50 protein-coding genes, 1 tRNA gene and 1 pseudogene (1 of these 52 running past the window's edge) are annotated in these 57,671 nt (G+C 67.3%); 16 read left to right on the forward strand and 36 right to left on the reverse strand.

Features of this window, described 5'->3' with window-relative positions; genetic code table 11:
• Positions 1-330: 330 nt before the first annotated feature.
• Positions 331-2,160, reverse strand: coding sequence for a proline--tRNA ligase (locus M3C25_RS01180; protein WP_259854628.1), 1,830 nt, complete (start codon positions 2,158-2,160; stop codon positions 331-333).
• A gap of 230 nt (positions 2,161-2,390) precedes the next feature.
• Between M3C25_RS01180 and M3C25_RS01185 the strand changes: the two genes are divergently transcribed.
• Together M3C25_RS01185 and M3C25_RS01190 are read left to right on the forward strand one after the other, a co-directional pair.
• Positions 2,391-3,299, forward strand: a complete 909-nt coding sequence (locus M3C25_RS01185) for an SDR family oxidoreductase (RefSeq protein WP_170273436.1) — start codon at positions 2,391-2,393, stop codon at positions 3,297-3,299.
• A gap of 19 nt (positions 3,300-3,318) precedes the next feature.
• On the forward strand, positions 3,319-3,720 hold the full coding sequence (locus M3C25_RS01190) for an Hsp15 family ribosome-associated heat shock protein (RefSeq protein WP_311200209.1): 402 nt from the start codon (positions 3,319-3,321) through the stop codon (positions 3,718-3,720).
• 11 nt (positions 3,721-3,731) lie between these two features.
• Here the strand turns inward: M3C25_RS01190 and M3C25_RS01195 are convergent, their stop codons facing one another.
• The 3 genes from M3C25_RS01195 to M3C25_RS01205 form a co-directional block, all read right to left on the reverse strand.
• The gene (locus M3C25_RS01195; RefSeq protein WP_259854630.1) at positions 3,732-4,607 is read right to left on the reverse strand and encodes a GNAT family N-acetyltransferase; all 876 of its coding nucleotides are present in this window, start codon (positions 4,605-4,607) and stop codon (positions 3,732-3,734) included.
• Positions 4,608-4,664: 57 nt separating this feature from the next.
• A complete protein-coding gene (gene ispG, locus M3C25_RS01200; RefSeq protein WP_102162601.1) occupies positions 4,665-5,813 on the reverse strand; it encodes a flavodoxin-dependent (E)-4-hydroxy-3-methylbut-2-enyl-diphosphate synthase in 1,149 nt (382 codons plus the stop codon).
• 145 nt (positions 5,814-5,958) lie between these two features.
• Positions 5,959-8,163, reverse strand: a complete 2,205-nt coding sequence (locus M3C25_RS01205; protein ID WP_239557023.1) for a TRAP transporter permease — start codon at positions 8,161-8,163, stop codon at positions 5,959-5,961.
• A gap of 26 nt (positions 8,164-8,189) precedes the next feature.
• Between M3C25_RS01205 and M3C25_RS01210 the strand changes: the two genes are divergently transcribed.
• Positions 8,190-8,942, forward strand: a complete 753-nt coding sequence (locus M3C25_RS01210) for a RibD family protein (protein ID WP_259854631.1) — start codon at positions 8,190-8,192, stop codon at positions 8,940-8,942.
• A 23-nt stretch (positions 8,943-8,965) separates the two neighbouring features.
• On the opposite strand, the gene M3C25_RS01215 is transcribed toward M3C25_RS01210, so the two are convergent.
• The 8 genes from M3C25_RS01215 to M3C25_RS01250 form a co-directional block, all read right to left on the reverse strand.
• A complete protein-coding gene (locus M3C25_RS01215; protein ID WP_259854632.1) occupies positions 8,966-9,907 on the reverse strand; it encodes a lysylphosphatidylglycerol synthase transmembrane domain-containing protein in 942 nt (313 codons plus the stop codon).
• On the reverse strand, positions 9,904-11,868 hold the full coding sequence (locus M3C25_RS01220) for a glycosyltransferase (protein WP_259854633.1): 1,965 nt from the start codon (positions 11,866-11,868) through the stop codon (positions 9,904-9,906). The genes M3C25_RS01215 and M3C25_RS01220 overlap by 4 nt, the downstream gene beginning before the upstream one ends.
• Positions 11,865-12,284: a 6-pyruvoyl trahydropterin synthase family protein gene (locus tag M3C25_RS01225; protein ID WP_102162268.1), complete on the reverse strand. Its 420-nt coding sequence runs from the start codon at positions 12,282-12,284 to the stop codon at positions 11,865-11,867. Before M3C25_RS01225 ends, M3C25_RS01220 begins: the two co-directional genes overlap by 4 nt.
• Positions 12,285-12,294: 10 nt before the next feature.
• Positions 12,295-13,269 carry a zinc-dependent alcohol dehydrogenase gene (locus tag M3C25_RS01230; RefSeq protein WP_259854634.1) on the reverse strand — a complete coding sequence of 325 codons (975 nt, stop codon included), beginning with the start codon at positions 13,267-13,269 and terminating at the stop codon, positions 12,295-12,297.
• A 307-nt stretch (positions 13,270-13,576) separates the two neighbouring features.
• Positions 13,577-15,343, reverse strand: a complete 1,767-nt coding sequence (gene hutU / locus M3C25_RS01235; RefSeq protein ID WP_102162266.1) for a urocanate hydratase — start codon at positions 15,341-15,343, stop codon at positions 13,577-13,579.
• A 255-nt stretch (positions 15,344-15,598) separates the two neighbouring features.
• The gene (locus M3C25_RS01240; protein WP_170274664.1) at positions 15,599-16,240 is read right to left on the reverse strand and encodes a LutC/YkgG family protein; all 642 of its coding nucleotides are present in this window, start codon (positions 16,238-16,240) and stop codon (positions 15,599-15,601) included.
• Positions 16,237-18,099: a lactate utilization protein B gene (locus tag M3C25_RS01245; protein WP_259854635.1), complete on the reverse strand. Its 1,863-nt coding sequence runs from the start codon at positions 18,097-18,099 to the stop codon at positions 16,237-16,239. Before M3C25_RS01245 ends, M3C25_RS01240 begins: the two co-directional genes overlap by 4 nt.
• Positions 18,096-18,902, reverse strand: a complete 807-nt coding sequence (locus tag M3C25_RS01250; RefSeq protein WP_259836127.1) for a (Fe-S)-binding protein — start codon at positions 18,900-18,902, stop codon at positions 18,096-18,098. The genes M3C25_RS01245 and M3C25_RS01250 overlap by 4 nt, the downstream gene beginning before the upstream one ends.
• A 398-nt stretch (positions 18,903-19,300) precedes the next feature.
• On the opposite strand from M3C25_RS01250, the gene M3C25_RS01255 reads away from it, so the two are divergent.
• Both M3C25_RS01255 and M3C25_RS01260 read left to right on the forward strand, forming a co-directional pair.
• Complete coding sequence (locus tag M3C25_RS01255; RefSeq protein WP_259854636.1) at positions 19,301-20,965, forward strand: L-lactate permease; 1,665 nt, start codon at positions 19,301-19,303, stop codon at positions 20,963-20,965.
• The gene (locus M3C25_RS01260) at positions 20,950-21,717 is read left to right on the forward strand and encodes a FadR/GntR family transcriptional regulator (protein WP_259836115.1); all 768 of its coding nucleotides are present in this window, start codon (positions 20,950-20,952) and stop codon (positions 21,715-21,717) included. The genes M3C25_RS01255 and M3C25_RS01260 overlap by 16 nt, the downstream gene beginning before the upstream one ends.
• A gap of 46 nt (positions 21,718-21,763) precedes the next feature.
• Here M3C25_RS01260 and M3C25_RS01265 read toward each other — a convergent pair whose 3' ends face one another.
• Complete coding sequence (locus tag M3C25_RS01265) at positions 21,764-22,000, reverse strand: hypothetical protein (RefSeq protein ID WP_170274661.1); 237 nt, start codon at positions 21,998-22,000, stop codon at positions 21,764-21,766.
• A gap of 96 nt (positions 22,001-22,096) precedes the next feature.
• Entirely contained in the window at positions 22,097-22,753 is a 657-nt protein-coding gene (locus M3C25_RS01270) for a C39 family peptidase (RefSeq protein ID WP_259836111.1), read from the reverse strand.
• 338 nt (positions 22,754-23,091) lie between these two features.
• Between M3C25_RS01270 and M3C25_RS01275 the strand changes: the two genes are divergently transcribed.
• From M3C25_RS01275 to M3C25_RS01285, 3 genes are all read left to right on the forward strand, one after another.
• Positions 23,092-23,682: a Panacea domain-containing protein gene (locus tag M3C25_RS01275; protein WP_259836108.1), complete on the forward strand. Its 591-nt coding sequence runs from the start codon at positions 23,092-23,094 to the stop codon at positions 23,680-23,682.
• 501 nt (positions 23,683-24,183) lie between these two features.
• Positions 24,184-27,660: a DEAD/DEAH box helicase gene (locus tag M3C25_RS01280; RefSeq protein WP_259854637.1), complete on the forward strand. Its 3,477-nt coding sequence runs from the start codon at positions 24,184-24,186 to the stop codon at positions 27,658-27,660.
• A gap of 177 nt (positions 27,661-27,837) precedes the next feature.
• Positions 27,838-28,608 carry an SDR family NAD(P)-dependent oxidoreductase gene (locus tag M3C25_RS01285; RefSeq protein WP_259854638.1) on the forward strand — a complete coding sequence of 257 codons (771 nt, stop codon included), beginning with the start codon at positions 27,838-27,840 and terminating at the stop codon, positions 28,606-28,608.
• A gap of 93 nt (positions 28,609-28,701) precedes the next feature.
• Here M3C25_RS01285 and M3C25_RS13230 read toward each other — a convergent pair whose 3' ends face one another.
• The 3 genes and pseudogenes from M3C25_RS13230 to M3C25_RS01295 form a co-directional block, all read right to left on the reverse strand.
• On the reverse strand, positions 28,702-29,289 hold the full coding sequence (locus tag M3C25_RS13230; protein ID WP_511261550.1) for a cation transporting ATPase C-terminal domain-containing protein: 588 nt from the start codon (positions 29,287-29,289) through the stop codon (positions 28,702-28,704).
• A 6-nt stretch (positions 29,290-29,295) separates the two neighbouring features.
• Positions 29,296-30,039 (reverse strand): annotated as a pseudogene (locus tag M3C25_RS13235) (HAD-IC family P-type ATPase); the annotation flags it as partial.
• Positions 30,040-30,424: 385 nt separating this feature from the next.
• The gene (locus tag M3C25_RS01295) at positions 30,425-31,642 is read right to left on the reverse strand and encodes an alpha-hydroxy acid oxidase (protein ID WP_259854640.1); all 1,218 of its coding nucleotides are present in this window, start codon (positions 31,640-31,642) and stop codon (positions 30,425-30,427) included.
• 205 nt (positions 31,643-31,847) lie between these two features.
• Between M3C25_RS01295 and M3C25_RS01300 the strand changes: the two genes are divergently transcribed.
• Positions 31,848-31,920, forward strand: a tRNA-Ala gene (locus M3C25_RS01300).
• Between the two features lie 248 nt (positions 31,921-32,168).
• Here M3C25_RS01300 and M3C25_RS01305 read toward each other — a convergent pair.
• The 17 genes from M3C25_RS01305 to M3C25_RS01385 form a co-directional block, all read right to left on the reverse strand.
• Complete coding sequence (locus tag M3C25_RS01305) at positions 32,169-32,324, reverse strand: hypothetical protein (RefSeq protein ID WP_259798430.1); 156 nt, start codon at positions 32,322-32,324, stop codon at positions 32,169-32,171.
• Positions 32,317-33,561, reverse strand: a complete 1,245-nt coding sequence (locus M3C25_RS01310) for a sensor histidine kinase (protein ID WP_259854641.1) — start codon at positions 33,559-33,561, stop codon at positions 32,317-32,319. The genes M3C25_RS01305 and M3C25_RS01310 overlap by 8 nt, the downstream gene beginning before the upstream one ends.
• Positions 33,558-34,247 carry a response regulator transcription factor gene (locus tag M3C25_RS01315; protein ID WP_259854642.1) on the reverse strand — a complete coding sequence of 230 codons (690 nt, stop codon included), beginning with the start codon at positions 34,245-34,247 and terminating at the stop codon, positions 33,558-33,560. The genes M3C25_RS01310 and M3C25_RS01315 overlap by 4 nt, the downstream gene beginning before the upstream one ends.
• A gap of 34 nt (positions 34,248-34,281) precedes the next feature.
• Positions 34,282-35,481 (reverse strand): ABC transporter permease, encoded by a 1,200-nt coding sequence (locus M3C25_RS01320; RefSeq protein WP_259854643.1) that lies wholly within the window; start codon positions 35,479-35,481, stop codon positions 34,282-34,284.
• Positions 35,478-36,185, reverse strand: a complete 708-nt coding sequence (locus M3C25_RS01325) for an ABC transporter ATP-binding protein (protein WP_259854644.1) — start codon at positions 36,183-36,185, stop codon at positions 35,478-35,480. The genes M3C25_RS01320 and M3C25_RS01325 overlap by 4 nt, the downstream gene beginning before the upstream one ends.
• Complete coding sequence (locus M3C25_RS01330; protein WP_259854645.1) at positions 36,185-37,243, reverse strand: efflux RND transporter periplasmic adaptor subunit; 1,059 nt, start codon at positions 37,241-37,243, stop codon at positions 36,185-36,187. Before M3C25_RS01330 ends, M3C25_RS01325 begins: the two co-directional genes overlap by 1 nt.
• Positions 37,240-37,761 (reverse strand): hypothetical protein, encoded by a 522-nt coding sequence (locus M3C25_RS01335; RefSeq protein WP_259854646.1) that lies wholly within the window; start codon positions 37,759-37,761, stop codon positions 37,240-37,242. The genes M3C25_RS01330 and M3C25_RS01335 overlap by 4 nt, the downstream gene beginning before the upstream one ends.
• 325 nt (positions 37,762-38,086) lie before the next feature.
• The gene (locus M3C25_RS01340) at positions 38,087-38,242 is read right to left on the reverse strand and encodes a hypothetical protein (protein ID WP_259798386.1); all 156 of its coding nucleotides are present in this window, start codon (positions 38,240-38,242) and stop codon (positions 38,087-38,089) included.
• A gap of 45 nt (positions 38,243-38,287) precedes the next feature.
• Positions 38,288-38,425 carry a hypothetical protein gene (locus M3C25_RS01345; protein ID WP_165884211.1) on the reverse strand — a complete coding sequence of 46 codons (138 nt, stop codon included), beginning with the start codon at positions 38,423-38,425 and terminating at the stop codon, positions 38,288-38,290.
• 100 nt (positions 38,426-38,525) lie between these two features.
• Positions 38,526-38,657 carry a hypothetical protein gene (locus M3C25_RS01350; RefSeq protein WP_259854647.1) on the reverse strand — a complete coding sequence of 44 codons (132 nt, stop codon included), beginning with the start codon at positions 38,655-38,657 and terminating at the stop codon, positions 38,526-38,528.
• Positions 38,658-38,875: 218 nt separating this feature from the next.
• Entirely contained in the window at positions 38,876-40,012 is a 1,137-nt protein-coding gene (locus M3C25_RS01355; RefSeq protein ID WP_259854648.1) for a diaminopropionate ammonia-lyase, read from the reverse strand.
• 153 nt (positions 40,013-40,165) lie between these two features.
• The gene (locus M3C25_RS01360; protein WP_259854649.1) at positions 40,166-40,783 is read right to left on the reverse strand and encodes a DUF6264 family protein; all 618 of its coding nucleotides are present in this window, start codon (positions 40,781-40,783) and stop codon (positions 40,166-40,168) included.
• A gap of 146 nt (positions 40,784-40,929) precedes the next feature.
• The gene (locus tag M3C25_RS01365) at positions 40,930-41,418 is read right to left on the reverse strand and encodes a hypothetical protein (protein ID WP_259854650.1); all 489 of its coding nucleotides are present in this window, start codon (positions 41,416-41,418) and stop codon (positions 40,930-40,932) included.
• A gap of 142 nt (positions 41,419-41,560) precedes the next feature.
• On the reverse strand, positions 41,561-43,180 hold the full coding sequence (locus M3C25_RS01370; protein ID WP_259798376.1) for a sodium/proline symporter: 1,620 nt from the start codon (positions 43,178-43,180) through the stop codon (positions 41,561-41,563).
• A complete protein-coding gene (locus tag M3C25_RS01375; protein WP_259854651.1) occupies positions 43,177-43,341 on the reverse strand; it encodes a hypothetical protein in 165 nt (54 codons plus the stop codon). The genes M3C25_RS01370 and M3C25_RS01375 overlap by 4 nt, the downstream gene beginning before the upstream one ends.
• Positions 43,342-43,498: 157 nt before the next feature.
• Positions 43,499-44,908 (reverse strand): aspartate aminotransferase family protein, encoded by a 1,410-nt coding sequence (locus tag M3C25_RS01380; protein ID WP_259854652.1) that lies wholly within the window; start codon positions 44,906-44,908, stop codon positions 43,499-43,501.
• A 44-nt stretch (positions 44,909-44,952) separates the two neighbouring features.
• Positions 44,953-46,446, reverse strand: coding sequence for a CoA-acylating methylmalonate-semialdehyde dehydrogenase (locus tag M3C25_RS01385; RefSeq protein WP_259854653.1), 1,494 nt, complete (start codon positions 46,444-46,446; stop codon positions 44,953-44,955).
• Positions 46,447-46,645: 199 nt separating this feature from the next.
• Here M3C25_RS01385 and M3C25_RS01390 point away from each other — a divergent pair, with 199 nt between their 5' ends.
• The 6 genes from M3C25_RS01390 (at position 46,646) to M3C25_RS01415 (ending at position 55,189) form a co-directional block, all read left to right on the forward strand.
• Positions 46,646-48,253 (forward strand): PucR family transcriptional regulator ligand-binding domain-containing protein, encoded by a 1,608-nt coding sequence (locus M3C25_RS01390; protein ID WP_259854654.1) that lies wholly within the window; start codon positions 46,646-46,648, stop codon positions 48,251-48,253.
• A gap of 212 nt (positions 48,254-48,465) precedes the next feature.
• Positions 48,466-49,626, forward strand: coding sequence for an RNA-guided endonuclease InsQ/TnpB family protein (locus tag M3C25_RS01395; protein ID WP_219722614.1), 1,161 nt, complete (start codon positions 48,466-48,468; stop codon positions 49,624-49,626).
• 207 nt (positions 49,627-49,833) lie between these two features.
• Entirely contained in the window at positions 49,834-50,619 is a 786-nt protein-coding gene (locus tag M3C25_RS01400; protein WP_259854655.1) for an IclR family transcriptional regulator, read from the forward strand.
• Between the two features lie 166 nt (positions 50,620-50,785).
• Positions 50,786-51,982 carry a cytochrome P450 gene (locus M3C25_RS01405; protein WP_259854660.1) on the forward strand — a complete coding sequence of 399 codons (1,197 nt, stop codon included), beginning with the start codon at positions 50,786-50,788 and terminating at the stop codon, positions 51,980-51,982.
• 132 nt (positions 51,983-52,114) lie between these two features.
• Positions 52,115-53,857 carry an HAL/PAL/TAL family ammonia-lyase gene (locus M3C25_RS01410; protein WP_259854661.1) on the forward strand — a complete coding sequence of 581 codons (1,743 nt, stop codon included), beginning with the start codon at positions 52,115-52,117 and terminating at the stop codon, positions 53,855-53,857.
• Between the two features lie 186 nt (positions 53,858-54,043).
• Positions 54,044-55,189, forward strand: coding sequence for an MFS transporter (locus tag M3C25_RS01415; RefSeq protein WP_259854662.1), 1,146 nt, complete (start codon positions 54,044-54,046; stop codon positions 55,187-55,189).
• A 2-nt stretch (positions 55,190-55,191) separates the two neighbouring features.
• Here M3C25_RS01415 and M3C25_RS01420 read toward each other — a convergent pair whose 3' ends face one another.
• Entirely contained in the window at positions 55,192-56,391 is a 1,200-nt protein-coding gene (locus M3C25_RS01420; protein WP_259854663.1) for a PDR/VanB family oxidoreductase, read from the reverse strand.
• Between the two features lie 179 nt (positions 56,392-56,570).
• Between M3C25_RS01420 and M3C25_RS01425 the strand changes: the two genes are divergently transcribed.
• The gene (locus tag M3C25_RS01425) at positions 56,571-57,626 is read left to right on the forward strand and encodes a nitronate monooxygenase (RefSeq protein WP_259854664.1); all 1,056 of its coding nucleotides are present in this window, start codon (positions 56,571-56,573) and stop codon (positions 57,624-57,626) included.
• Between the two features lie 3 nt (positions 57,627-57,629).
• On the opposite strand, the gene M3C25_RS01430 is transcribed toward M3C25_RS01425, so the two are convergent.
• Positions 57,630-57,671 carry the 3' portion of a gamma-glutamyltransferase family protein gene (locus M3C25_RS01430; protein ID WP_375545085.1) on the reverse strand. Its footprint extends 1,851 nt past the window's final position, so only the last 42 of its 1,893 coding nucleotides appear in the window; its start codon lies off the right edge, out of view; the stop codon is at positions 57,630-57,632.

Here is a 57,671-nt window from a genome sequence, read left to right on the forward strand (position 1 = left end):
GGCCAGCCGAGTCCACGAACGTGTAGACAACGTCATGACCTCATACATCTAGGTGTAGTTCCTGGGGAGACGGGAGTCTCGGTCATGGGTCCTCCAGAACAGGTCATGGGTCCTCCAGAACAGTTGGGTGTCGATGCGACACGCCCAGCCTGACGGCTGGCCCGCTCCCGAGGCGCAGGTCACGTCATGTGCCGACGTCTGGTGTCACCTGTGGTCGTCTGGGGTCGTTGTTCGTCATGAACCTTGACAGCAGACCTTCACGCACATGCACCGGGACAGCACAGCGGCCGGACACGAGTCCGTGTCCCGGCCGCTTTAGATGTGCTCAGCTCAGAGTTCGCCGCGCTTGGCTCCGAGTTCCGCGTACTTCGCGTCGATCGCCTCGACGGTGCGGGCGACAGCGTCTTCGACCGGCACGTCGGTCGCTTCGCCGGTGCGTCGGTCGCGCAGCTCCAGTCTGCCCTCGGCCAGACCGCGGCCGACGACGAGAATCGTCGGCACCCCGAGCAGTTCGGCGTCGCCGAACTTCACGCCCGGTGAGGCCTTCGGGCGGTCGTCGAGGAGGACGCGCACGCCCATCGACTCGAGTTCGGCGGTGATCTTCTCAGCCGCTTCGATGGGCTCTGCGCCCTTGCCGGTGGCGACGATGTGCACATCGGCCGGTGCCAGGTGCTGGGGCCAGATGAGGCCCTTGTCGTCGTGGTTCTCCTCGGCGATGCAGGCCATCGCGCGGGTGACGCCGACGCCGTAGGAGCCCATCGTCACAACCTGGGTCTTGCCGTTCTCATCGAGCACCTTGAGGTCGAGCGCCTCGGCGTAGCGGGTGCCGAGCTTGAAGATCTGGCCGATCTCCACTCCGCGGGCCAGCTCCAGCGGGCCGGAGCCGTCCGGTGCCGGGTCGCCTTCGCGGACCTCGGCGACTTCGAGCACACCGTCGACGGTGAAGTCGCGGCCGAGGATGAGGTCGTAGACGTGGGTGCCGGCCTCGTTGCCGCCGGCCACCCAGCGCGAGCCCTCGCGGGTGATGCGCGGGTCGACGAAGAACCGCACACCGGAGCTGCCTTCGGCGCCGAGCACCTGGTCTTTCAGCGAGGTGCCGGGGCCGATGTAGCCGGCGACGATGTCCGGGTGCTTGGCCAGGTCCTCCGCGCTGGCCGGTTCGAGGTCGATCTCGCCGCTGGAGAGCATCCCGGAGCCGGCGGCCCGGTCGAGGTCGACTTCCCGGTCGCCGGGCAGGCCGATGGCGATGACCTCGCGCCGCCCATCGGGGTGGACGAGGGTGCACATGACGAGCTTCATCATGTCTGCGGCCTCCCATGGGCGGTCTTCGCGGGCGAAGAGCTCGTTGGAGACGTCGACCAGGGAGGCGATGGTGTTCGCTCCCGGGGTCGTCTCCTTGTGTGCGGCAGGCGCATCTGAGGCGTCGAGCGGCTCCCCGATGAGGGTGGTGACGGCTTCGACGTTGGCGGCGTATCCGCCGGCGGTGCGCACGTAGGTGTCCTCACCGACCTCGGAGGGGTAGAGGAACTCCTCGGTGCCCGATCCGCCCATCGCGCCGGAGGTGGCCTCGACGATGACATAGGGCAGGCCGAGGCGCTCGTAGATGCGGATGTAGGCATCGCGCATGATCTGGTAGGAGTCGTCGAGGCCGGCGTCGTCGATGTTGAAGGAGTAGGCGTCCTTCATGATGAATTCGCGTCCGCGCAGCAGGCCAGCCCGCGGGCGGGCCTCGTCGCGGTACTTCGTCTGGATCTGGAAGATGCTCAGCGGCAGGTCCTTGTACGAGGAGTACAGGTCCTTGACGAGCAGCGTGAACAGCTCCTCGTGGGTCGGTGCAAGCAGGTAGTCGGCTTCCTTGCGGTCCTTGAGCCTGAAGATTCCGTCACCGTAGGTCTCCCAGCGGCCCGAGGCCTCATAGGGACCGGCCGGCAGGAGGGCTGGGAAGTGGACTTCCTGGGAACCGGCGGCCACCATCTCCTGGCGGACGATGCTCTCGATGCGGCGCAGCACCTCGAGCCCGAGCGGCAGCCACGTGTAGATCCCTGGGGCGGCACGGCGGATGTAGGAGCCGCGGTGCAGCAGCTTATGGCTGGCGACCTCGGCATCGACCGGGTCTTCTTTCAGGGTGCGCGCAAACAGCGTCGACATCCGCAGGGCCATGAAGGTGTTCTCCCCTAGTTCGTTCTCAGGACGGTCACCTCGGACTCTATCACTGCCGAACCCCGCCCCCGCGCCGCGCAGCAGGCCCTGTCGCACGGCTCCAGGAGACCGCTGGGACACCGGCGCCGAGGTGGTGGTGACCACCGCCTCGGGACCGGTCGCCTTTCCGGCAAGGCAGGTTGTGCATTGAGACCATTGTCCCGGCAGTTGACGCAGACTAGGCTTGAGACATGAATGCAGCAGAGCAGCGCGATCAGCTGAGCTTCCAGAACCCCGTCACCCGCTTCCCCGAGATCAGCCCGCCGAAGCAGCATCAGCCTGAGCCCGGTCTCGATCAGGACCTGAGCCCGCAGACCGATCGCGGGCAGCACTCCTATCGCGGCACCGGCCGGCTCGTCGGCCGCAAGGCCCTCATCACCGGGGCTGACTCCGGGATCGGAGCGGCTGTGGCGATCGCCTTCGCCCGTGAGGGTGCCGATGTCGCGCTGTCGTATCTGCCCGATGAGGAGGCTGATGCGCAGGAGATCAAGGGCTGGATCGAGGAGTCCGGGCAGCGGGCGTTCCTGTTCCCCGGCGATCTGACCGACGCTGACTTCTGCCGCCGGCTCGTCACTGAGGCCGAGCAGGCTCTCGGCGGGCTCAATGCGCTGGTGAACAACGCTGGCAAGCAGATCGCGATCGAGGACTTCGGTGAGCTGGCCGATGAGCAGTGGACGACGACGTTCGCCACGAACATCCACGCGATCTACCGCATCACCCAGGAGGCGATCAAGGTCATGCCGGCTGGGTCGACGATCGTGAATTCGACCTCGGTGCAGGCCTACGATCCCTCCCCGCACCTGCTCGACTACGCCTCGACGAAGGCGGCGATCAACAACTTCACCAAGGGACTCGCCCAGCAGCTGGCCCCGCGCGGCATCCGCGTCAACGCGGTGGCGCCGGGCCCGATCTGGACGCCGCTGCAGGTCTCGGACGGCCAGCCGAAGGAGGCGCTGCCGGAGTTCGGGAAGAACACTCCGCTCGGCCGGGCCGGTCAGCCGACTGAGCTCGCACCGGCGTATGTGTTCCTCACCTCCCCGGAGTCGAGCTATGTCATCGGTGAGACGCTCAATGTCAACGGCGGTCAGCCGACCCCGTAGGCGCTAGGCTGTGGGGACGATGGACATGAGCCCCGACTTCTCGCCTGAGCGCAGTCAGCGCATCGATCTGTGGCTGTGGACGGCCCGGATCTTCAAGACCCGCTCGGCGGCGACAACGGCCTGCCGCGGCGGGCACGTCCACGTCGACGGGCAGCGGGTGAAGGCTGCGCAGAAGGTGCGGATCGGCGATACGGTCCGGGTGCGCAAGGCCGGCTTCGAGCAGATCCTCGTCATCCGCGGCTTCGTCGACCGGCGCGGGCCGGCGTCGCTGGCCCAGCAGCTGTATGAGGATCACACGCCGGCACCGGATCCTGCGCTGCGCGGGTTCACGCCGCGCCGTGACAAGGGTCTGGGCCGGCCGACGAAGAAGGATCGCCGTGAGCTCGACCGGCTGCGCGGCTACCGGTCCTCCGGTCAGTAGACGCCCTCGGGTCAGTAGATGACGGTGGCGTAGGTGCCGATCTGCCGGTAGCCGGCCCGCCGGTAGGTGCGCAGGGCCGGTTCGTTGAAAGCGTTGACGTACAGGCTCACGAGCGGGCTCATCGTCGCCTTGACCTGCTCGGTCACAGCCGCGACAGCCGGGGCGGCCAGACCGCGGCCGCGGAAGTCCGGGTGCACCCATACGCCCTGGATCTGGGCGACCTGCTCGGATCGGATGCCGATATCGGCTTTGAACACCACCTGCTCGGCGGACTCCGGTGCCGGGTAGCGGCGGATCGGCCCGCCGTCAGGGCTGTGGCCACTCGTGATGAGGAAGGTCTCCCCGGCACTCAGCAGTCCGCGCACCCGGTGGAGGTAGCCGGATTTGCCCATTTCGATGGGTGAGAAGCCGACTTCTTCGGTGAACATGTGCACCGCAGCCTCAAAGACGATGTCGATCTCCTCAGGCCGGCCGAGGCGCACCCGACGGTCAGCGGCAGTGTCGGGTTGGCGGTCGGCGATCAGCAACGGCTGCTTGGACCGCAGCACTCTGGGCACACCCCAGGTCAGCCGGTGGTGCAGGTCGAGGACGGCGTTGGCGGGGCCGACGAATGAGCACATGTAGCGGCCGCGGGCATTGAGCATCCGGGCGACAGCGGCATTGCCGCCGGTGGTCGCGGCGACCGGCATGATGGTGCCGCCGATGTAGTAGGCGCTCACCGGCCGGCCGTGGATGAACCAGCCCCACAGCCGTCCGGCAGGCGTGTCGATCTCAGCGCTGCCGGTGTGTTCGAACAGTCGTGCGATATAGGCGTAACCGGCGGGATCAGCTGCGATGATGTCGCGCAGCCACTGGGTGTCCATGGCGCGCAGCGGTGCCAGTGTCACGCCTCCACGTCCTTCCCTGGTGGGGCGACCGGACAGCCTTTCGCAGGGCTGCGCCGGTCAGCCGACGACAACCTCCGGTGGGCCGGCCGGGTCGCCGTTCTCCTCGGCGATCCGCATGGCCTCTTCGATGAGGGTCTCGACGATCTTGGCCTCCGGCACGGTCTTGATGACCTCGCCCTTGACGAAGATCTGTCCCTTGCCGTTGCCGCTGGCCACGCCGAGATCGGCCTCGCGGGCCTCGCCGGGGCCGTTGACGATGCAGCCCATGACGGCCACGCGCAGCGGCACCTCGAGACCTTCGAGTCCGGCGGTGACCTTGTCGGCCAGTTCGTAGACGTCGACCTGGGCGCGTCCGCAGGACGGGCAGGAGACGATTTCGAGTGTGCGCGGCTTGAGGTTGAGGGATTCGAGGATCTGGTTGCCGACCTTGATCTCCTCGACCGGCGGGGCGGACAGGGACACGCGGATGGTGTCGCCGATGCCCTGGCTCAGCAGCGCCCCGAAGGCGGTGGCGGACTTGATGGTGCCCTGGAAGGCCGGGCCTGCCTCGGTGACACCGAGGTGCAGCGGCCAGTCGCCGGCCTCGGCGAGCAGCTCATAGGCGCGGACCATGACGACCGGGTCGTGGTGCTTGACGGAGATCTTGAAGTCGTTGAAGCCGTGCTCTTCGAACAGGGAGGCCTCCCACACAGCCGACTCGACGAGCGCCTCGGGGGTGGCTTTGCCGTACTTCTCCATGATCCGCTTGTCCAGCGATCCGGCGTTGACGCCGATGCGGATCGAGACGCCGGCGTCGGCGGCGGCCTTGGAGATCTCCTTGACCTGGTCGTCGAACTTGCGGATGTTGCCGGGGTTGACGCGCACACCGGCGCATCCGGCGTCGATGGCGGCGAAGACGTACTTGGGCTGGAAGTGGATGTCGGCGATGACCGGAATCTGGCTCTTCTGCGCGATCGCCGGCAGCGCCTCGGCATCATCGGCCGAAGGGCAGGCCACGCGCACGATGTCGCAGCCGGCTGCGGTGAGCTCGGCGATCTGCTGCAGGGTGGAGTTGATGTCGGTGGTCTTCGTCGTCGTCATCGACTGGACGCTGATCGGGGAATCCGAGCCGACTCCGACTTTACCGACCTTGATCTGGCGGGTCTTGCGCCGGGGGGTGAGAACCGGCGGCGGCGGAGCGGGCATTCCCAGGCTGATCGCGGTCACAGACGTCCCTTCAGTTCGACAGCAGATGGCTATCCGGCCTGTGGGGCCGGTGGTCGTTGCTCCCCATTCTAGGCGGGGCATGTGAATGATTGCTGAACCGCTCGTGTGTTCGAGCACACACGAGCGGTCGGCACCCAGACCCAGCCTACGCCTCGCCGGCGGCAGCTGGCCGCTCGGCAGGCGGTGTCGAACCGTCGCGGCGTTTGGCGCGCATGCGCTGCAGGAGCGCCATGAGCACGGCGACGGCGATACCGATGAGCGAGACCCACAGTGCTGGGATGACCATCGCGATGCCGGCGGCGATGAGCACGATCCGCTCCCACCAGTGCAGGTGGTCGAAGAAGTACCCGGCTGTTGCTGCGGAGATCGCCGTCATACCCAGCAGCGCGGTGATGAACACCTGCAGGAAATGCATGACGGTGTCGTCGGTCTGGAAGATCAGGCCCGGTGCGGAGACGAAGACGTAGGGCACGATGAATCCGGCGATCGCCACCCGGAAGGCGGTGACACCGGACTTGAGCGGATTCGATCCGGCGATGCCGGAAGCGGCGTAGGCGGCCAGACACACCGGCGGGGTGATGTCGGCGAGCAGGCCGAAGTAGAACACGAACAGGTGGGCGGCCAGGATCGGGACGTCGAAGTTGCTGACGAGGATCGGCGCGGCCACCGTGGCGGTGACGACATAGTTCGCGGTGGTCGGCAGTCCCATGCCCAGCACCAGGCAGGCGACCATGGTGAAGAACATGACGAGGAAGAAGTTCTCCCCGGCTGCGGTGAGGATGCCGTCGGCCAGGCGGCCGCCGAGGCCGGTGGCGGTGACGATGCCTGCGACCATGCCGGCGGTCGCACAGGCGGCGATGACCGGCAGGGCCACACGGGCACCGGATTCGAGGACCTCGAAGATGCCGCGGATGCTCAGGCGGGTCGACTCGCGCAGAAAGCTGAGCACAAGTGCGGTGCCGATGCCCCACAGTGCGGCCTTTGCCGGAGTGGTGCCGGTCATGAGCATGTAGATGATGACGGCCAGCGGCAGCAACTGGTCGATGCGGGTGAGCAGGTATTTCCAGCTCGGCAGCTGGTCCTTGCGCATGCCGTGGATGCGGTTGCGCTTGGCTTCGAAGTGCACAGCGAGCATGACGCCGGCGAAGTACATGAATGCCGGGATGACCGCCACGAGGATGATCGTCGAGTAGGCGATGCCGGTGTACTCGGCCATGATGAACACAGCCGCACCCATGATCGGGGGCATGATCTGCCCGCCGGTCGAGGCGGTCGCCTCGGTGGCGGCGGCGAACTTCGCCTTGAAGCCGACCTTCTTCATCATCGGGATGGTGAAGGATCCCGATGCGACGGCGTTGGCGACCGAAGAGCCGGTGACGGTGCCCTGCATCGCCGAGGCGACGACGGCTGCCTTGGCCGGCCCGCCGGCGAACTTACCGGTCAGCCGGAAGGCCAGGCCGTTGAAGTAGGCGCCGATGTTGGTGCGCACGAGCACGACACCGAAGAGCAGGAAGAGGAACACGAAGGTCGAGGACACCTGGATCGGGATGCCGAAGATCGAGCGCGAGGAGTACCAGGTCTGCTGGACCATGTTCTGCCAGGTGGTGCCGTGGTACGGCAGGATCGGCGAGTACTTACCGAGCCAGAAGTACAGCAGCGCCAGGGTGGCGATGATGACGATCGGCAGGCCGACGCAGCGGCGGGTGCCTTCGAGGATGAGGAGGATGCCGACGAGGGCGACGGTCGTGTCGAAGTCGCTGTAGCCGAACATCTGGACCTGTACGCCGGTGAGGTAGTCGTAGTTGAGGACCATGTAGGCCGAGCAGCCCATCGCGGCGAACGCGAGGATCGTGTCGAGAACGAGGGAGCCCCAGTACAGTCCCGGTTTGGTGTCCTCGCGCAGGCTCAGGCTGCGGTGCAGGGGGTAGAGCAGGAAGATGAGACCCATCGCGCCGCCGACGTGGATCGCACCCTGGATGAGGGTCGGGCGGGAGCCGGCGAAGGCGGTGTACAGCTGGAACCCGGTGAGGCCGAGCGCAAGGACGAAGATGAGCCAGCGCCACGGACCGAGTTCGGAGTCCACACGGTGGCGGGAGGCGGTGTCGTGCTCGCGCAGCACCTCCTGAGCTTTCTCCTCGGCTTCGGCCGAGCTCATGACGGCGACGTTGCTGGCGTCGACGTCCGGATCGCCGGCGGTCTCTGACGCGGCGCCGTGGTGCTTGGCATCGCGGTAGGCGTCGGTGGCAGCAGCGCCGGGATCGCCGGCGTCATTGCGGTCAGCTGCGCGGCCTGCGGCGGTGCTGCCGCCCTCAGGCTTCTCGTCGTCGCGCGGGGTTCTCGTCGAGTTCATCGGGGTTCTCCGGTGTTCAGGAGTGTGTGGGGCGGGCGCCGGGGGGGGGGGGGGCCCCCCGCCCCCCGCCCCCCCCGGGCCCGGACTACGCAGCGATCACCGCCGGCGCCGAGGTCGTCGCCCAGCTGGCGCAGAGCGCTGACGGATTCATCGCCGCCCGCAGCGGGGATGCGGCGTTCGTCTCCGGGGAGGCCGACCGGGCGCATCTGCACCGGTTGCGCGCCGCTGTCGCCGCAGTCGTCGTCGGCGCCCAGACTGTCGTCGCCGATGACCCGCAGCTGACCGTGCGGGCGGTTGATGGCGAGAACCCGGTGCGGGTGCTGCTCGACCCGCACGCCCGGATCCCGGCCGACCGGCAGGTGCTCACCGATGGGGCGGCCAGGACGCTGTGGCTGGTCGGTCCCGCCGCCGAGGTGCCGGCTGACCTGGCCGCTCATGTCACCGTCGTCCGGCTGCCGCAGACGGGTGGCGTACCGGTGTCGCCTGAGCAGGTGCTGGCGGTCGTGCGTGAGCAGGTGCCGGGTGCGGTGCTCATCGAGGGCGGCGGCCGGACCGTGTCGGACTTCCTGGCCGCAGGTGTGCTCGACCGGCTGTTCCTGACGCTGGCGCCGGTGCTCATCGGCGATGGGGTGCCCGGGCTGCGGTTCTCCGGTTCGCCGGTGATGGCCGAGGCGCTGCGGGTGCCGTTCCGGCGGCACCTGTTCGACGCCGATGTGTGCACGGAGTTCGTCCTCAGCACGGCCGCCCAGCAGCACACATCGGGACTGCTGGAGAGCTGACGCTCAGCCCTGCTGGCGAGCGTTCACCCCTGTTGGCGCGGCCGGCGCAGCCAGTGCCACAGCAGCACGGCCAGACCCGGCAGGGTGGATACGGTTGCCAGCAGCCCATAGGCGGTTGCCGCGCTGACGGCGGATTCGGCGTGCAGTGCCAGGGGCCCGGCGAGCAGTCCGACGGACAGTTCACGGGCACCCCACCCGCCGACGCCGACCGGCAGGCTCATCGCCGCCAGCCCGATGATCGCTACGATCGCCTCAATCCCGTCCCCCAGTGCGCTCATCGCGACGAGGAACAGCGCCACGAGTGCTGCGACGCTCAGCGCAGAGGTCGCCCACACGACCAGCTGCCGGCGGGTGTCCATTCCGCGCATGCACACGAAAGCGGCGATCGCGCATCCGAGGGACACGGTCGCGGCTGCGGCTGCGGCGATGAGCGCCGGCGCGGTGTGCAGCGAGAGGATGACGGCGGCGGCTGCGAAGAGCAGTGTTGTCGCGCTCAGCCGCTCTGCCCCGATCGCCAGGAGCGGTGAGAGCCAGCGGCGGCGCCCGCGGTCGCGGTAGACGGCGGCCCTCACGGCGTCGCCGGCCAGCCCGCCGGGCAGCACCATGTTCGCGAAGCTGGAGGCGTAGCAGTCGGCCAGCGCCCGGCTGAACCCGAGCCGGATCCCGCCGGCGGCGGCGAGCAGGTGCCAGCGCAGGGCCTGCGCCCCGGTGGCTGCGAATCCGAGCACGACGGCGGCGAGGATGCTCACCGGCCCGAGCGCGGTGAATCCGGCGGTGAGCGCCTGCGCGCCGATGAGCCGGGCGGTGATGACGAGCAGCACGACGCTGGCGATCACTGCGAGCACCCGCATCCACGGCCCGCCCCAGGACTGTGTTCGCGTGCGGCTCGGCGCCTCGCCTGCTGGCAAGGCGCGCGAGCCGGTGCGTGTGCGGGCCGCCGCCGAGGTGCCGGGCACCTGGGTCATCGCCCCTCCCCTGGAGTGGTGGGCAGGTCCCCTGGTGTGGTGGGCAGGTCCCCTGGAGTGGTGGGCAGGATGAGCAGATCGCGGTGGTCGACGGTGACGGTGAGTGTCTCGTCAGCCAGCCGGTCGCCCAGCCATGCGGAGAAGAGGGCCGCGGAGCCGGGATCCTGTTCGCTGGCAGCGGTGACGCGGTCGGTGAGGAACCGGGTGAGGAACGCGTGATCCTCACGGGCGCTGAGCTGCCAGGGGCTGGCGGTGGACTGCACACGCATGCCGGCGGCTTCGGCAGCGGCCTGCAGGTGGGAAGCGGCAGCGGCACCGAGCCGTCCCTCGCGCTGCTGATGGGCGGCGAAAGCGCCGGCGATCTGCCGGTCTGCCGGGTGCACGGGGTTGAGGTGCCAGTCGCCGGTGATGGTGAGCAGGAACAGACCCGGCGCCCCGGTCGCTGCCAGCGTGTCGATGAGGGCTGCGGCATCAGCTGGGCGCAGCACATCGAGCACAGCGCTGCCGGTGATGAGGTCGACGGGCCGGCCGACGTCGAGGATGCGCGGCAGTTCTGCGATCGGGGCGCGGCGGGTCTCAGCGCGGCGGGTCTCAGTTGGGCGGTCGGGAGCAGCGCCGATGCGGGCAGCAGCGTGGGTGAGTGCGTCTGGGTCGTCGTCGATGAGCAGCCATGTCCGGTCGGTGATTCCGCGCTCGCCGAACGCGGAGTCGAACCAGAGTGCGGAGTTGCCGGTGCCGGCGCCGATGTCGCAGATCCGCAGCCGTCGGTCTTCAGCAGCCGGCACGGCAGGAGTGGTAGTCATGGCAGGAGCGGCAGGTGCGGTCCCCCGGCGGCCTGCCACCGCCTCGAGCGCGGCGTCGACGAGCGGCAGGGAGGCAGTGCGCGCGGTGTTGTCATACGCGATGCGCATGTCGAGCCAGTCCCCGTGTTCGGGTGAGGACGGGCCAGCCGCAGACGCATCCACTGTACGAGCAACCGCATCGACGGCAGCAAGCAGCGCCGTCGCGGTCTCCTCCCACCCGGGCAAATGCTTGCGGGCGCGCTGCGCCTGCTCCCGCAGCTGGGTGCGTTCGCTCTCATCGCCGAGCCATGTCATGAGCGCCTCGGCCCAGGCTCCCGGTTCCGGTGGCAGAGCCCAGCCTGCCTGCAAAGCCTCCTGTGCGCCGGTGCCTGCGGTGACGAACGCGGGGATGCCGGCGGCAGCGGCCTCGGTGATGACCATCCCGAAGGTCTCGTGGACCGAGGGAAGCAGGAGCAGATCGGCGGCCGCGAGGGCGGCGTCGACGCCGTGTTCGTCGAGTTCGCCGGTGATCTTCCAGCTGCCGGCCGGCAGGCGGGTCAGGGCCTGCCGCAGCTGCTCGGCATAGTCAGGTTCGGTGATCGGGCCGGCGAACACGCAGCTGATCCCGGCATCCGGCATGGCTGCCTGCACGGTGGTGAGCGCTGCGGCCAGCAGCAGCTGGTTCTTCCGTTCCTCGACCGAGGCGAGGCACAGAAGGCGGGTGCCCGCTGCCTCGGGCACGGTGAGCGGACGACGTTCGGTGCCCGGCCGGGCGACGGCGGCACGCAGCCGGTAGAGACCGGCGATGTCCGCGCCGGCGTGCTGGCTGGTGACGATGATGCCATCAGCGGCCTGCAGGCAGGCGCGCTCACGCGCGAGAGCTGCGCCGCCGCCTCGGCCGCGGGGCAGGTGGACGAGCTGCAGCAGCGGGCCGGCGCACACCGGCGGGGTGCGCAGCGCACATCCCAGCAGCCCGTCAAGGACGACCGGGCCGTCGAGTTCGGCGAGCAGGTGGTGCACGCGGGCCTCATCGGCAGCAGACGGGTCGGGCCAGTGACCGGGCACGGAGTGCAGGCGCAGCTGCCCGGCGGCGGCATCGGTGACGGCGCGGTTGTAGCGGGCCCCACCGGAGGCCCGGCCGAGGGCCGGTTCGATCAGGTGGACCGGCCAGGAGCTCATACCTGCCGGGGCCCGGGGTCGGCCGGGTGCAGGGTGGGTGCCGGCGGGACGGTGTAGGTGACCCGCGCGTTGGGGTTCTCGTCCAGGGTCACGGCGATGCTGATGTCGGGCCGGTCGGCGAGTGCTGCGCGCAGGCGGGAACCGATGTGGGCGGCGATGACCTCGGTCGTCGAGATCTTCCCGGCGAAGTCGGGGTGCTCGTCGAGGTTGGCGTACCGCAGCGGGTCGAGGGCTGCAGACAGGATCTCACCGGCCCGGCCGATGTCGAGCACGACGCCGTGGGAGTCGAGTTCGGCGGTCTCGAAGTGCGCCTCGACGGCGAGCGTGGCACCGTGCATGTGCTGCGCCGGGCCGAAGAACGGGTCGGGCAGGCTGTGGGCGATCATGATGTGGTCGTTGATGCTCAGGCGGAACATGGCTCTCCTCTCAGCCGGTCAGGCTGCGGTAGTCGACGATGTGGCACAGGCTGGCGGGGTCAGTGAGCACGCGATCCATGACGACCGGCAGCTCGGACCAGTCGGTGGAACCGGTGATGAGCGCATCGAAGCGCTCGTCATGCAGGGCGTGAAGTGCCTGGCCGAGCCGCTGTGCGCGGGTGCGGCGGGCGCGCTGGCCGGCGGCGACCTGCCCGACCTGACTGGCGATGATCGAAAGGCGGCGGGCGTGGAAGTCCGCGCCGAGCGGCACGCGCGGGGCGTCGGTGCCGTACCAAGAGGCTTCGACGACGGTGCCGTCGTCGCCGGTGAGGGCGAGTGCCGTGGCCAGGCCGGCTTCCGTTCCCGAGGTGTGGATGACGATATCGCAGTCGCCGCTGGCCTCGTCCGGGGTCGCGGTGGACAGGCCGAGGCCGGTGAGCATCTCGCGGCGTGCGGCGTCGGTGTCGATGACCTCCAGGCGGTCAAGTCCCATCCGGTCGGCCAGCAGCGCGGTGGCCGCACCGATCATGCCGGCGCCGATGATGGCCACGCGGTCGCCGAATCGGGGCGGAGCCTGCCACAGGATGTTGATCCCGGTCTCGGCCGCTCCGGCGAGCAGCGCACGCGAGGTGGGCACCGCCTCGGGCACGGGATGCACGTCAGCCGGGCCGACGATGTGGTGGGTGTGGTGCGGCAGCAGCCCGAAGACGCGCTGGCCGAGCTGGTCGGCCGGGCCCTCGTCGATGGTGCCGACGGCCAGATACCCGTAGGAGACGGGGAAGGGGAAGGTGCCGCGCTGAGCGGGGGCGGCCATGAGACCTGCGACGGAGTCGGGGACCCGGCCTTCCCACACGAGGCGTTCGGTGCCGCGGGAGATAGCCGAGGCGGTGGTGCGCACCCGCAGCTGTCCACTGGCGGCGTGCGGTTCGTCGACCGCACGCCAGCGGCCGCGGCGTGCCTCTTCGATCCAGAATTCCCAGGCCATGGTTCCAATGTACGCGCTCGACCTGCAGGTGCGCTCCGCACCGGCGAGTCGGCTTTTCGCAGGTGGGGGCCAGCTCGAAGGGAAAGAACGTGGTCTTGAAGGGAAAGTCAGGAAAGTTATTCATGGTTTCAGGCGCGAAAACCATGAATAGCTTTGCTAACTTTCCGGATCCTCGGGTGTGGCGGGCCTGCGGTCACCTGACGATGTGCGCGGAGCCACACATCTGCTGGGGGTCTGCAGCAGATGAGTGGCTCCGCAGATTTCTCTGGACTGCCCTCCGGAGGCGTCAGTGTGCGCCTCGGCGGGCTCAGTTCGCGGCGGATTCCTCGTCGCGCTTGTCGAGCTCAGGATTCATCGGGATGCGCATGTGGCGTTCCTTGGCGACCTCGACGGCGCGGTCGTAGCCGGCGTCGACATGGCGGATGACGCCCATGCCCGGGTCGTTGGTGAGCAGGCGGGTGAGCTTCTGCTCCGCCAGCTCGGTTCCATCGGCGACCGAGACCTGACCGGCGTGGATCGAACGGCCCATGCCCACGCCGCCGCCGTGATGCAGCGACACCCACGTCGCGCCCGAGGAGGTGTTGACCAGGGCGTTGAGCAGCGGCCAGTCGGCGACCGCGTCGGTGCCGTCGAGCATGCCCTCAGTCTCACGGTAGGGCGAGGCGACGGAGCCGGAGTCGAGGTGGTCACGGCCGATGACGATCGGTGCGGAGACCTTGCCCTCGGCGACGAGCTTGTTGAAGAGCACACCGGCCTGGTGGCGCTCCTTGTAGCCCAGCCAGCAGATGCGGGCGGGCAGGCCCTCGAACTCGACGTACTCATCGGCGGCGTCGAGCCAGCGATGCAGCGACTCGTTCTCCGGGAAGAGCTCCTTGAGCGCCTGGTCGGTGACCTTGATGTCCTGCGGGTCGCCGGAGAGCGCGACCCACCGGAAGGGCCCCATGCCCTCGCAGAACAGCGGGCGGATGTAGGCCGGGACGAAGCCGGGGAACTCAAAGGCGCGATCGTAGCCGGCCTTGCGGGCCTCGTCGCGGATCGAGTTGCCGTAGTCGAAGACCTCGGCTCCCTTGTCCTGGAAGCCGACCATCGCGGCGACGTGCTTGGCCATCGACTCCTCAGCCCGCAGCGTGAACTTCTCCGGATCCTCATCAGCTTCGGCCTGCCAGTCCTCGAGGCTGACACCCAGCGGCAGGTAGGACAGCGGGTCGTGAGCCGAGGTCTGGTCGGTGACGATGTCGACGGGCACGTCGCGAGCGAGCAGCTCGGGGACGATGTCTGCGGCGTTGCCGACGAGGCCGACGGACAGCGCACGCTTCTCCTCTTTGGCCTTGAGCACCTTTTCGAGAGCGACCTCGAGGTCGGTCTCGACCTCGTCGAGGTAGCGCTTGGACTGGCGGCGATCGAGGCGGGACTTGTCGACGTCGATGATGAGGCAGGCGCCGCCGTTGAGGGTCACCGACAGCGGCTGGGCACCGCCCATGCCGCCGCAGCCGGCGGTGAGGGTCAGGGTGCCGGCCAGGGTTCCGTTGAAACGCTTGCGGGCGACCGCGGCGAAGGTCTCGTAGGTGCCCTGCAGGATGCCCTGGGTGGCGATGTAGATCCAGGAACCGGCGGTCATCTGGCCGTACATCATGAGGCCTTCAGCTTCGAGGTGGCGGAAGTGCTCCCAGTTGGCCCAGTCGCCGACGAGGTTGGAGTTGGCGATGAGCACCCGCGGGGCCCATTCGTGGGTGCGCAGCACACCGACCGGCTTGCCGGACTGGACGAGGAGGGTCTCATCGGCTTCGAGGTCGTCGAGAGTCTTGACGATCGCGTCGAAGGCCTCCCATGAGCGGGCGGCACGGCCGGTGCCGCCGTAGACGACGAGGTCTTCGGGGCGTTCGGCGACCTCGGGATCGAGGTTGTTCATGAGCATCCGCTTAGCGGCTTCGGTCGACCAGGTCTTGGCCGTGATCTCGGTGCCGCGCGGAGCCCGCACGACGCGTTCCGGGTCGTGGCGGGTGAACGTCTGCTTCGCGGCTGCTTCCTTCGCAGCTGCGGTGTCTGTGGTTTCGGATGCGTGTGACGTCGTCATGCGTCTTCCTCCGGCTCTCGGGACGCCTGCAGTCAGGCGCGGGGTGCGAACGGTTCTGCTTCCAGTCTGCGCGCAGGTGGAAGCAGCCGAAAGTGAGCCGAAGCACGATCTGTCCGGAATCTCGGACAGGCGGCGGCCTCATGCGGCGTTTTCGCTGCCTCGAACCGCGCCTTCATCGTCTGTGCCGCCCCGGTGTCCGCGCCGCCCCGGTCCGAGAGCTCGGGTCGCGGCTTGCCTGCCGGAGAGATCTGCAGCTCAGTCGAGGATGATGATGTCGACCTTCCGCGGACCGTGGACCCCCTCGACGCGCTGCAGCTCGATATCCGAGGTCGCCGACGGTCCGGAGAACATCGTCACCGGCTGCCTGTGGTCGATGCGGGCGAGCGCCTCGGGCACGAGCTCGACGAGCGATTCGGCCGGCACCACGCAGATGTGGTGATCGGGGATGAGACTGATCGCCCGACGCCCTTCGGCAGGCCCCGCGTTGAGGAACACGGTCCCGGTCTCCGCGCATGAGACCGTCGAAGACGTCACAACGGCGTCGACCGCGTCGAGTTCGGCGTGGCTGAGCGGCTGGTCTGCTGTGTCGACGATCCTCTCACCAGCAGAGCCGTCACTGGGCAGCCAGCCGACCGGGAATCCCTCCGGCACCACGTGCCGCGCATCTTCGCCGAGGAGTTCGGCGATCCGCCCGGCGATCGTCTCTGCGGTTTCGATGAATGCACGAGCTTTGTAGTCGACGATCCGATCGATGAACATCTCGCGCACCGCCTGCGCATCGGCGCTGCTGCGCTGCCGGTAGTTGCGCACGGGTGCGGCCGGCTGCGGATTGTCGGCCAGCGCCGAACGGATGCGGGCGAGGATCTCGGCCTTCGCTGAGGTGGTCTGCTCACTCATGCTCTCTCGCCTTTCATCCGTCCGTCGTCCGTGCCCGAGGCGGTGGTCGCCGAGGTCTCGGTGCCGCGGGCATAGTCGGCCACGGCGGCACCGGTGGCGTCGTGGTGCTGGATCCCTGCCCGTTCGGCGGCCATGAGCCGGGTGTAGTCATCGGCAGGTGCGGCGAAGCGCGCATGGAGTTCGGCGGCCTTGCCGCGGTTGGCTGCGATGAGAGCGGCGACATCGGCCCGCTGCTCGGGGGCGCGGCGCACTGGGGCGCTCGTGCGGTTGCGCTTCCACCAGTGGCGGAAGGACTGCACAGGCGGTGCGTCGATGATCCGGTGCTCGGTCCACCCGCCGATGAGACCGGGCAGGAAGGAGATCTTCCCGTCCCTGCCGCCGAGGATCCTGCCCAGCGGCAGCCCCCGTTCACCGATGCTCAGCAGCCCGGGCTTGGCGAAGGCGGTCTTGGCAGCCGCCATGAGGGCATCCATCTGATCGGGCACCCGACGGGCCACCGCCCCGGCGATGCGGGCAGCCCCGGTGCGGGCGGCCGTTGTCAGGCGGGAGCGCCGGGAGGCGCCGGAAGCAGAGGCGTCGGTGGCACGCGAAACGTCCACCGCCTCGGGCGCGGTGCTGCGCGCGCTGTGGCGTGCCTCGACGTCGGCGCCGCGCAGGTGGACGAGCACATCGGGGATGTTGATCTTGACCGGGCAGACCTCGTAACAGGCCCCGCACAGGGACGAAGCATAGGGCAGCGAGTTGTTCGCCGCGGCCTCGATGCCGGTCATCTGCGGGGACAGGATCGCGCCGATCGGGCCCGGATAGACCGAGCCGTAGGCATGACCGCCGGCGCGCTCGAAGACGGGGCAGACATTGAGGCAGGCCGAACAGCGGATGCAGTGCAGGGCCTGGCGGCCGACCTCATCGGCCAGTGTGGCGGTGCGGCCGTTGTCGATGAGGATGACGTGGAGGTTCTGCGGCCCGTCGCCGGGAGTCACGCCGGTCCACAGGGAGGTGTAGGGGTTCATCCGCTCACCGGTTGAGGAGCGCGGCAGCAGCTGCAGGAACACCTCCAGGTCGGCAAAGCGCGGCAGCACCTTCTCGATCCCCATGAAGGTGATGAGGGTGTCCGGCAGGGTCAGGCACATGCGGCCGTTGCCTTCGGATTCGACGATCGTCAGTGTGCCGGTCTCAGCGATCCCGAAGTTCGCCCCGGAGACGGCGACGCGGTTGTCGAAGAACTTCGCACGCAGGCGCTCGCGCGAGGCATCGGCCAGGTCGGTGGGCTCAGAGGTCAGATCCGGACGCACGCCGTCGATCTCGCGCAGGAAGATGTCGCGGACCTCTTCCCGGTTGCGGTGGATGGCCGGCACAACGATGTGGGAGGGCTTGTCGCCGCCGAGCTGCACGATCTCCTCGGCCAGGTCGGTCTCAACAGCGGTGATGCCGTGGGCTTCGAGGTATTCGTTGAGACCGGTCTCCTGGGTGGCCATCGACTTGATCTTGTTGACCTCGTCCACTCCCTGCTCCTGGATCAGCCGCAGGGCGATCGCATTGGCCTCATCGGCGTCACGGGCCCAGTGGACGTGGCCGCCGGCAGCGGTGAAGGAGGCCTCGAACCGCTCGAGGAGTTCGGGCAGGTCGGCCAGCACGTTCTGCTTGATCGCCGAGCCGGCGGCGCGCAGCTGCTGCCAGTCGGGCATCTCGCTGACGACGGCGGCGCGCTTGCCGCGGATCTTGCGCATCGCGAAGTTGAGGTTGCCGCGCAGGGTCTCGTTCTTCAGATCCCGGGCCGCGCCCGAGGTGAAGGGTTCGTCGGCGAAGAGGTTGCCGCGGCCGTGGCGGATCGTCGGCATCCCGAGGTTGACGGTGGTCATGCGCAGCTCCTTCCGCCCCCGGAGACGGCGACGTCGCCGGAGACCTGCAGGGGATTCTCCCGGGTGCTCGCGAGGATCTCAGCGAAGTGGACGGTGGTGATGCCGGTCTTCTGCTTCTGTGCGGCGCCGCCGATGTTCATCAGGCATGAGACGTCGCCGCCGGCGCAGATCGAGGCCCCGGTGGACTGGATCGCGGCGACTTTGTCGGCGGTCATCGCCCCAGAGGTGCCAGCGTTCTTGAAGGAGAAGGTGCCGCCGAAGCCGCAGCAATCCTCCAGCCCGGGCAGCTCGGCGTAGTCGATGCCGGCGACGGTGCGCAGCAGATCGGACTGCCGGGTGCCGAGCTTCATGTGCCGCAGCCCGTGGCAGCTGGAGTGGAAGGTCACCCGGTGCGGAAAGTAGGAGTCGAGCTGGGTGGCGGCATCGGTGATGCCGAGGACGTCGATGAGCAGCTTCGAGAGCTCAAACGTCCGCCCGGCGATGGCCTCCGCCGCCGAGGCGCAGGCTGGGTCACCGGCGCGGCGGGCGATGTCGGGCTGCTGGTGCTGCAGGGACACGACGCACGAGGCAGAGGGGGCGACGGCGACGTCGTAGTCGTAGTCGGAGAAGGCCTCGATGTGGTTGCGCACGATGTCGTAGGCGTCTGCGAAGTAACCGGAGTTGACGTGCATCTGCGAGCAGCAGGTCTGCTGGGGCGGGAAGACGACCTCGTGGCCGAGGCGTTCGAGGATCCGCACCGTGGCTTCGGCGACTCGGGGGTACATCGCGTCGACGATGCAGGTCGGGAAGATCGCGATCCGCAACGCGGTCTGCGCCGATGTGGCGGGCTGCGCCGATGTCGCGGGCTGCCCCGGTGTCGAGGCCTGGGCTGACTGCACAGGACCGGGCGGGCTGGGCCGGGTGGCCGATGTCATTGTCTACTCCCCTCTGACGTCCCGCCTGCCGGCAGGAGCTCGGCGGCAGCACGCTCATGGTTCCGGAGCGAGGCCAGCGCCGGGAGCGGCTCTGATGAGGTGCTGCTGTGTGCCATCGTACGCCTTTAACCTGACACGGATTTGTGCTCGTCCCGAACGCGTGTAAGCTGTGGTCCCACCACATACTGTAATCTAGCACACAACACCGGCATGGACCACGTTCACTGCTGAACGCACCTCACTGGCCGCGCCCGCAACCGAGCGCCCTCCCGTCTCAAGGAGCCCCCGTGGAGAACTTCACCGCAGCCACCGACGCCGTCGGCGGGTCACTGGGTCTGTCCGCCCTTGTCGCCCTCATCCCGCTTGCGACCTTCTTCGCCATGCTGCTCGGCGTCAAAGCCCGCGCCCACACCTCGGCGCTGGCCGCGCTGACCGCAGCGCTGCTCGTCGCCTGGCTCGGCTTCAAGATGCCGCTCGGACTGGCGGCCCTGTCCGCGACACAGGGCGCAGCCTTCGGGCTGTTCCCGATCGTGTGGATCATCGTGATGGCACTGTGGTTCTACGAGCTGACCGTCACGTCCGGCCGCTTCGAGGACCTGCGTCTGCTCTTCGACCGCATCGGCGGCGGCGACCTGCGCATCCAGACGATCCTCATCGCCTTCTGCTTCGGCGGCCTGCTCGAAGCCCTCGCCGGCTTCGGCGCCCCGGTCGCAATCACCGCCACGATGGTGATGGCCCTCGGCGTGGCTCCGCTGCGCGCGGCCATCGCCGTGCTGCTGGCCAACACCGCGCCGGTGGCCTTCGGTGCACTCGCTATTCCGATCACCACCGCAGGCTCCCTGACCGGTGAGGACCCGGCGGCGATCGGTGCGATCGTCGGTGTGCAGGCTCCGTTCGTCGCCTGGATCGTGCCCTTCGTGCTGCTCTTCGTCCTCGACGAACTGCGCGGCATCAAGGACGCCTGGCCGGCAGCGCTCGTCATCGGCCTGTCCTTCGGCATCGCCCAGTGGTGGTCGGCGACCCACTTCTCCTACGAGATGACCGACATCGTCGCCTGCCTCGCCTCGCTCGGCGCCGCAGTGCTGTTCCTCAAGGTCTGGACCCCACGCGGCACCGCAGAGGTGCGCGAGCGCCTCGGCGTCACCGCGCCGGTGAGCACCGCCGAGCTCAAGCCGGTGCGCGTGTGGATGGCCCTGCTGCCCTACCTGCTCGTCGTCGCCTTCTTCGCCGTGGCGAACATGTGGAAGCTCGGCATCGACGTCCCGGCCGCCCTGGCGTCCACCACCTTGGAGATCCCGTGGCCGGGGCTGTCCGAGCACCTGCTCACCGCCGACGGCTCGGTCGTCGCGTCCACCACCTACAAGCTCGCCTGGCTGTCCTCACCGGGCACCATCCTGCTCATCACCGGACTCGTCGTCGCGGCGATCTACACGATCTTCAGCGAACACGGCCGCTACCGCCTCGGGATGGGTGCAGCACTCGGGCTCATCGGCACCTGCGCCTGGCGGATGCGGTGGGCGGCACTGACGATCGCGGCCGTGCTGGCTCTGGCCTATGTCATGAACTTCTCCGGCCAGACCGTCTCGATCGGCGCCTACCTCGCGTCGCTGGGCGCGATCTTCGCCTTCCTCTCCCCGATCCTCGGCTGGCTCGGCACCGCCGTCACCGGTTCCGACACTTCCGCCAACGCGCTGTTCTCCAACCTGCAGCACACCGCGGCGACCAACGCCGGAATCGACCCGAAGCTGCTGCTGGCTGCCAACACCTCGGGCGGGGTCGTGGGCAAGATGATCTCCCCGCAGTCCCTGGCGATCGCAGCGACGGCGGTGCAGATGGAGGGCAAGGAGTCCGAGATCTTCAAGAAGGTCATCCCGTGGAGCATCGGGCTGCTGTTCATCATCTGCAGCCTCGTGTTCCTGCAGTCGAATGTGCTCGCGTGGATGCTTCCCTGAGCATTCACCAGATGGGCTCCGAACGCCGCGCTCCCGCGAAGTCCTATGCCGCCATCCTCGACGCTGTCGAAGACCGGCTGCGCACAGGGCAGCTGCGCATCGGCGACCGGCTGCCCTCGGAGCGGGCGCTGGCTGAGGAGTTCGGCATCTCCCGCAACTCCGTGCGCGAGGCGATCCGCATCCTCGACGCGCTCGGGCTCGTGCGCTCGGGGGTCGGCTCAGGCCCGAGCGCTGGGGCGATCGTCATCTCCGAGCCCTCGGCCGCTCTCGGCTGGGGGCTGCGGATGCACCTGGCGTCGAGCTTCCTGCCGGTCGTCGACGTTGTCGCGGTGCGCCGGATGCTCGAAGCCGATGCCGCTGCCGCAGCCGCCCGGCGTGAGGCCGCCTCCGATCCCGAGGTGGAACAGACTCTTGCACGGGCCGCTGAGATCCTCGCTGCGCTCGATGACCCGGCTCTGCCCGATGAGACGTTCCACGAACTCGATGCACAGTTCCACCTGACGATCACCTCACTGGGCGGCAATGCGGTGACGACGACGATTCTCGGCTCGCTGCGCCAGGCGACCGTCGGCTATGTGCAGGAGGGGGTGCGGCTGCTGACCGACTGGCCGCAGGTCAGGCTGCGCCTGCAGGAGCAGCACCGGCAGATTCTCGCGGCTGTGGCCGGCAGCGACCCGCAGGCTGCCGCGGACGCGGTCACCGCGCACGTCGAGTGGTTCTACCGGAGGGCCTTCGAACATCTGGAGAGGTGAGGCACCGTGGTGCTGAAGACCGGCAGCACGCGCCTGAGCTGTGAGCTCACCGCTCACGGCCGGGGCCCTCGCGGCGGGCTCTGCCTCCAGGCGCGGCGGGCACGAACAGCCCGAACAGCGCCAGCCCAGCGGTGAGCACAGCGGCGATCTGCACGAGCAGCTCCCAGCCGGCTGCCGGCTCCTGCGCCCACGGGCGGATGACGAAGAGCGTGCAGATGACGACAGCGCATGCCAGCAGCGTGACGGTCCGCCACCTGCGCTTGAACATGCGCCCGATTCCCATGACCTGACAATAGCGAAGCCACCGGCCCGTCACCATAGCGGAAGGCGGTGACCGGCACAGGTGCCGGCCACCGCCTCGGGCGCGGGGTCAGAGGGGTCAGCCGGTGTAGCCGCGGCCGCCTGCCATGAGCGCGACCTGGTCGGCCGGCAGCCAGAACTCGCCAACGCCGCCGAAGTTCGCCGGGTCGGCGATCTTCACTTCGCGGGTGTCGGCGTTGTAGCCGACGACGGTGAAGAAGTGGTAGATGAGGCCCTGGTCCTTGGGGTACCAGTCCGGGGAGGCGCCGGGGCCGGTCATGATGTCGACGATGACCGGGTGGCCGCGGTCGATGTCGTACTGCACATCATGCCAGAACAGGTCCTTCTGCTCCTGGGTGGGCTCCTCGCTGATCCACTTGGTCTCGTAGAACGTCGTGTTCAGGCGGGCGTTCATCACCTGCTCGATGGCGCCGAAGTTCGTGCCGGCAGTCGTCGTGCCGGCCTCGGCGGCCAGGTCGTTGGCCGGGACGTCATGCCCGAAGGCCGAGAGCGCGATCCGCATGGCGAAGGGCCCGCAGTTGTAGTAGTCATCCTGCTGCTCCCAGCGGTAGTCGAGGACCTTCTCGCCGGCCTGGGCCTCGGCCTGGGTGGCGACCGCCGCCGAGGCGGGGGCCGCCTCGGCGGTCGGGAGGACCGCTGCCGAGGTGCCGAGCAGGCTGCCGACAGCCAGGGTGCCGGCGACGACCAGGGTGGGGATGGTGCGTGCGTGACGCATGGGGGATCTCTCCTTGGACGGGGTGTTCGAGGGATAATCGGGGCGGTGGCGTTCAGCTGAGGTGGAGGGGACGGCCGAACTGCTCACATATTCATGGAAGCAAGACGGGATGTCTGCGTCAATGGATTCGGCACTGCACCTTTGGGGTACACCTGCACGAAGGTTGCAATCAGCCTCAGCGGCTCCATGACGGCGCTGTGTCCGTCAGTCGGCAGGTGGCCTTGGACGAAAATCACAGCCGATCATGCGGCTTTGAGGATCGACCGTCTGCGCGGGGCGGTTAGGGTGGTATCAGGCGAGACATCAATGGAGAGCTCGCTGGCGAGAGGAGCTGTGCCATGCGCACCGCACGTGAAGTGCTCGCCTGGCTGAAGTTCCTGCAGCCGGGTGTGACGAAGACTCAAGCCGATCTGCTGCTCGTCTGCGCGCAGGCCTGGTGGCTGGCGTGGCATGAGGAGCCGCTGTTCGAAGACGAGACGGCGATCGGCGAATACGGACCCTTTGTGGCCGCTGCCCATGACGGATTTCCGCAGGCGATGCCGAGGCGTCCCGAACTCGACCTGCGCGAGCAGCTGGAGTTCGAGGCGATCATCAGCCATTACATGCGCCTGCCGACCACCAGGCTCGTCGACCTCGGCCGGCTGGCCGTCGACGGCCGCACGAGCGGGACGCTGACGCTCGATGAGCTGCGTGAGATCGCCATGCGTGAGGCAGATGCCTGGGCTGCGGCCGGCGCCGAGGCGACAGCCCAGGTGCCGCAGCGGCCCACCTCGGATGATCTCGAGTCGGCCGAGCAGCGCATCAGGGCCAAGGAGCTGCGCCGCCAGATGGCGCTGCGCGAGCCGACTTTCGGCGGCGGCGCCTCCCCTGCCGGGACGGCGGCGCTCCGGGAGCCGGTGCTGCGCGACCCGCTCGTCGGCGAGCACTGAGACGGATTGCAGCCTCATCGCTTCAGGCGCCGGGCGCGGCCTGGATCGTCTCCCCCACGTCCTCAGGGGCGATGATTCTCGACCAGCGACCCATAGCTGCCCGATCACTTCCGTTTTCGACGGCAAGCTGTTCGCCCTGCCTGAAACGGACAACCACGGACTTTCTCATGTCATCTGCTCATGCTCATCCGATACACCACCTGGGGTATCGTCGCTGCCGTCTCGGTGCTGCGGTGTGCCCGTCGTAAGCCGACACCCCGTCGCGCTCCCAGTCACGCCGAGCTGCATCGCGCAGCAATCCTGGGCGCGGTGTCAGCGAGCAGGTGGAACGCGAACGTCACACCGCTCAGCTGCGGGCACTGTCGATCCACCGGTCGATCATCTGATCGCCTGAACCGCGGCAGCCCTGTCGTTCCACACCATGTGCGCGACCGGCAGGGCTGTCCACAGTTCCGTCGTGCTCATCCTGGTGATATCCGCGCCTCGTGGCACGATGGTTCCGTGATCTCGAAGCTGCCGCGCGTGCTCGCCCCGGATGTCGATGAATACCTCACCGACGTCATGGCCGAGCGCGGCCGGGACTATGCCGAGGACCAGCGCGTGCGCCGCGTGAGCTGGGATGCCGCGCGGTCGACGCTCAGCGGCGAGGTCGTCGGCAGCGGTTCGAACATCTACCGCGTCGTCATCCGCCTGACGAAGGCTGTGCTGAGTGAGTCGGACTGCTTCGAACCGACCAGCAGCGACTGCAGCTGCCCCGTCGGCTGCGATTGCAAGCACGTCGGCGCTGTGCTGTACTCCATCGCCGACTACGGCGACAGCGACGACACCGCAAGCCCGCGCATGGGCCTTGAGCATGTGATGCCGCCGCGCGCCGTCGCCCCTCAGCGCCCCGACGACTGGCGTACCGTGCTGACAGAGCTGCAGGTCCGCCGCCGCGAACACACTCCGCGCCCGGAGGAAACGCCGTTGGCGATCGGCTTCGACATCGAGCGCACCACCACCAGCCGCTGGTTCCACGGCCGCCACCGCAGCCCGCTCGCGAGCGCTGACGTCGCCAACCTCTCCGATACCGACCTCGGCAGCCTGAGCGTCACCCTGCGGCCGCTGCGCCGGGGTGCCCGGAACAACTGGATCAAAGGCGGGCTCGGCTGGCGCAATTTCACCCGCGGCCTCGCCGATCCGCCCGGCATCCGCCGCGACCACACTGCGGTACTCAGCCAGCTGCACGCTCAGAACACCACCCGCAGCTACACCTACGGCAGCGACCCCGACACCGCCGTATTCTCTGCCTTCGACCCCTCCCTCATCTGGCTGCTGCTTGCCCGCGCTCAGGACACCGGCATCGAGCTGACCGGCCACGGCGTCGTCTCCGAAGTGCGGGTCGTCAGCTCACATTCCCCACTCACCCTCACCACCGCCTCGGGAACGGAGAAGATGATCGAGACCGCCGACGTCATCGTCGACGTCGTGCGCCAGCCCGGCGGCTACGCTTTCACCGCCCTCATCGACTTCGCCGGCACGGTACCGGAGAACGTGTTCCGCATCGGGGACAACGCCATCGCCTTCATCGACCGGCTGCCGGGCAACACCCTCCGCCTGACCCTGGCCGAAACATCCACCCCAATCTCCGCGCCGCTCGGTGAGATGCTCGCCTCCCGCACGGCGCTCAGCGTCCCCGATGACGACGCCGAGGTGTTCTTCACCGAGTTCCTCCCCGAGTTGCGCGGTCTTGCCACGCTCACCAGCCACGATGCCTCGGCAGAGCTGCCGGAGTTCCGGGACCCGCGCCTGCATGTGGAGGTCGAGTTCGAACCCCAACAGTCTCTGCTGCTGACATGGTCGTGGGAGTACTACGGCCCCAGGCGCCGCCTTCCGATCGCGCACAATCGCTGGCACCATCGAGAGCCGGAACTCGAGCTCGCGGTACTCGAGGAGATCCGGCGGATCTGCCCGACGGCAGCGACCGTCGATGAGGAGCATCTGATCGGAATCGATGCCGCGCAGTTCGCGGTGCGGGTGCTGCCGCGGCTGGAGGACCATCCCGAGGTCGTCGTCGAGATTAGCGGTGAGCGCATCGACTACACCGAGCTCACCTCACCCCCGCAGGTGCGGGTGACGACCGAGGCGACTGACGACCGCGACTGGTTCAACCTCGCCTTCGAGGTCACGATCGAGGGCAAGAGGATTCCGTTCGCTCCCCTGTTCGCCGCCCTGGCCCAGCACAAGTCGCATCTGCAGCTTGTCGACAACACCTTCTTCTCCCTCGATCACCCGGCCTTCGACAGGCTGCGCGAACTGCTGCAGGAGGCCGAAGCGCTCGGCGAATGGGAGCCCGAGCGCTCGAAGATCAGCCGCCATCAGGTGGCGATCTGGGATGAGCTCGCCGAGCTCGCCGATGAGGCGGTCCCTGCGCGTGAGTGGCGGGAGTCGATCGGCCGGCTCGGTTCCCTTGAGGAGCTGCCCGCGCCCGAGGTGCCGGCCGGGGTGCGTGCCGAGCTGCGCGGCTACCAGCTCGATGGGTTCCGGTGGCTGGCGTTTCTGTGGGAGCACCGCCTTGGTGGGATCCTCGCCGACGATATGGGTCTGGGCAAGACTCTCCAGACCCTGACGCTCATCGCTCACGCTCGCGCGCGGGCCGCGGAGGCCGGTGCGGCGATGCCGCCGTTCCTCGTCGTTGCCCCGTCATCGGTGGTGTCCGTGTGGCAGGCTGAGGCTGGCCGCTTCACCCCCGAGCTGCAGTTGGCAGTGCTCGACACGACGACGCACAAGCGCAGACAGCCGGTCGCCGAGGCGATCACCGGTGCCGATGTCGTGCTGACCTCGTACACGATCCTCCGCATCAACGGCGAGGAGTTCACCGCACTGCCATGGGGTGGTTTCGTGCTCGATGAGGCACAGTTCGTCAAGAACCGGGCCGCCAAGACCTACCGCGTCGCCCGTGAGGTCCGCTCCCCGTTCACCCTCGCGATCACCGGCACGCCGATGGAGAATTCGCTCACGGATCTGTGGTCGCTGCTCTCTCTGACGGCACCGGGGCTGTTCGCCTCCCCGGTGAGGTTCAAGGAGGAGTACGTCAAGCCGATTGAGAAGGGCGCTGCGCTGACTGCAGAGGCCGGCGTCCTCACTTGCGCAGACGACGATGCGGCGGTGCAGGAGCGGCTCAATGTCGGACGGCAGGCTCGGCTGGAGCGGCTGCGCCGGCGGGTGCGGCCGTTCATGCTCAGGCGCACCAAGGATCTCGTCGCCGCTGAGCTGCCGACCAAGCAGGAGCACGAACTGCACGTTCCGCTCGAGCCCAAGCACAAGAAGCTTTATGACCTCGTCTTGCAGCGTGAGCGCAAGAAGGTCCTCGGCATGGTCGGCGATCTCGACAAGCACCGCATGACGGTGTTCCGGTCGCTCACCCTCCTGCGGATGCTCGCCCTGTCACCGCAGATCGTCAGCGACGACTATGCCGATGTGCCCTCCAGCAAGCTTGAGGCTCTCTTCTCCGGTCTCGACGAGGTGCTGGGCGACGGTCACCGCATCGTCGTCTTCTCCCAGTTCACCTCGTGTCTGCGACTGGTCGCCAAGCGGCTTAAGACAGCTGGCGTCGATTACGCCTATCTCGACGGCAGCACCCGCAACCGTGGGGAGGTCATCGACGGATTCCGCTCCGGCACCGCACCGGTGTTCCTCATCAGCCTCAAAGCCGGCGGGTTCGGGCTGACGCTGACAGAGGCGGACTACGTCTTCCTCCTCGACCCCTGGTGGAACCCTGCTGCCGAGGCGCAGGCGATCGACCGCACACACCGGATCGGGCAGACGGAGAACGTCATGGTCTACCGGCTCGTCGCGGCTGGCACCATCGAGGAGAAGGTGCTCGCCCTGCAGCAGAAGAAGGCCCGGCTCTTCGACGCCCTCATGGACGACGGACGCGCTTTCAGCGCCGCGCTGACCGCCGACGATGTCCGCGAGCTGTTCACCCCGGCAGACTAAGCACAGCCTCTCGATAGACTGTGTGTGAGCCGGTCCACAACCCCCGATCGACTCCAGCCGATCGACTGCATCGCGCACATGCGCGAGACGCCTCATGGCTACGACTGCCTCCAGGGAGGACGCTCAATGACCGACGCACCCGAGACCCGGCAGGCCCAGGCAACCGACGCACCGTAGGTGCAGCAGTGGGACGAGAAGATCACCCCCGGCCGTTTCGAGAACAAGACCGTCATCGTCACCGGAGCAGGAGCCGGCATCGGCCGTGCCACAGCCCTGCGCATCGCCCGCGAAGGCGGGAAGGTCATCGCCTGCGACATCTCTGCTGACCGCTTGGCTGACCTGGAGCAGGAAGCATCCGATCTGACCATCACGACTCTCGCCGGGGATGTCAGCGACGACAGCGACGTTGCCAAGATCGTCGACGCTGCCGGCGAGCGCATCGATGGTCTGGCCAATGTGGTCGGCATCATGGACGACTTCTCCCCCGTCCACGACGTCAAGGACGACATCTGGGACGCTGTCCTGCAGGTCAATCTCACCGGCGTCATGAAGCTCACCCGTGCGGCCGTGAGGGTGATGCTGCCCCAGAAATCCGGCAGCGTCGTCAATGTCGGATCCGAGGCTGGTCTTCGCGGTTCGGCCGCCGGCGCGGCCTATACCGCGTCGAAGCACGCGCTCAACGGACTGGCGAACAACAGTGCGTTCATGTATGCCGAGGAGGGCCTGCGCTTCAACGCGATCTGCCCCGGCGGTGTCGCCACCGGCATCGAAGCGAACTTCGGATCTGAGTTCGCTGCCGGGCGCCTGCCGAAGCACTTCGGCCTCGTTCCGGGCCTGCCCCCGACCGCGCAGCAGCAGGCAGCACTCATCACCTACCTGCTGAGCGACGATTCGTCGAACATCTCCGGTGCGATCATCGCCAATGACGGGGGCTGGGCCGGCGTCTGAGCAGCCTGTGCCACACCTCGGAAGCGGCAGACGGCTGCCGCACCGCACTCGTGCGGCAGCTGTCTGCCATCAGCACATGAGGAGCGAGCCGAGTCAGCGTCGCCCGACCATCCGCACAACTGCCCGCCGCGGCTCCTCGACGATGACGAACACAACCGCACACGCGATGACGAGCAGCCAGTGCTCGCCGTCGAGCGGCACGGTCGAAAACGCGGTGTTGAGAATCGGCAGGTAGACGACGAGCAGCTGCAGCAGCAGGCCCGCAGCCAGCGCCAGCCACAGCCAATGATTGGTGCACAGGCCGGCGAACATCGTCGTGTGCGCGTGCCGAACCGACAGCGTGTTCACCAGCTGCAGGATGACGAGCACGGTGAAGGCGACCGCCCGGCCGGTGGCCGCATCGTCAGCTCCGGCGATGAGCCCTCCGGGCAGGCACGCATCCAAGGCCAGCGGCGACAGCACCGCCATGACGAGTCCGGTGCTGAGGATCCGCGCCCATTCGCGTCGGTTGAGAGCACGCTCATCGGGTCTGCGCGGCGGCCGGCTCATCGCCGCATCATCGACCGGATCGACACCCAGGGCGAGCGCGGGTGTGGAATCAGTGACGAGGTTGACCCACAGGATCTGGGTGGCCAGCAGCGGCAGGATCACCGCACCACCAGCGTCGATGAGACCGAGCACCGAGGCGAAGACAACACCGCCGAAGACGGTGAACACCTCGCCCATATTCGACGACAGCAGATAGCGCAGCACCTTCCGCAGGTTGTCGTAGATGCCGCGGCCCTGTTTGACGGCGGTGATGATCGAGGCGAAGTTGTCGTCGGCGAGGATCATCGTCGCCGCACCATGCGCAACCTGCGTGCCGGTGATGCCCATCGCCACGCCGATGTCAGCCCGCTTGAGCGCCGGTGCATCGTTGACAACGTCGCCGGTCATCGCCACGACGTGACCGTGGTCCTGGAGGTGCTTGACGATCCGCAGCTTGTGGCTCGGGTCGACGCGAGCGAACACGGACGTGGTCTCCACCGCCTCGGCGAACTGCTCGTCGCACGGTTCGCTCAGCTGCGCGCCGGTGAGCGTCTTCGGGTCGTCGATCCCGAGGTCTGCGGCGATCCGCTCAGCCGTCAGCGGGTGGTCGCCGGTGATCATGATGACCCGGATCCCAGCCTGCTGCGCCTGGGCGATCGCGGCCTTCGCCTCCGGCCGGGGCGGGTCGATCATCGCCACCAACCCGACGAACGTCAGCCCGTGCTCCATCTCCTCACCCAGGCTCTCCCCGGGATTCTCCCCCGCGCCCGAGGCGGTGGGCACCTCGCGCACGGCCACGGCCAGTGTCCGGTAGGCCTGCCCAGCCAAGATGGTGACCTCCTCATCGAGACGTTCGAGCGCCTCGGGGCTGGCCTCGACGTCCCCATCTGCCGTGCGCACGTGGGTGCACCGCGAACTGGAGACTCATCGTTGGCCCGAGAAGCGCGCATCCCACACTGTCATCGTCATCGAGATCGTCGACCACCACGGAAGTTGACCGCTGCGTCTGACCAGCGAGGAGGATGCCGCGACTCCCGCCAAGACTCCTGACCACATCGTTTCCACTACCGCCGCGACATCAATGCCGTTGTGTCACGTGCCGAGGAGCTCGGCATTGCCCCCAGCATTGTGCTGGGACGCACCCAATGTGAGACGACCAACGACTTCGCGTGGGGGCACGACCTCAAATGCAAAGTGCATTTCGAGCCGAATCGCAGTGCACGCGCACAAGCATGATCGGAGCTTGCCGGGTCCCTTCTGAACCCGACCGCAGCTGAGAAGATTCAGCTCACGCACGGGCGTGCCGCAGCAGCTCTGCCCCGTGACCGCGCAGTTCGGCCACGCTCGTGACGCCGAGCAGCTGCAGGGTGCGGGTGAGCTGGCTGCGCAGGATGTCGATGACGTGAGCGACCCCGGGTTCGCCGGCAACGGCCAGGCCGTAGAGGTAGGGCCGGCCGATGAATGCGGCATCAGCGCCGTGGGCGAGCGCGACGGCGATGTCGGTGCCATGACGGATCCCGGAGTCGACGAGCACTGTGAAGTCCTCCCCTGCCGCGGCACGCACCGGGGCGATGAGGTCGAGTGGAATGACGCTGCGGTCGAGCTGCCGGCCGCCGTGATTGGACAGGTGCACCCCGTCGACGCCGAGCTGCTGGGCGCGCACCGCATCCTCAGGACTGACGGGTCCCTTGAGCAGCAGCGGGCCGTCCCACAGCGAGCGGATCCAGGCCAGGGCGCTCCAGTCGAGGCTGGGATCGAACTGCTGGGAAATATTCTCGATCGTGTAGCCGGCATCGGAGCCGGAGACGTTGGCGAACTCGATCATCGGGCTGGCCAGCATCTGCATCCAATAGCGCGGGCGGATGGCGATGCCGGCCAGTGCTGCCGGGGTCAGCCGGGGTGGGATCGTCAGACCGTTCTTCACATCGCGTCCGCGGAATCCGGAGACATGCGTGTCGACGGCGACTTCGAGCACGCGGAATCCCGAGGCGGCAGCCCGGGCGATGAGTTCGGCGGTGAGGTCGCGGTCCTTCCACACGTAGAGCTGGAACCAACGATCGGCCCGACCGACGGGCGGCACGGCGGCAACGTCCTCCAGCGAGGTCGAGGCCATTGTTGAGAGCACGTACGGCAACCCGGCCGAGGCGGCGGCGCGGGCGACAGCCGGCTCCCCAACCGAGCTGATCATCTTCGTGTAACCGGTTGGTGCAAGGCCGAAGGGCGCTGGGGCACTGCGGCCGAGGATGTCCGTGCTCAGGTCGACGGTGGTGACGTCCCGCAGGGTGCGAGGCTGGAAGCGCCAACCGGCGTACGCCTCGGTGTTCTCCCGCAGGGTGACCTCGTCGTCGGCGCCACCGGCGACGTAGTCGAAGACGGGACGGGGCAGGGCTCGGCGGGCTGCCGCCTCGACGTCCGAGATCGTCCGACAGTGGGAGCGGAAGCGTTCCAGCCGGTCGAGCTCGGGACGCTGCAGACGCACAAGGCTCAGCGCTTCGTCGATCCTCATGCGCCCGCCTCGGGCGCGGTGCCTATGGAAGCAGTCATCCTCCGACCTTAGCTGCGCCCGAAACGTGTCCGCTGGGCCATCTGGCAGTCGTCGTCCGACATGTCGGGCATTCCATTCCGGCGGTTCGGATGGCCACGAGATGGGCCGGCAGTTGGCGCGACGATGACGGAGGAGTACAGTGTTTCTGTCGCCGCACTGCGGCTTCGGGGCTATAGCTCAGTTGGTAGAGCGTCTCGTTCGCAATGAGAAGGTCAGGGGTTCGATTCCCCTTAGCTCCACGTCAGATGCAAAAATCGAAACTGCCCCGCCCGATGGCGGGGCAGTTTTGTTTCTGCGGTGACGTGCGCCGGGACGTCGGTGTTGGTGTGGGCGAGGATGCTGGCGGTGGTCTCGCCGGGTGCGTAAGTGGAGTTTTCTCGGTCTTCGATGGTAATGCGGGTGAGCAGGGCGCGGTTGTGAACCGTCCTGGATTACGTCCCTAGATGGCTGGTGAAGACAGTTCATGGTTGGTGAGGCTTGGGGTGCATCAAGGGTTTCGGACGATCTCTTGAGGCGAGAGGATCGAGATCATGGCAGCGAGTTCGAGACGGAAGTTCAGTCCGCAGTTCACGGCCGGGGCGGTGCAGTCGGGGCTGGTGCCGTCAGCGGAGAACACAGACGGAGTCTCCTCCTGCTCACTCACCGGCTGAGGATAATCCTCCAGCCTGCCCATCTGCGGCTTCTGTCTGCTCCGTGGCTGCTGTCGGCCCGGCCTCAGCACAAGGCAGAGTGACGGTCACGATCAGCCCGCCACCGGGACGGGCGGCGAGGTCGAGTCTGCCCCGTGAGCGATCGACGATCGCTGCGACGATCGCCAACCCCAACCCTCGGCTGTTTCCAGCCGCTCTCCCCTGCCCAGTGCGAAACGGCTCGGTCAGCCCGGCGACCACCTCGGGATCGAGCAGCTGGCCGGCGCTCTCAATCCGCAGTTGCGCATCCGCTGCCCTTTCAGCAGCCGGCACCATGGCAGTGCACACTCTGATGAGACCACTGTCACAGTTGTGCCGGACCGCATTCTCAACCAGGTTCTGCACCATCTGGACGAGCAGCCGCCCCTCACCCTGTGCAACGGCCGGAGCCAGGCGGCGTTCGACGCTGAGCCCCCGTGCAGAGGCAGCGGGAACATACTGGTCGACGACTTCGCTGACGATCTCGTCGAGTTCGACCGCAGTCGCCTGCTGCTCCCCGGCTTCGACTTCCGCGAGATCCAGCAGCGACTCGACGGTGCGTATACTGCGCGCATTCAGGTGCGCCAGACGTTCGAGCACCTCCCGGTTGACTGGATCCGGCTTAGCAAGCGCAACGTCGATGATCGTCTTCGTCGCAGCCAGCGGGGTGCGCAGCTCATGCGAGGCGTTCGCCGCGAATCTGCGCTGTGAGGCGTTGTAGCGTTCGATGCTGTCGAGCATCGTATCGAAGGTCTGTGCCAGGTTCACGATCTCATCGCGCGGCCCGCTTAGACCGATCCGGTGGTCCAAGCGCCCGCTGGCTGCAATCCGGGCGGCCTCGTTGATGCGTGCGAGTGGACGCAGCATCTGCCCGGCCAGCCACCATGCGGCCAGAGAGCTCAGCGCAGAGAGTGCTGTGAGCACCACCGCAGAGACGGTGATGAGCAGTGTGATGAGATCTTCCCGGCTCTGCACCTCGACCGCAAAGCTGCCGCCATCCGGGTGGTCGGGAACAATGATGACCGACTCTCCGTCGTCGTCAGCGGCAACCGGACCGAATGAGTATTCGGGACCGAACCCCAGATAGGCCACGAGCACCGTCAGCAGCACGACACCGCAGATGATGACGAGAACCGCATAGGAGAACGCCAGCCGGGTACGGGCACTGAACCGGTGGTGGCGAGGCAACCGGCCGCTGTGTTTGGTGGTCATCGTGGACCTGCCGTCGCGTCTGGAACGTCCGGGTCGACCGTATAGCCGACGCCCGGCACGGTCCGGATCGTCCAGGGCTCGCCGAGCTTGCGGCGCAGGGCGCTGATCGTGACCTTCACCGACTGCGTGAAGGGATTGGCGTTCTCGTCCCAGGCCTCGGTCAGCAGCTGTTCAGCGCTCACCACCCGGCCGGGCTCGCGCATGAGCGATTCCAAGACCGCGAACTGTTTGGGGGTCAGCCGGATCTGCTGGCCGTTGCGGGTCACCTCGTGCCGGAACGGGTCGAGCGTCACGCCACCTGCGTGATATCGGGCGGGTCGAGGTGTGAAGCGCCGTCGGCCCAACGCCCGTACCCGCGCCACCAGCTCTTCGAATTCGAAGGGCTTGGCCAGATAGTCATCTGCGCCCAAGGACAGCCCGTCGACTTTCTCCTGCACCCGGCCAGCGGCCGTGACCATGAGGATCGCCGGTCGATCAGCTTCCTGGTCGAGCCTGCGACACACTTCGTCGCCATGGACGCCGGGGATATCTCGGTCGAGCAGCATCACATCGTACTCGGCAGTTTCGACTGCAGCCAGCGCCTGATGTCCATCTGAGACAACATCAGCGGAGATCAACGACAGTGCGAGGCCTTCGCGGATGGCCTCGGCCATATACTGCTGGTCTTCAACGATCAGTACCCGCATGGTCGGCTCCCAGTGGTGAGTGTGCTGGAAAGGATCATGTGCTCAGCGCTGCTGTCGGCGAGGTGTCGGCAGCCCTCATCGCCGGCAGCACACCAGCGACAGCACCAACGATGATGGTGATGGTGATGCCGAGCAACGGGACAATGAGCGGGATCGTCGGTGTCCAGCCGTTGATAAGCGATACGGTGACTGTGCAGACAGCACCGAGCACGATTCCAGCTAAGCCGCCGTAGGTCGCCAACAGCACCGATTCAATCATGAACTGCTTGCGGATGTGCGCCCGGGTGGCCCCCAAGGCCCTGCGCAGACCGATCTCCCGCCGCCGCTCCATCACGGTGATGATCATGATGTTCGCCACCCCGATGCCGCCGACGAGCAGCGCAATCGACCCGACTCCGACGAGCAGGCCGGTGAAAGCAGTGTCGATGGCGTTCTGCGCAGCGAGGGTGTCAGACGGCCGGCTGACGCTCACTTCATTGGGTCGCTGTGCGTTCAGCGTCGAGGGAATGAGGTCGCGCACCTGAGAGACGGAGTCCTCCGCTGAACGTTCGAACAGGGTCGTCGGCGAGCCTGAGAACTCCAGCTGCTGCTGCGCGTGGGCTCCACCGACGAGCACAGATGTGTTGAGCTCTGGGGCCAAGGCTGAAGGCTTGAGGATCCCAAGCACGGCGTAGTCGGCTCCGTTGATGATGACGTGCGATCCGGGGGTGGCGATTCCGAGGCGTCTGGCTGCGGTGGCACCGAGCACAGTGGTGGGGTACTGGCCAGTGGCGCGGTTGAACCAGGCTCCGTTCCGCAGCTGGGTCGAGGTGACGCTCAGCAACTGTTCATCTGCCGCGGCGACCGTCAGCCCGTTCGTCTGGCCGGGATCGATGTAGGTGTTGCGGTATGCCTGCGCTCCTTCCAGTTCGGCGATCCAACTGACCTGTTCGACACCGTCGATGCGGCGCAGGCGCTCTGCGGAGTCGGCAGGCAGCGAGGTCTTATCACCGTTGAAGGACTCTCCCGGGGAAACAGTCAGCATATTGGTGCCAAGGGCTGCCAGCTGCTCCTGCACTCTGGCTTGGCTCGACAGGGATATTCCGATGACCGAGATCATCGCGGCGATGCCGATGGCGATTCCTAAAGCGGAGAGAGTCGCCCGGGCCGGATGCGCGCGGACGCCGTGCCAGCCCAGGCGCAACAGATCGATGCTACGAAGCCGGGAGGTGTGTGTGGTGGTGGGTACGCTCACTTCGTGTCACTTTCGTGCAGAACCGGGCCGGTGTCGGATTCGACAGCACCGTCGCGGATCGCGATCTGGCGCGGAAACCGTGCAGCGACCTCCCTGTCATGGGTGATGACCAGCACGGTGGTGCCGGCCTCATTGAGGTTTTCGAGGATGCTCATGACCTGGGCGCCCGAACGTGTGTCGAGGGCGCCGGTCGGTTCGTCTGCCAGCAGCAGCGGCGGGTGGCCGACAACCGCACGTGCGATCGCCACCCGCTGCCGCTGTCCGCCTGAGAGCTGCTTCGGGGTGTGCCCGGCCCGCTCGGCCAGACCGACACGCACCAGGGCCTCATGAGCGCGCTCTCGCCTTTCATGCAGCGGCAGCCCACGGTACAGCAGACCGGATGCGACGTTGTCGACTGCGGTCTGCGACTCATCCAGGTGGTACTGCTGGAAGACGAAGCCGATGAGGTGTGCCCGCAGTGCCGACAGCTGAGCATCACTGGCATCTGAGGCGCGGTGGCCTGCGAGCAGCACCTCCCCGCTTGTGGCCCGGTCGAGCGTGCCGATGAGGTTGAGCAGCGTGGTCTTGCCCGAACCGCTCGGCCCGATGATGGCGACGCGCTCGCCTGCGCAGACGTCGAAGCTCACCGAATCAAGCGCCGTCGTCGGAGGTGATCCGTAGCGGCGTGAGATGCTCTGAAGGGACAGCAGTGGATCCTGGGGCATCATTCCCCCACCGCCACCTGGTCACCTGCTGCCAGTTCGCCACCGGTGACCTCCACCATGTCATCGGCGAACTTCCCGAGCTCCACCGGCACCCGCTTGACAGCATCGCCCTTGACTGCATCGACGGCGAAACCGCCGCCGGGTTGGGCGAGCAGGGCGCGCACCGGAACCGCAAGTACGTTCTCAGCAACTGTCCGTGAAGCCAGCACGCTGACGGGTACGTGCGCATAGGAGCCGGCGTCGGAGGGATCCTTCAGCGCCACCCGCACCGGAACCTTGACACTCTTCTTCCCCGAGTCGTCTTCCTTCTCAACCGCAGGTTCGATCTTCTCGACGACACCTTCAGCCTTTTCGCCGTTGGGCAGACCGACTGTGACCTCTTGCCCTTCCTGCAGCAGATCCTGCTGTTTGGACTGCACCTCGGCGGTGGCGAACAACGTCGTGTCTGTCACTTCGAGAACACTGCCGCCAGCCTGTCCGCCAGCTTCCACCAGCTGCTTGTTGACCCGCACATCCCGTGGCAGGAACACCACTCGCCCACGCTCGATCTTCTGGTTGCGCGGCAGGCCGACGGCCTTCTGCCACCGGCCGACCGCAGCTGAAGTCGAACGATCGAAGCGCTGGTTCGGCTTGCCTTTGAAGTAGCCGAGCTCGGCGAGGTTCTCCTCCAGCTGTTTGACATCACGGCCCTTCGACATACCCATTTCGAAGTCCCGCCACGCCGGCAGCTCACCGCGCATCGCCAAGACGGGCCGGTCATCGATGCGCATCAGCTCATCGCCTGGCCGCAGAGTGCTGCCGGGGGCTGCCACGGATGTCAACGTGCCCGACAGCCCGGTGCCGACCGAGCGGGTGGGCCCGTAGCCGAGCGTACCTTTGACCTCGACCCGCTCAGTGAGATCCGTTGTCTCAGCGGTGACGGTCTCGACGGCAGCGGGCGAAGCCGCCGGCACCTCGTCCTGCGCCCTATCAGCCATTGCGAATCCACCTGCACCAGCTGCCAGCAGACCAGCTGCGACCAGCGAGACGAGAACAGCGCGCCGCTTGCGCGCGGTCATTGCTCCACACCTGCGCCGACCTGAAGGCCAGCACCAACTGAGCACCGCTCGACATCCTCCGGGTCAGCGTCCGGCACACCGCTGATGACCGGCCCGTCCCCCGAACCGAAGTCCGGATCCGGCACATCGTAGCCGGCTTCGCGCATGCACTTGGAGAACCTCAGCAGCTGGGTCTCCAGCTCCTCGTCACTGACGGCGTCCGCGTCCTGCGGTGGCGGGCCGAGCTTCTCTTCACAGGTTTGCAGAGCCCGGTCGAAGTCGCCGCTGTCTTCACTGCCTCCGAAGGAGCCATCCGCGTTGACGGGGATACCGCCGCCGTCGGCAAGCTCGATGCCCTCATCGCTCATGCAGCGGGTGAAGTCATGCTGCCACTGCTCAACGCTCGATGCACTGTCAGCACCAACCCCCGTGTCCTCTTCCGTCCCCTCGCCGGCGCCTCCGCATGCGCTGAGTAGGAGCACAGCACCGCACAGCGCCGTCGAAACCTGGACCACACGGGGCTTCACGATCTGACGCATCTCATTACCTCCATCAAGTGTGTCTGCTGTCGACAGCTTTCCTGCCGACGACCCGAACAGCGGGACACGACCCAGCCTTGAACACTCGTGGTTGCCAGAAGGTAAAAAAGTGGGACTGCTGAGGATTGACGTCATGACTGGATAGATTCCAGGAGGGATCGAAGTCTTGGCCAGCTGTACTTCCTCCGTGAGGCTGTGAACGCAGTCGTCTGGTGAGAGTCCCCTCGCCCAGGGTCACGATCCACGCGTCGTTGACACCGCCGTCGGCACCGAGTCAAGTGACGCCGGCTCCGAAACGAAGAGCCTGGGGTCGGGCCTATCACCCTCACAGCACCGTCAGCGCATCTCGCAGGATCGGCAGCAGCAGGATCTGGATTCCACCGGTGAGCAGGAAGAAGCCGGTGGCGATGAAGCCGAGGACCGTTGCGGCATCGGCCAGCCGATAACCGGGCTTGACGTCGCGCAGCGCCCCGGACACCACGACCGCAGAGACGATGAGTCCTACCAGCTGTCCGATGACGGCTGCTCAGAGGACGAACCAGTTGAAGCCGTGCCCGAGCCCGAATACTCCTTCGAGGGTGTGCGTCATCGCAACCCCGAGACCGAGGTAGATGACAGTGACGATTCCGCCGGCTGAGCCCAGCACCGACCACACGAGCACCACGATGCCGAAGGCGAATCACACCGTGGGATTCGCATGCGTCAGTGGCTGGTTCACAGGCGGTGGTGCCTGTTGCATGGAACCTGATTCTGGGGCGGATGGCTCAGCTGTTCTCTCGTTCCAGGGAGGCTGGACGCTCCGGGCGCTCTTCGCGGGTCGCCGACCGGTTGGGAAACAGCAGCCCGGAGATGAGTCCGGCGACCGCAGCTCCGGCCAGCGGAGCGAGGAAGAACACCCACACCGGTGCAATCGCGTCACCGGCGGCGAAGATCGCCGAGCCGCCGACGAAGACGAGGACGAAGGTGCCGAGGAATTCGGCGGGCGATCTTCGAGGTCAGAGAACGAGAGTTCATTGCAGAGCTCTTCGATCGGCAGTTCTGGGAGCTTGGATCAGCAGCCGGAGTCCAGGACGTTGCCACAGCACGCGGCACAGAGGCACCGGACTCCATCAGCTCAGCCGGAGATGATCTCTTCGTAGGCCGCCTGATCAGTGGCACCTTCAGTCGAGAAGACGAGAACGACGTCGTCGCTGGAGAGACCGAGTGTGTCACGGTGGGCGAGCAGCCCTGCGAGTCCGGCCGCGCCGCTCTCTCCGGAGACGACCTCGTCGCGGACGAGCAGCCGCATCGCCTCACGGGCATCGTCGTCGGTGACGGTGACGAAGGCATCGAAGCCATGCCGCATGTCCGGCCAGGCGATCGGGGATGGCGTGCCGCAGTTGAGGCCTGCCATGATCGAGGTCTGCGGGCCGGGGATCTCAGTCATCTCACCGCACTCGATGCTCACCGTCACGCAGTCGGCCAGGGTCGGTTCGACGCCGATGAGCCGCGGGCCCTGCTGGCGGGCGAAGCCGCGGACCGCGGCAGCGGCGAAGGCACCGACGCCGATCTGTGCAGCAACGACCGTCGGGGCTTTAGCCTCACCGGCAGCGATCGCCTCATGAACCTCGGCCATCATCGTCGAATAGCCGTCGATCACCCAGGCCGGTGGGTCGGTGTAGCCCTCCCACGAGGTGTCCGACACCACCAGCACGTCGTCGCACGCGACCTCAGCGCTGCGGCGGATCGCATCGTCGTAGCCGCCGTCGACGACCTCGATGACAGCGCCTTCGGACTCGATGGCGGCGATCCGGGCGGGCACCATGTCCGCCGGCACGAAGATCCGGGCGCGCAAACCCAGCAAGCGGGCCATGACTGCAACGGCCCGGCCGTGGTTGCCGTCGGTAGCTGCAGCCAAGGTCAGCGTCTGGCCCGACTTCTCGAGCGCAGCACCGAGGCGAGCGCGCAGCTGTGCGAACTCCGCAACTTCGACGACATCGACGCCGAGCCATCCGGCGAGCACCCGGCAGGTGGCCCAGGAAGCGCCGAGGATCTTGAACGACGGGGTGCCGATGCGTTCCGATTCGTCCTTGAGATAGACCTCAGCCACTCCCAGCGCTTCGGCTGCAGCTGGGAGTGCCCGAATTGGAGTCGGCACATAACCGGGCAGGCTCTGATGGAAGGTGCGAGGCACCACCGCGCCGGTGTCAGCGGTGGAAACCACCGCCTCGGGTGCGGCGAAGGGGTTCGTCACCACGCGGCGGGCGGTCATCGGCAGCTCCTCTGCTCAGGGGGATACTCCCGTCAGCTTAGCTACAGGCGGTGGTGCCGGTGCGCCCGACAGGCGGTCGCCGGGCACCGTGCGAGGCGCAGCACTGCTCAGGTGCCCGGATGCGAGGGCTCGGGCACACCTCGGGCGCGGTGCTCACAAGGCGAGTGCGTCGAACAGGATCGGATACAGCGGCAGCTGGAGCACACCGATGAGCAGGAAGATCGCAGTGGCGACGAAGCCGAGCACCATCGCAGCGGTGGCGAACCGACGGCCCCGGCGGTGCTGCCGCAACCCGACGAGGGCGACGGCGAGCGCGATCACGAAACCGAGCAGCTGGCCGATGAGCGCCGTCCACAGGATGATCCAGTTGAACCGGTATTCCGGTTCGGGTCCGAAGACGCCGTCGAGCGTATGGGTCATTGTGACCCCGAGGCCGAGGTAGCCTACGGTTGCCACGCCGCCGGCAAGCGCCAGGAACGACCAGGCGAGCACCGCGATTCCGGCCGGGAACCACAGCGTCATCCTCGGCCGCGGCGGGGGTGCGGGGGTCGCGAGTTCAGCTGGGCCGGCCGATGCGTGCCGGCCTGCTCGGGCGGGTGATGGTGGACGGGGTGGTGGAGCGGGTGGCGGGTTCAGAGGTTCTCCCGTGTGACGGCGCCGGACCGGCAGGCACCCACTTCGAGGATCTCTGCAACGAGTCCGGAAGTGACAGACGGAGGGTCCATAGTCATGGTGATGCCTTTCCCGCGATGGTCCCTGCCGCGCAGGCAACAGGTGGCTTCAGGATACGTCAACGGCAGGCAGAAGTCTCTCGAGTCGGGTCAATCGTGATGCTCCCGGTCGCGGGTGGCGTGGCACAGCGGATAGCGGCACCACGGCAGTGTGAGACTGCAGCAGCGGATGAATCGGGTGCCGAGCTAGAGCTTCTCGGCGTTCATCACCCAGTGCGAACCGTCGAAACCGTCAACCAGAAGCGTCGCTGCGAGCTGTCCGCGACGGGCGTCGACGACCCAATTCGGCTTCAACACCGCCCGCGGCTCTGCCGGGAAGAGCTCGAAGCTCATCCCCAGACGGAAGCGTTTGCGCAGTGCGGTGGCTACCAGCTGACACGCCTTATCGGCCGTGTTGATGCCCGGCCCTGACATATGAGCTTGGGACGGTGAGGGCACATCGACGCCGTTGATGGGAATGCTGGAGATGAGACTGATCCCGCTCTTCGCATCCACCATGACCGATACAGTCGAACTGTCGGATCCCGTCTCGTCCCGTCGTGTGGCCTTCTCACGCCACAGCTCGGAGATCCGGAAGCGACGTCCACGTGTGCGCCGAGCGCTGACGTCCACTGACCAGAATGGGTGGTGCACCAGCGTCGCTGCAGCTGCGCCTCCGCCGATCTTGCGCCGCACGATGTCCTCGGCTTCGAATTGCGTGATCGTCGGGTTGAGACGGAGGGCAGTGCATGCGCCACTCTGCCAGTCCGGTGCCTCGGCACGGGGTGCTCCCGGAGCCGAGGCGCCCTGACCCGCGTGCCGGCGTGGAGACTTCGGACTACTCATCAGACTTCCGCGCATGTGGGTCGTCTGCTCCAATGCTCTCCGAGGCAGCGCTGCCGGTGGCCGGAGCGCTGAGCTGTTCTTCGGCGACCGGCAGCTGAGCTGCGAGGACATTGTTCTGCCCCATCGCCAAGCGAGCCGGGATTGGTCCGACCTTGTCCGTCTCCACGAGCACCTCGCGAATGTGGGCTGGCACCGGGTTCGCCTTCTGCGTCGCCAGCGACACGACGATCAGGGTGAGAGCAGAGATCACAACACTGGCCATCGGGTCGACGGAGGTGAGCTCCGTCAAACCGCCGAGCTCCCAGACGATCGGCACGATCGTGCCGACGATCATCGAAGCGATGGCGCCGGCGGTGTTCGCCTTCTTCCACCAGACAGCGGCGACATAAGCGGGCACGAACGCCGTGCCGAGGATTGTCGTCGCGAACAGCACGACGTCAGCGATTCCCGGTGCCCGGGTTGTGGCGATGATGTAGCCCAGGGTCGCAAACGCCAGCACGGTGATCCGCGAGACCCACACCGACTGCTTCTCCGTCATGGACGGGTTGATGAAGCGCTTGAAGAGATCATGCGAGGCGATCGTGCCGGTCTGCAGCAGCAGCGCGTCAGCGGTCGACATGATCGCGGCCATGATGGCAGCCATCACGATGCCGACGGCGAAGTTCGGCAGCACGAGCTCTGCCACGCCGAAAACCGCCATCTCCGGGTTCGCCAGGTTCGGCAGTAGCACGAGTGCCATGACGCCGACGATGTAGGGCGCCGGGACGAAAAGCAGGTTGAACCCGGTCGAGTACAGCGCTGCGGTGCGGGCGACGGAGGGCTTCTTCATCGCCATGTGGCTGACGTTGACGTGCGGGTAGCCCATGTAGCCGATCGAGAAGATCAGCAGCGCACCGATGACGAGTCCCCACTTGACGGATTCGAAGCCTTCGGGGCCCCACATCGTCAGAAGATTCGGATTGATCTCAGCGACTGCCTCGTTTCCGGCAGTCAGACCGCCGACGGCGATGAGCGTGCCGATGAGGATCCACAGCATTCCGATGACCATGACGATGGCCTGCACGAAGTCGGTGTAGGCCACAGCGAGGTAGCCGCCGAGGAACGTGTAGAGCACGATGACGCCGATGGCGACGAGCATGGCCCACTGGAAGGGGATGCCGGTGACCATCTCCAGGCCCTGACCGCCGGCGATGAACTGCGAGAGCACGTACATGAACATGCAGCCGAGGCCGATGGGCGCTGCGATCGCACGCGTCCAGGCCGACGGGTAGCGGTGTTCGAGGTATTCGATCGAGGTGAGAGAGCCGAGCATCTGCGAGAGTTTGCGCATCCGACGGCCGAGGACGGATAGGTTGAGCACGCCGCCGCCGATGTCGCCCATGGCGTACCAGAGGCCGAAGTAGCCGTTGGTGTAGCCGAGCGAGCCTGCGCCCTGGAACATGTAGCCCGACATCGACGATGACTGCAGGCGCAGGGCGGTGACTGCCGGGCCGAGGCTGCGCCCGCCGAGCAGGAAGCCCTCTTCGTCCTTCGAGCCGGCGCGCACCGACCACAGACCGATCCCGGCCATCGCGACGAAGTAGACGATGAGGAAGATGACTTCGATGCTCATGAGACACCCCCGGCGGCCGGACGCGCACCGGGTGCGGCACCATCGGCGTCGTCGGGCAGCTCGACATCCTCCCGGCTCCAGCCGCGGGTGCCGAAGAAGAAGATGAGTGTGTAGGCGATCCACAGCAGTGGGATGCCGACAATGATGAGGATTGTCGCCATTGGCAAACCGAACATTGGGTTCCTTCCGTCCTGAGGGCTGAGTCAGTCGAGCGCTCTCACGCACCCGTGCACCGTCACCGGCCAGCGGCTTGAGACTGCGGCCATCGACTCATGTCTATCGCTCATATCCCAGTCACGCACAGACTGCCGCGGGATCTCAATGAACCCGCTCGACGTATTCGTCTGCGATGTCGAGCGCCCGGTCGATGACGTTCAGACCCTCGAGCACCTCGTCATCGGGGGTGTTGAGCGGTGGAACGACGTGGATGCGGTTGAAGTTGGTGAACGGCAGGACACCGTTCTTCTTGATCTCTGCGGTCACGCGGTCCATCGCCTCCGATGAGCCGCCGTAGGCGGCCAGCGGTTCACGCGTCTCGGCGTTTGCCACCAGTTCGATGGCCCAGAAGCAGCCCATGCCGCGCACTTCGCCGACGGACGGGTGGTTGGACTCGATCTTCTCCAGGTACGGTCCGATGACTTCTGCTCCGAGCCGCTTGGCGTTCTCCACCATCGCTTCGTCGCGCATGGCGTTGATGGTGGCGACCGCTGCTGCTGTGGCCAGCGGGTGTCCGGAGTAGGTGAGCCCACCTGGGTATGCGCGCTCAGCGAATGTCTGGCGGATCTCGTCGGAGATGATGACGCCGCCGAGGGGTACGTAACCTGAGTTCACGCCCTTGGCGAAGGTGATGAGATCGGGTGTCACGCCCCAGTGGTCGATGGCGAACCACTCACCGGCGCGGCCGAATCCGGCCATCACCTCGTCGGCGATGTACATGATCCCGTACTTGCGGCTCAGCTCGCGGACGCCTGCGAGGTACCCGGGTGGCGGTGCGTAGATGCCGGCGGTGCCGGGAATCGACTCGAGCATGACGGCCGCGATGTTCTGGGGTCCCTCGAGCACGATCATGTCTTCGAGGTGGCGCAGGGCCCGCTCGGTCTCTTCGGCCTCGTCGGCTGAGCCGAAGTACGACCGGTACGTGTAGGCCGGCATGAAGTGCACGACGCCTGCACCAGGGGTGTCGTTGGCGAAGCGGCGCGGGTCGCCGGTGAGGTTGACCGCCAGTGTCGTGCCGCCGTGGAAGCTGCGGTAGGCGGTGAGCACCTTCTGACGGCCGGTGTGCAGGCGGGCCATGCGCACAGCATGCTCGTTCGCGTCAGCACCGCCGTTGGTGAAGAACACGCTGTTGAGCCCCTCGGGCGCCAATTCGCTGATGAGCCGGGCGGCCTCGGAGCGGGCATCGTTCGCGTGCGAGGGTGCGATCGTGCACAGGCGGGCGGCCTGCTCCTGGATCGCCTTGACGACCGTCGGGTGCTGGTGGCCGATGTTGGTGTTGACCAGCTGCGAGGAGAAGTCGATGTACTCGTTGCCATCAGCGTCCCACAGCCGAGATCCCTGGGCGGCTGCGACTGGCATCGGGTCGATCTTGTCCTGGGCGGACCACGAATGGAAGACGTGCTTGCGGTCGAGTTCCTTGCCGCGCCGGGCCCGGTCCAGATCGTCCTGGGTGTACGGACGGCTTCCGGCCTCCTGCGTCTGTTCGCTCGCGGCGAGGTTCTGATCTGTCATGGTTCTCTCCTTTGAAGCTGCTGGCTGGGTGTCCGGCGTGGTGGTCAGCCGTTGGTCGGGAATCCCAGGTTGATGCCGAGCTGGCTGGGGTCCTGCCAGCGCTTGGTGATGACCTTGCCGCGGGTGAAGAAGTGCACGCCCTCAGCTCCGTGTGCGTGGGTGTCGCCGAACAGGGAACTCTTCCAGCCGCCGAAGCTGTAGTAGGCCATCGGCACTGGGATCGGCACATTCACGCCGACCATTCCGACCTGGACCTCATTCTCGAATCGGCGGGCCGCCCCGCCGTTGTTGGTGAAGATGGCGGTGCCGTTGCCGTACTTGTTGTCGTTGATGAGGGCCAGGCCCTCGTCGTAGGACTTCACGCGCACGACGCTGAGGACGGGCCCGAAGATCTCGTCCTGGTAGATCGACATGTCCGGTGAGACGTTGTCGAACAGGGTCGGGTTGAGGAAGGCATCGGCGGAGTCGGCGTCGACGTCGCCTTCGCGCCCGTCGACGACGAGGGTTGCTCCAGCCTCCACACCGGCGTCGATGTAGCCGGCGACCTTATTGCGGTGCTCGACGGTGACCAGCGGGCCCATATCAGTGCCGCGGGTGCCGTCGCCGACCTTCAGGGAGCGGGTTCGCTCGGCGATCTTGGAGACCAGCTCATCGGCGATGTCCTCGACTGCCACCACGACCGAGATCGCCATGCACCGTTCGCCGGCTGCGCCGTACCCGGCGTTGACGGCGGCGTCGGCGGTGATGTCGAGGTCAGCATCGGGCAGCACGAGCATGTGGTTCTTCGCGCCGCCGAGCGCCTGCACGCGCTTGCCGTGGGAGGTCGCAGTCTCGTAGACGTACTTGGCGATCGGAGTCGAACCGACGAACGACACGGACGCTACGCGCTCATCGCTGAGGAGCGTGTCGACCGATTTCTTGCCGCCGTGCACGACGTTGAAGACGCCGTCGGGCAGCCCTGCCTCCTTCCACAGTTCGGCCATCCAGTTCGCAGCCGAGGGATCCTTCTCCGAGGGCTTGAGGACGACGGTGTTGCCGGCGGCGATGGCCACGGGGAAGAACCACATCGGCACCATGGCGGGGAAGTTGAACGGCGAGATGATCGCAGACACGCCGACCGGCTGGCGCACCGAGTGCACATCGACGGCAGCCGAGGCGTTCTCCGTGTGGCCGCCTTTGAGCAGGTGCGGCATGCCGCAGGCGAACTCGACGACCTCCTGGCCGCGGCTGATCTCACCGAGCGCGTCGGCGAGCACCTTGCCCTGTTCGGCGGTGATGATCTCAGCGAGCTCCTCCTTGCGCGCGTTGAGCAGCTCCCGGAAGGCGAACAGCACTGCGGTTCGCTTCGACAGCGAGGTGTCCCGCCACGCAGGGAACGCGTCACTGGCGGCGGCGATCGCCTGCTGCGTCCGCTCGGTGTCAGCCAGGGGCACGCGGCCTGAGACGACGCCCGTTGCCGGGTTGACGATGTCAGCGGTGCGCACGCTGTCGCCTTCGGTCACCGCGCTGCCGTTGATCCAATGTGCCAGAGTCTCCATCGAAACCTCTCCCTGATGTGAAGATGCGGGGTGCTGCGAACCGACGACACCGGCGTGATCGACCCCACAATGCCCGAGGCCAGTATCACGCGCACGGCCGCCGCGCACACTGGACGGCCTGTCAACCTGGCATACGGAATCATGACAGACTGTAAACTGAGGGCATGCGCGCTCATCCGTCCTGTCAGCAGAGCCTGAGGTGAGCCCGCAGATCGGGACGGGCCGGGAGGGCGTCACCGTCCGCACGGTGCTCTCGGTGCCAGAGCTTGAGCAGACGCAGCTGACCGTCCTCTCCGGTGAGAACCGGCTTGACGCGGCAGTGCGATGGGTCCACATCGCTGAGACCGAGGACGTCGCCTCCCTGCTGGAAGGCGGGGAGTTCCTGCTGTCGAGCGGACCGGCGTTCCGGCTCAACGTCGATCGCACGCGCGCGTTCCTCCTGCGTCTGGAGAAAGCCGGCGCCGCGGCGTTCGCAGTCGAGATCGTCACGGAGGACGATGAACCGGACGCGTCGTCCCTCGAGGTGCTGCGCGCAGCGAGTGTCGGCCTCCAGATCCCCGTCATCGCGCTGACAGAATGGGTCCGGTTCGCCCGCATCACCCAGGCAGCCCACCGCCTGCTCATCGCCGAACATCTGGAGTGGATCGAACGCACGCGGGAAGTGCATGAGGTGTTCACCGAGCTCAGCATCGGCGGGGCGGACGAGGCGAAGATCGTCGAGACGACCAGCGACCTGCTCAACACCCCGGTCGTCCTCGAAGACGCCGCCCATCGCATCCTGAGTTTCGAACTGTGTGACATGACCGAGGACGAGCTCTTCGACGAGTGGCCGCTGCACAGCGGCCGGGCGGTGCCCGTCGGGATGAAGCAGAACCGGTGGGGCAGGCTCGCCGCCCCTTTCGCAGACCCGACCGACCGCTACGCCGCCGAGGTGCTCGAGCGCGCCGGTCAGGCCATCACCCTCGTGCGGATGGCGACCCAGCATCAGCGGGACCTGCTGCTCAACGCCACCGACCGCTTCCTCGGCGAGCTTTCGACACACACGCAGATGACAGACCAGGTCGCTGCGCTGCGATCGCAGCGATACGGAATGAGCCGATCGGCGGCATACACCGCTGTGGCACTGCACACGGCCGACGTTTCGGATGCCGCTGGAGTCGATCTCTCCGACTACCAACTCGAAGAGCGCCGCGTTCGAAGCGAGCTCATCGCCGTCAGCCGAAGCCTGGGCCTCTCCGCTCTGACCGGTACATGGCGCTACGGCACCGTCGTCGCCCTGGTGGGTTTCCCCACCGACGCAGTGGATGCGCCTTTCACCGAACTCAGCCGTACGCTGGCAGTCAATCTGAACCGGTCGATCACGATCGGAGCGGGCCCACCACGCGACGGAGTCCTCGCCGCGGGCAGGGATCTGGAGACAGCGGTCGAGACTGCCCGGATCGCCGCAGGGATGTCGGTGCGCGAGCGGCCCTTCTACCGGTTCGCCGATCTGCGGCTCAATGGCCTCATCGCCGGCCTGGCCGATGATGCGCGGATGCGCGTCTTCGCCGAAAGCGAGCTGGCACCGCTGCTCGGCACCGGCGCAGAGGCGTCTTCGGCGCCTGACCATGCGGCGCTCGACTTCCTCCAGACCTATGTGCTGGCTGCTGGGAATAAGACTGAAGTGGCAACCAAGCTGGGCATCAGCCGCCCGGTCGTCTATGACCGCGCTCGGCGCCTGGAGAAGCGACTCGGCGTCTCACTCGAAGATGCCGAATCCCGCGCTGCGCTGCTGATGGCGCTGCTGTGGTGGCGCTCACAGAACTAGGGAGCAACTCCCCCGGTAGCGCGTCCTCCGCATGCGGTAACCGTCTTGCCTCAAGCGAGATTCCCAGGCGCTCCGCTGAGCCCACCGGCACCCCGGACGGAAAGCCTCCCGGACTCCGGTATAGCCACCAGTGGCAGCTGATGCAGGGAAGGATCGGAACAATTTCCAGCAAAACTCTTGACTATTAGAACATATCACCGAATAATAGATTCATGAAGATGGTGAAGCGAGCGTACAAATTCCGCTTCTACCCGAGTCCTAAGCAGGCGCAACTGCTCAATCAGACTTTCGGGTGCGTGCGCCTCGTCTTCAATCTGGCTCTACAAGCGCGGACAGCGGCATGGGAGTCAAACCGATGCAATCTGAGCTATGCGGATACTTCTGCGATGTTGACTCAATGGAAGCGGAGCAGAGAGCTTGCGTTCCTCAACGAGGTTTCCTCGGTGCCTCTCCAACAGTCGCTGCGTCATCTTGATTCCGGCTTCAAGCGATTCTGGAAGAGGCAAAGCGCCTACCCTCGATTCAAGTCCAAGCGCAGGTCGAAAGCGAGTGCCGAGTTCACCGCCTCAGCGTTCCGCTGGAATGACAAGCAGCTTCGACTGGCGAAAATGGCTGAGCCTTTGGACATTGTGTGGTCTCGCTCGCTGCCAGCCAACGCCGTTCCGTCGACGGTGACAGTGTCGCGTGATCGAGCTGATCGTTGGTTCGTATCGATCTTGGTAGAGGAGACACTCGCAGAGCCACCAGCCGCTAAGAGCAATGCAGTCGGTATAGACCTAGGCTTAGAATCTCTAGCGGTACTGTCAACCGGAGAGAAGATTGACAATCCTCGCCATGAACGCAGAGATCGAACTCGCCTGATCCGGGCCCAAAGACGCCTAGCGCGCAAGCAAAAGGGGTCAGCCAACTTTTCCAAGGCAAGAGTAAAGGTCGCGCGCATTTACGCTGCGATTGCTGATCGCCGTCGAGACCATTTGCACAAGCTCACCACTCGACTCGTCCGCGAGAACCAAACGGTCGTGATCGAAAACCTGTCAATTCAACAGCTGAGGGCCAAGGGAGGGAGACGGAAGACGGGCTTGAACCGCGCAATGTCAGATGCGTCATGGGGAGCGTTGCGATCCATGCTGGAATACAAGTCTCGATGGCATGACAGGAATTTAATTGTCATCGATCCGTGGTTCCCATCGACGCAGTTGTGCTCCCAGTGCGGTGCAGTTACTGGTCCTAAGAGTCTTGATGTGAGGGCGTGGACGTGTGCCTGCGGCACACACCACGACCGCGACGTCAACGCCGCAACGAACATACTGGCTGCGGGGCTCGCAGTCACCGTCTGTGGAGATGGAAGAAGACTTGTTCGCGGTCACGCGTGAACGAGCATCCGCCTGTGAAGCAGAAAGATCCGGATAGCGATATCCGGAAGCCGGCAGTGATGACCGGAGGATGCCAAGTGGTACGACTGGATGGCCGGCACCTTCCTGATCAATCGTGGTGCTGAAACCGCGAAGCATAGTGGGTGCGTTCACCGCCGGTGACACAGTATGGAGCGCTGGCGACTGCCGCTGGCGTACCCTGAATCTATGAACTCGACAGACAGCTCAGCCGGAGATTCCCGCGCCTCCGAGCCCGGTGCGGACTCTGCGCTCGTGCGTGGGCTGCGGGTGCTCACCCACGTTGCCGAAGGCGGAGAGGTCAGTGCCCAGGATGTCTCCGCAGAGCTCGGCTTGCCGCTGTCGACGACGTACCGCTACCTCAAAATGCTCACCGACTTCGACCTCATCGAAAAGCAGCACGGCCGATTCGTGCCCGGTTGGCGGCTCTCGGCCTGGTCCGGCCAGGACATCACCCGCACCCGGCTCGTCGAAGTCGGCCACTCCTTCCTGCAGGGTCTGACGAACCGCACCGGCAAGGTCTCGGTGCTCACCGTGCGCGCCGGGCACAATGCCGTGTGTCTGCGACAGGTCTCCCCTAGCGCCGATACTGGTATCTCGTTTCGCATCAACCAGGTGCTGCCGATCTACCGCGGCGCCGGCCAGCGCGTGCTGCTCGCCTACGCGCCGCCTGCTGTCATTGAAGGCGCACTGCGGGCTGTCAGCGCTGATGCCGCCGATGATCACGCGCTCGCCCGCCGTCAGCACCTCATTGCCGACCTCAAGGACATCCGCGCCCGCGGGGTCGCTGTCTCCCACGGCGAGCTCATCGACAGCGCCATCGCCGTGGCCGCACCCGTTCGCGTCGGCGGGGAGGTCATCTGCTCGCTGGCCGTGGCCGGACGCGCCGACCGGGTGCCGGCGAACCTCGTGAAGTCGCTGACGCCGGTCCTCACCTCGGCAGCCGAAGAACTCGGTGCCGAACTCTCCGCGTAATCCGCACCTCGCCTGCTCCCCCACCCAGCCGACTGCCTTCCCAGCCCATGAGATTCGCACGGGCGCCACACCTCGGTGACGGCTACCGTGAGGGCAGACACACCCGGCGGCACACGGCAGCCTGCCGCCGGCTGCCGCCCGACCGCACTCACTCCCGGAGGTTCCGATGACGGCCCTCACCACGACCACGCTGGCCGATGACCCCTACTCACCCGAGGTGCTGCGCGACCCATACCCGTTCCTTACCCGCCTGCGCGAGGCCGGGCCGGCAGCCTGGCTGGAGAAGCACCAGGTCCACGCCTTCGGCCGCGACGCCGAGGTGCGCGAGATCCTTGAGGACTGGGAGACCTACACCTCCGGAGCCGGGGTGGGGATCGTCAACATCCACCACAACCCGCCGCTGCGCAAGCCGGGCATCCTCGAAGTCGATCCGCCCATCCACACGCGCATGCGCGAGGCCATGACCGGGGTCATCAATCCCCGCAGGCTGCGCCCGCTGCGCAAGGGCTTCGCCACCTACGCCAAGACCGTGCTCGACGATGTGCTCACCGGAGACTGCGCCTTCGACGCCGCCGAGGTGGCCGAACGGTTCGTGCTGCGGGTCTTCGGCGACGCGGTCGGCATCCCACGCGAGGGCCGGGCGGAGAACCTGCCGGTCCAGGGAGCTGCGAACTTCGCGACCTTCGGCCCGCAGAACGACGTGGCCCGGGCCCATATCGAAGCCGCGGAGGGCACATATGACTGGGTGCTGGAGAACTGCGCTCGCGAGGTGCTCAACACCTCGGGAATGGGCGCCCAAATCTGGGAGTTCGCCGACGCCGGCACGATCGATGCTGATGAGGCCACACTGCTGGTGCGCGCGATGCTCTCAGCCGGGCTCGACACGACGATCTTCGCAATCACCAACACCCTCAATGCGCTGGCCCAACACCCTGACCAGTACGCCCGCGTCCACGCCGACCCAAGCCTGGCGAAGTACGCGATCGACGAGGCGTTCAGGTGGGACTCGCCTTTCCAGTCCTTCTACCGCACCACAAGCCGGGACACGACGATCGGCGGAGTCGACCTGCCGGCCGAGACGAAGGTCCTCGTCTTCCCCGGCTCGGCCAATCGCGATGAGTCGAAGTGGGGTCCTGATGCACATGAGTTCCGTATCGACCGGGATGCCAGCGGGCACCTGACCTTCGGCATGGGCATCCACCAGTGCGTCGGCCAGCCGATCTCGCGGATGGAGATGGATGCGTTCTTCTCCGCCTTCTGCGCCCGGGTCACTCACCTCGAACCGACCGCCGAGCCCGAGCCGCTCATCCACACCACCCTGCGCTCCTACACCTCGGTGCCGCTGAAAGCGACACCTGCCTAAGCCGCACGGCCACCGCGGCGCCAGGCCCTCTGGGCACTGCGACCCCAGGCCCGCTGGGCACCGTCACCACCGCCGCCCGCAACGCCGGCGCACCACGCCATCTGACCGTCCGATCAGCGAGGAGACCCGCATATGACCGCACGCCCGAACTCGAATCTGCACCACGCCACCGCTCCGCTGCCCGGCCAGCCGGCCGCGGCCGAGGAGTTCGACGGCCCGGTGCTCACCCTCGGCGAATCCGATCTGAGCCTGGCCGAGATGGTCGACGTCGCCCGGCACCGCCGCCGCATCACCCTCGCCCCGGCCGCTCAGGAGGCCTGCCGGGAGTCACGGGCCTGGCTCGATGACGTCATCGACCGGATGAAGGCCGGTGAGGACGTCGAGGCGATCTACTCGGTCAACACCGGTTTCGGCTCCCTGGCCGGCCGGCAGGCGTTCCCCAGTGCCGCCGATGCCGCTGAGCTCTCCCGCCGGCTCATCCTCGCCGACGCCTCGGGCATCGGCCGGCTCGTCGACGAAGAGGTCGTGCGGGCCACGATGCTCATCCGCATCCAGTCGCTCATCGCCGGCCATTCGGCGATCTCCTGGCCGCTCGTCGAGGGGCTCGTCGCGATGCTGAATCACGACGTGTGGCCAGCGGTGCCCGAATACGGTTCGCTCGGCGCTTCCGGAGACCTCATCCCGCTGGCCCACATCGCCCTCGTTCTCACCGGCCCGCCGACCGGGGAGGACAAGCCCGAGGATTCCGGTGAGGCAGTGCTTGACGGGCAGATCGTGCCCGGCACCGAGGCGATGGCGGCAGCGGGCATCGACCGGGTGCCGGTCGGCGCCAAGGACGGCCTCGCACTGCTGAATGGCACGTCGTTCTCTCTTGCTCAGACCGCGCTCGCGGCCTGGGATGCGACGACCCTGCTGGAGACCGCGCAGGTGACCGCGTCGATGACGATCGAGGCGCTGCTGGGCTTCGGTGATGCGTTCATCGACGAGCTGCACACCGTGCGCAGGCAGCCCGGCCAGATCGCCGTCGCCGCCCGGATGCGGGAGCTCATGGCCGACTCGCAGCTCATCACCGGCAGCCGGGCTGCCGACCCGGACCGGCAGCCGCCGCAGGATGCGTACTCGCTGCGCTGTGTGCCGCAGGTGTTCGGCCCGGTCGCCGACACGCTCGAGTTCACCATCGGGATCATCGAACGCGAACTCAACGCTGCAACCGACAACCCGCTCGTCTTCCCGCAGCTGCCGCGCCCACTCAAGGCCGTCTCCGGCGGGAACTTCCACGCCGAATACGTCGCCTTCGCCGCCGACTTTCTCTCGATCGCGGTCACCGAGGTCGGCAACATCACCGAACGGCGGATCTTCCGCCTCGACGACGGAACGCTGAACCGCGGCCTGCCCGACATGCTCGTCGACTCCGCGCAGGTCGGCATGGACTGCGGGTTCATGCTGCCGCAGTATCTGGCCGCCGCCCTCGTCTCCGACTGCAAGACCCTTGCCCATCCGGATGCCGTCGATTCGATCCCGACATCTGCGAACCAAGAGGACCACGTCTCGATGGCCAACAACGCCGGGCGTCACCTGCGCCAGATCGTGGCCAATATCGAGGCCGTCGTCGGCATCGAACTCCTCATGGCCGTCCAGGCCCTCGAGCTGCGCGTAGCCGCCGGGCGCCCCGACGGCCGGCCCGTGACCCGCGAGGAGATCTCGTCTGCCGGCCGGCGCGTCATCGACATGCTGCGCTCGACGACCGACACGCAGGGCCGCACGATCGCTCACCTGACCCAGGACGTCGTGCTCTACCCGCAGGTCCGCACCGCCACTGCCCTCGTCAAGGACGGGGCTGTCGTACGCGCCGCCGATGCTCAGGCGGCGCGCTGAGACCTGCGCTGAGCCCGGCATTCAGTCTCGGGCTGTCTCCTGCCAGCAGCGGGGAGCGGAATCCTCAGCTGCCGGCCTGGTGACCGGATACGATGGACTGTCGCCTATCGCGCTGCGCACACCAGTCGCACGACGCGCACCGGCGCACCAGACCTCACCGCTGAGAGAAGGAGCGCGCTGCCTGCAATGACCGCCCAGAGCACGCCGTTTCGCACCAGCCGGGGCCTTGATGCGCTCGCGCTGGTCTGCCTCGTGCTCATCGCCGCGAGTCTGCGCCCAGCGGCCACGTCGCTGGGCCCAGTGCTGGCCGAGGTCACCGACGCCTTCAGCCTGACGGCCTGGCAGTCCGGGCTGCTCACTGCCTTCCCCGGCCTTGTCTTCGCCGCCTGCGGACTCATCGCCCGCGCCCTGTCGCACACCTGGCCGGGCTTCGCGACGCTGACGGTGCTCGCGCTCATCGGCATGGCGCTGGGCAACGTCGTCCTCCTCGTCTACGTCAAGGCCCGCTTCCCGGCCCGCGGCCAGCTCGCCGCGACCGTCTTCACCGTCTCGCTCGGTCTCGGCGCCACCCTGCCCTCGCTGTTGACCGCCCCGCTGACCGTCCAGGCCGGCACATGGCGGGTGGGCCTGGGCTTCTGGGCGGCCATCCCCGTCACTGCTCTGCTCGCCTGGCTCGTGCTGCGGGCTGCCGGCTCGGTGCCGCGCCTGGCTGGCCCTCCCGCTTTCGAGGCGGGCGGCACCCGCGTGCGCAAACGCATCGTGGCCTCGACGAAGGCCCGCTGGATGGCGCTGTTCTTCGGCTTCCAGTCCGTCAACGCCTATGTGCAGTTCGGGTGGCTGCCCCAGATCTACCGCGACGGCGGCCTCGATCCTGTCACCGCCGGGATCATGATCGGCATCGTCGCCTTCTCCGGCATCCCCGGCGGGTTCCTCGCCCCGCAGATCATCGTGCGCGACTTCTACCCGCGCACCTTCATCATCAGCTTCGCGGCCGCCTCGACCGCCGGCTACACCGGCCTGCTCATTAGCCCCGCTGCCGCACCGGTGCTGTGGGCGGTGCTGCTGGCCTACGGCGGCTTCGCCTTCCCGGCCGTGCTCGCCCTCATCACGCGGCGCACGACCGATGTCGCCGTCACCGCCTCGACCTCGGCATTCGTCCAGTCCGGCGGCTACATCCTCGCGGCCGTCTGCCCGATGATCGTCGGTGCGCTGCTCGGCCTGACCGGCGGCTGGACGGTCCCGATCGTGTTCATGATCGGCATCAGCGTGCTCATGGGGCTGACCGGTGCACTGGCGGCGGCGCCGGGCAGCGTCGATGAGGAGCTCATCTGACCTCAGATGTCGAGGACGAGCCGGTCGGTCTGGGCACGCGAGACGCAGATCATCATCGTCTCCTGCGCCTCCTTCTCCTCATCGCTGAGGACATGATCACGGTGATCGGCCCGCCCCTGCAGGATCGTCGTCTCACACGTCCCGCACGTGCCCTTCTGACATGAGCTCAGCGTCCGCACCCCGGCAGCACCGAGGGCTGCGAGGATCGACTGGCCGCGGGCTACCTGCACTTCATCGCCGCTGGTGGTTTCGACGGTGAAGGCGGTGTCCGCACCCGAGGCGCCGGCCGCCTCGGCCTGACCAATGCCGGTGGCCTCGGCTGCCGGTGGGGCGTCGTCGTCGAAGTCCTCGAAGATCACCTCGATGCCCTCGGCCTCCATCCCGGCGGCGAGCGCACGCATGAGCGGAACCGGGCCACAGGTATAGATGACCGGGCCGCACGTGGAGACGACGGGACTGCCGCAGGTGCCCTCCGCCTCGGTCGCGGTCCCGCCGGTGCCCTCCGCCTCGGGCGCGGTCCCGCCGGAAGGATGCGGACCGGCGGTGGCGAACCAGTCGCGGGCCAGGGCAACGACATCGGGCCGGCCGGTCTCTGCGGTGATGCGCACATCGACGCGCTCGGAGCCGTGGGAGTCGATGAGGTCGTCGGCGAAGGCCATGAGTTCGTTGCGGCGGCCGACGTAGATGAGGTGCCAGTCGAGGCCGGCGTTCTCGGCGTCGTGGATCATCGCGGAGATCGGGGTGATGCCGATTCCGCCGGCGACGAAGAGCATCGGTGAGCGGCGCTGGTAGCCGAAGGTGTCGCGCGGGCCGCGGATGAGCAGGCTGGTGCAGTCGGTGAGGTGCTCGTGCAGCCAGTGGGAGCCGCCGCGGCCGGTCGGCTCGTTGAGGATCGCGACCCGCCAGCCGTCGCTGCCATCGGGTTTCGAGCACAGCGAGTAGTGGCGGATCGCCGGGCCGTCGGGCAGCGGGATCGCGACTTCGAGGTGCGCGCCGGGGGTGAACGCCGGGTCAGCGCCCAGCGGCGGGGCAAAGGTGATGGACAGGATGTCGCGGGCGACGGTCGTCAGTGATTCGATGCGGGCGGGCCTGAAGCCCTGCCGGATGAGCATGTCGATGTCCGGTCCGTCGAAGCTCGTGATCGACGGGCTGCCGGCCACCGGCTGCGCTGGCTCGGTGCTGGTGTCTGCGAGTGCTCTCACGCCTGTCCCTCCTGCCGGCCGGTGGTCGCGGCGGCATCTGTGATCTGCCTCTCGGTGCTGTACATTCTCAGCGATCCGCGCCCGCGGAGGCGACGCCGGTTCCCGAGCGCTGAGAAACTCCCGCCCACCCGCATCCGAGCCCCGTTCCCTGGCGCCGATCGCGCTGTTACCGTGGCGGCATGACCACACCCGATGCCGCCCGCCCAGCTGTCACCGCGCTGCTGTCCACCGACCGTCCGCTCGTCGGCGCCCCGATGGCCGGCGGTGCCACCACACCCCGGTTGGCGGCGACGATCGCTGCCGCAGGCGGGTTCCCGTTCCTGGCCGGCGGCTACCTCACCGCCGCAGCGCTGAGGGCGCAGATCGACGAGTTCCGCCAGCTGGCTGGTGATGTGGCTTTCGGCGTCAACCTCTTCGTGCCCGGGCAGGCTGCCGTTGATGAGACTGCGTTTGCCGCCTATGCCGACCGGCTCGCCCCGCTGGCCGATGCGCTCGACGCGCCGATCGACGCCCGCCCGGTGATGGACGATGACCATTTCGAGGAGAAGCTCCAGGCGCTGCTGGCCGACCCGGTTCCGGTGGTCTCGCTGACGTTCGGGATCCCCGCGCCCGAGGCGGTTGCGCGTCTGCATGCGGTCGGCACCTGCGTGCTCGCCACGGTGACGAACGCCTCTGAAGCCGAGGCGGCGGCCGGGATCGGCTGCGATGGTCTCGTCGTGCAGGGCAGCCGGGCCGGCGGGCATGCCGGCACACATGATCCGCTGCAGGCGGTGGCCGAGGTTGAGACCGCTGACCTGGTGCGCGAGGTGCGTGAGCGGGTGGATCTGCCGGTCATCGCCGCTGGTGGTGTCGACGGCCCCGAGGCGGTGGCCGCCCTGCTCGAGGCCGGTGCCCTGGCCGTGCAGGTCGGCACGCTGCTGCTGCGCACGCACGAGGCAGGCACCTCGGCGGTGCACCGGCAGGCACTCGCCGACCCCCGTTTCACCCAGACCGCACTGACCCGGGCGTTCACCGGGCGGCTGGCCCGCAGTCTGCGCAACCGGTTCATCGACGACTACGCAACCACTGCCCCGGCTGCCTATCCGCAGGTCCATCACCTGACCAAACCCATCCGCACCGCGGCGGCGAAGGCCGGCCAGCCCGACTGGGTGCACCTGTGGGCTGGGACCGGCTGGCAGTCGACGCGCGAGGAGCCGGCCGCTGAGACGCTCGCCCGGCTGACACCGCCGCGCTGAGGGTCACCGTCCGGCGGCGTATCCCTGCATGCCGCGTGAGTTCGC

It is taken from the genome of Brevibacterium luteolum (genome assembly GCF_025147615.1).
In the GTDB taxonomy this organism is placed as follows: Bacteria; Actinomycetota; Actinomycetes; order Actinomycetales; family Brevibacteriaceae; genus Brevibacterium; species Brevibacterium luteolum.

Coding starts and splice junctions, on each gene's coding strand:
- M3C25_RS01270 (WP_259836111.1), bottom strand. CDS start 22,753: ATGCGTCACGCACGCACCATCCCCACCCTGGTCGTCGCCGGCACCCTG.
- M3C25_RS01330 (WP_259854645.1), bottom strand. CDS start 37,243: ATGACCGCGCGCAAGCGGCGCGCTGTTCTCGTCTCGCTGGTCGCAGCT.
- M3C25_RS01180 (WP_259854628.1), bottom strand. CDS start 2,160: ATGGCCCTGCGGATGTCGACGCTGTTTGCGCGCACCCTGAAAGAAGAC.
- M3C25_RS01355 (WP_259854648.1), bottom strand. CDS start 40,012: ATGACCGCCCGCCGCGTGGTGACGAACCCCTTCGCCGCACCCGAGGCG.
- M3C25_RS01400 (WP_259854655.1), top strand. CDS start 49,834: ATGAACTCGACAGACAGCTCAGCCGGAGATTCCCGCGCCTCCGAGCCC.
- M3C25_RS01295 (WP_259854640.1), bottom strand. CDS start 31,642: ATGAGGATCGACGAAGCGCTGAGCCTTGTGCGTCTGCAGCGTCCCGAG.
- M3C25_RS01410 (WP_259854661.1), top strand. CDS start 52,115: ATGACCGCACGCCCGAACTCGAATCTGCACCACGCCACCGCTCCGCTG.
- M3C25_RS01215 (WP_259854632.1), bottom strand. CDS start 9,907: ATGACCCAGGTGCCCGGCACCTCGGCGGCGGCCCGCACACGCACCGGC.
- M3C25_RS01415 (WP_259854662.1), top strand. CDS start 54,044: ATGACCGCCCAGAGCACGCCGTTTCGCACCAGCCGGGGCCTTGATGCG.
- M3C25_RS01245 (WP_259854635.1), bottom strand. CDS start 18,099: ATGACCACCGTCAACCTCGGGATGCCGACGATCCGCCACGGCCGCGGC.
- M3C25_RS01385 (WP_259854653.1), bottom strand. CDS start 46,446: ATGGAGACTCTGGCACATTGGATCAACGGCAGCGCGGTGACCGAAGGC.
- M3C25_RS01335 (WP_259854646.1), bottom strand. CDS start 37,761: ATGCGTCAGATCGTGAAGCCCCGTGTGGTCCAGGTTTCGACGGCGCTG.
- M3C25_RS01265 (WP_170274661.1), bottom strand. CDS start 22,000: ATGGGAATCGGGCGCATGTTCAAGCGCAGGTGGCGGACCGTCACGCTG.
- M3C25_RS01380 (WP_259854652.1), bottom strand. CDS start 44,908: ATGACAGATCAGAACCTCGCCGCGAGCGAACAGACGCAGGAGGCCGGA.
- M3C25_RS01395 (WP_219722614.1), top strand. CDS start 48,466: ATGAAGATGGTGAAGCGAGCGTACAAATTCCGCTTCTACCCGAGTCCT.
- M3C25_RS01405 (WP_259854660.1), top strand. CDS start 50,786: ATGACGGCCCTCACCACGACCACGCTGGCCGATGACCCCTACTCACCC.
- M3C25_RS01325 (WP_259854644.1), bottom strand. CDS start 36,185: ATGCCCCAGGATCCACTGCTGTCCCTTCAGAGCATCTCACGCCGCTAC.
- M3C25_RS01185 (WP_170273436.1), top strand. CDS start 2,391: ATGAATGCAGCAGAGCAGCGCGATCAGCTGAGCTTCCAGAACCCCGTC.
- M3C25_RS01205 (WP_239557023.1), bottom strand. CDS start 8,163: ATGAACTCGACGAGAACCCCGCGCGACGACGAGAAGCCTGAGGGCGGC.
- M3C25_RS01310 (WP_259854641.1), bottom strand. CDS start 33,561: ATGACCACCAAACACAGCGGCCGGTTGCCTCGCCACCACCGGTTCAGT.
- M3C25_RS01425 (WP_259854664.1), top strand. CDS start 56,571: ATGACCACACCCGATGCCGCCCGCCCAGCTGTCACCGCGCTGCTGTCC.
- M3C25_RS01230 (WP_259854634.1), bottom strand. CDS start 13,269: ATGGCCTGGGAATTCTGGATCGAAGAGGCACGCCGCGGCCGCTGGCGT.
- M3C25_RS01370 (WP_259798376.1), bottom strand. CDS start 43,180: ATGAGCATCGAAGTCATCTTCCTCATCGTCTACTTCGTCGCGATGGCC.
- M3C25_RS01275 (WP_259836108.1), top strand. CDS start 23,092: ATGCGCACCGCACGTGAAGTGCTCGCCTGGCTGAAGTTCCTGCAGCCG.
- hutU (WP_102162266.1), bottom strand. CDS start 15,343: ATGACGACGTCACACGCATCCGAAACCACAGACACCGCAGCTGCGAAG.
- M3C25_RS01240 (WP_170274664.1), bottom strand. CDS start 16,240: ATGAGTGAGCAGACCACCTCAGCGAAGGCCGAGATCCTCGCCCGCATC.
- M3C25_RS01375 (WP_259854651.1), bottom strand. CDS start 43,341: ATGGCGACAATCCTCATCATTGTCGGCATCCCACTGCTGTGGATCGCC.
- M3C25_RS01315 (WP_259854642.1), bottom strand. CDS start 34,247: ATGCGGGTACTGATCGTTGAAGACCAGCAGTATATGGCCGAGGCCATC.
- M3C25_RS01225 (WP_102162268.1), bottom strand. CDS start 12,284: ATGTTCCGCCTGAGCATCAACGACCACATCATGATCGCCCACAGCCTG.
- M3C25_RS01190 (WP_311200209.1), top strand. CDS start 3,319: ATGGACATGAGCCCCGACTTCTCGCCTGAGCGCAGTCAGCGCATCGAT.
- M3C25_RS01220 (WP_259854633.1), bottom strand. CDS start 11,868: ATGAGCTCCTGGCCGGTCCACCTGATCGAACCGGCCCTCGGCCGGGCC.